This window comes from Dactylosporangium thailandense (assembly GCF_059739745.1).
The window spans coordinates 10,970,138-11,024,225 of record NZ_AP029195.1 but is presented as its reverse complement, the minus strand read 5'-3'; the positions used below and the strand labels follow the sequence as shown (position 1 = coordinate 11,024,225).

Genomic DNA, 54,088 nt, shown 5'->3' with positions numbered 1-54,088 from the left:
TCGGTACTCTGGTGGTCGCAGCCCCGTTCCGCGGGGCCGCATGCGGGCGTAGCTCAATGGCAGAGCTTCAGTCTTCCAAACTGACGGTGGGAGTTCGATTCTCCTCGCCCGCTCTCTACCTCCCTTCCTGGGGGAGCTTCGCTCCACCCAGACCCCCTCAAGACCGCACCAAGTGCCCGAGGGGTCCAAGAGTCCTCGCCTTCACCCAGCGGCTCTCGTACTTCCTGCTGCCCGCCGCCCACCGCGAGCCCGACGATCACCACCCCAAAAACCACCGCGCCCTCATCCGCCCGAAGTGCTCAACTTCACCGAACGTCACGCCGCCGCGACGAATGGCGACTTTTCGCGAGCCTGTCGTCACACTTGGCTCACAATCTCGCTCGTACCCGCAGGTGGCGCCCTCACGCGATCAGCGCGCGGGAGGCTTCCCAACGAGTCCGCCCGCCAGGTGATGTTGACGCCACCACTTGCCGCCGCGCTCGCGTTGTTCGGGGCCGCGGACCGGGCGGGTCTTCCAGGTCGTGATTGCCCGACCGCGGCGAGAAACCGCGTGGTCGAAGAAGATCACGGTCCTCATAGTGGCCGATGGGTGCGACAGATACTTCCGCGGAGCGGCTTTCGAAACCGGCGTTCCCACCGACGGTGGTTGAGCCGGAAACAGGGCCTGACCAGGCAACGCGTCGATATTCGATCGTGATCGGGCGGCGTCAGTACGCTGCGGGACGGCGGCTCGCAGACCCCCAGTCCCGGAAGGGTTCGCGCCGCCGTGGATTCGAAGTACGCCGAGATCGTGTTCGCCCTGCAGGACCGCATCGAGCGCGGAGTGCTCGCCGTCGGGGCGCTCATGCCCAGCGAGGCCGAGCTCACCGCCGAGTTCCGAACGTCCCGTTCCACCGTTGTCCGCGCGCTGCGGCACCTGCGCCATCAGGGCTGGGTGCGTGGCGTGCAGGGTAAGGGCCGCATCGTGCTTGGGCGGCCCATGACGACCTTCGCGGCCCTGCCGCGGCGGGTCCAGTATCTGCTCCAGGCCGACCGCCACGGCGAGTGTCTCGGCAGCCGCCTGCTGCCGGCCGTCCCGCGCGTCGCGGCCCTGCTCGGGCTGCCCGCCGGGGCGACCGTGTTCGCCGCCCGCTACCGGCTCACGCTGATCAAGGCGCGGCCGCTGGCGCTCACCACCGCCTTCACGCCCGTGCGTCTCGCCCACGCGAGGGGGTTGCTCGAGCAACTCGAATCGACGCACGGGCGGCGGACGCATCGCGTGGTCGAGCGCTTCGGGGCGCGGCTGACGACGGTAGCGGAGACGGCTGCACTGGCGCTGCCGTACCCACTCAGCGTGGCGCTGTCGATCCTCACCGTGCACGACGTGGCGGGCACGCCGTTTCTGCTCGTGGACGGGATTCTGCCGCGCGAGTCGCCCGAGATGGCGGAGACCTATGAGGTCTGACGCCAGCGGATGGGGAAGGCGCCCAGCCTTGCCTCGTGGGCCGACTCGTGGCCGGCCGGCTTGGTGCAGCGGACCTCCACGTCGCCCGTTGCCGTCGTCGTGGTCTTCGTGGCCGAACAGGTTGCTGTCATACCACCGACACTAATCGAACGCCAGTTCGAAGGAGGGGCGGATCAAGGAAATGACCTGGGGAAACGCCCGGATCATGCCCTCGGATCCGGAATTCGTCCCGCCCTGGCGTTCAGGTAGCGCCGCTGGGGCAGGGTGCCGGCGAGGGAGGCCGCGCGCAGGTACGACTCCCGGGCCGCGGCGAGGTCGCCCGACATCTCCAGCAGGTGGGCGCGCACCGCGTGCAGGCGGTGGTCGGCGTCCAGCGACGTCAGGGCGTCCAGCAGCGGGAGGCCGGCCAGCGGGCCGCGGGACATGGCCACCGCCACCGCGTGGTTCAGGGCCACCATCGGGCCGGGGGCGCGGCGCTGCAGGAGCTCGTACAGGGCCACGATCTGCGGCCAGTCCGTCTCCGCGGCGGTCGGGGCCTCGTCGTGCAGCGCGGCGATCGCGGCCTGGAGCTGATAGGGGCCGGGCACGCCGCGGGGAAGGGCCGCGGTGATCAAGGCGACGCCCTCGGCGATCTGCTCGGCGTTCCACCGGGTGCGGTCCTGCTCGGCCATCGGCACCAGGGAGCCGTCGGGCGCGGTGCGGGCCTCGCGGCGGGCGTCCGTCAGGAGCATCAGGGCCAGCAGACCGGCCGCCTCCAGGTCGTCGGGCAGCAGGCGATGGACGAGCCGGGTCAGGCGGATGGCCTCGGCGGCCAGGTCCGGGCGTTGGAGGGCCTCGCCCCGCGTGGCGGCGTAGCCCTCGTTGAAGATCAGGTACAGCACGTGGAGTACGACTGCCGTCCTTGAAGCCCGATCGGCCGGGGGCGGCAGGGCGAAGGGCAGCCCGCTGGCCTTGATGCGCTGCTTGGCGCGGGTGATGCGCCTCGTCATCGTCGCCTCGGGGACGAGGAACGCGCGCGCCACCTCGGCGGTGCTCAGGCCGCCGACCGCCCGCAGGGTGAGCGCCAGCTGCGCGTCGGGCCCGAGCGCGGGGTGGCAGCACATGAACAGCAGGACCAGAGCGTCATCGGTCTGCGCGACTTCCGGCTGTACCTCGTGCGCCAGCCGGAACACCGTCTCCTCCCGGCGCCGGCGGGTCTGCTCGGCGCGCAGCAGGTCGGTGAGGCGGCGCGCGGCGACCGTGATGAGCCAGGCGCGCGGGTCGGCCGGCGGGTCGTGCGGCCACTGGCGGGCGGCGGCCAGCAGCGCCTCCTGCACCGCGTCCTCGGCGGTGTCGAAGTGCCCGTACCGCCGCACCACCGCGCCGAGGACCTGCGGCGCGAGGTCGCGCAGCAGCGCCTGGTCCGAGCCGGACCAGGCGCCGCCCCCGCGCCGCGTCCCGCTCAAGGGATCAGAAGCCGAGCTCGCCGGAGGACTCGACGATCGGGCGCACATCGGCGTACGCGCTCGCGGCCACCTCCGGCGGGGCCGGGCACTCGCCGAGCCGCTTGGCGATCTGGGTGGCGCGGTCGAAGCTGTCGCACTCCACGATCCAGTAGCCGGCGAGGACCTCCTGCGTCTCCGCGTACGGGCCGTCGGTGACGAGCGCCGGCGCGCCGCCCACCCGGCGCGTGTGCACCGGCGCGTCCAGGGCGCGGGTCTCGACGAGCTCGCCGGCGGCCTCGAGCTCCTGGTTGAACTCGGCCATGAACTGGCCCATGGCGGCGAAGTCCTCCGGCTTCCACGGCGTCTCGCCAGGCCGGCCGGCCATCGCGTCGTAGTCGCGCTGGGAGGCGTAGCTGAGAATCATGTACTTCACGGTTGCCCCTTCGGTTCGGGTGTCTGCGCGGGCTACGTCGGAGCCGCCGCGCCCATCCGGACCGTCAGCTCAGAAATTCTTTGACCGCGGTCGTGAACTCGGGCAGCGCGGTGCTGTGGATGCGGTGCCCCACCGGGATCGTGACCAGCTCGGCGGCCGGGATCGCCGCGGCCACCGACGCGAGGCGCGCGGGCGGGATGTGGCTCTTGGGGCCTCCCGACAGTACCAATGACGGGGCTTGAATCTTTTCCAACCCGGCCCACCAGGACGGATTCGGCTCCCGGAGATCGTGGATGGCCGACATCAGCGCGTTGCGGTCGAAGCTTCGCCGGGACAAGCCGCCGGCCAGGGCGGACACGGCCAGCCGGGCGCGCGAGAAGCCCCCGGCGCGCACGCCGTCGCGGGGCGGGGCCGGCGGGTCCTCGAGCACCAGGCGGGCGACCCGGTCCGGATGGCGCTGCGCGACCAGCGAGGCCGCGAAGGCGCCCAGGCTGTGGCCGACGAGCACGGGCGCGTCGAGGTCGAGCTCGTCGAGCAGGCCGGCCACGTCGTCGGCGTGACATTCCAGGGTGTACTCCGCACAGCGCGGACTCTCCCCGTGCCCCCGCAGGTCCGGGGCGACGACCCGCCAGCCCGCGAGCTCGCGGGTGAACGCGTCCCAGGTGCCGCGCCCGCTCCCGCCGCCGTGCACCAGCACGATCGCGGGGCCGGAGCCTCCGGTGTCGTTGCGCGCGAGCCTCATGCGCCCAGCTGGTCGGCCATGTCGTGCTTGTAGCCGACCAGCTCGGCCATCGCGATCGGGCGGCGGCTGACGCGGTCGAGGTCGCGGCCCTCCTTCGTGAACAGCGGCGGCGCGGTGTGGATGCCGGCGTCGAGCGGGCAGGCCGCCACCTCGTCGCGCCAGCCGGGCCAGCGCGAGCTCAGGTAGAACTGGTCGGCGGCGCCGCCGAGCATCGCGAAGAGCCAGTCGGTGTAGCCGAGCGTGAGGTCTTCCCAGCCCAGCGTGTCGGGCGCGAAGTAGTGGATGGTGGGCCGCTTGCCGGACTCGCCCTGCCGCCACACGAACTCGCCGCCGAGAATGTCCTGGGCCACGACCAGCCCCGCGGCCTCGAAGGTCGCGTTGACCTCGTGGATGTCGGCCAGGCGGCGGCGCGGGTGGCCGGAGCCGAGCACGCGCAGCCAGCCGCCGTCGACGATCAGGCCGCCGGTGCCGTAGACGAGCGCGCCCAGCCAGGAGGTGGTGGCGACCTGGAGCCGGTGCAGGCACGTGGCCGCGCGGTCGGGGTCGGCGGGCAGCAGCTCGACCGCATACGGCGAGCCGGACACCGCCGCCTCGATCTCGGCCCAGGCGGACCGGTCGTCGGAGATCAGCTCCGCCAGCGAGCGCACGCCGCAACTGTACGGCCGGATACCGGGCCGACACGAACGGCGGAAATGGCCGCTGAATGATTGTCATTCACGTTTCTCGGACTGTTGGTCGGCGGATACTGAGAGTCACTATGTCGAACATGACTCGTCGCTGGTTGATCACTGGTTGCTCCACCGGCCTGGGGCGCGCGCTGGCCGAGGCGGTCGCCGCCTCCGGACAGCAGGTGCTGGCCACCGCCCGCCGCCCCGAGGTGCTCGAGGAGCTGCGGGACCGGTACCCCAGAACGCTCGCCACCTGCGCCCTCGACGTCCGCGACCCCGACGACTGCCACAACGCCGTGCACGCGGCCCTGGCCCGCTACGGCGGCGTGGACGTGCTGGTCAACAACGCCGGCATCGGGCACTTCGGGGCCGTCGAGGAGGTCACCGACGCCGAGCTGGAGGCGCAGCTGGCGGTCAACCTCGTCGCGCCGTGGCGGCTCACCCGGATGGTGCTGCCGCTCATGCGCGCCCAGGGCTTCGGCGACATCGTGATGGTGTCCTCGATGGCGGGGCGGATGGCGATGCCGGGCCTCGGGGCGTACGCGGTCGGGAAGTTCGCCCTCGAGGGGCTCGTCGAGACGCTCGCGCTCGAGCTCGCCGGGAGCGGGGTGCACGTGACCGCGATCGAGCCCGGGATGTTCGCGACCGAGTGGGGCTCGTCACTCACCGAGTCCGCGGAGCACGTCTCGGCGTACTCGGGCGTCACCGAGCCGATGCGGGCCGGCCTGCGGGCGCTGAAGTCGCTGCCGATGTCCAGCCCGCCGGAGGTGTTCGCGGCCGAGGTGCTGCGGCACATCGCGGCGGACGAGCGACCCGTTCGCCTCCCGGTCGGCGAGGACGCCTGGCGGGGTCTGCTGGACGCGGCCCAGCGCGACTACACGGCCCTGCTGAACGCTCGTCCCGTGGCCGCGGCTCAGGCTGTTCCGGTGTAGGTGCGACGAAAAGTCGGGCGCTCCGCGCCGCGACTTTTCGGACATATGACCTGTCAGGCGATAAATCGGATATGTCGTGGCGCGAAGCGCCCGACATATCCGGAATCAACCGGGGCTATACGGCCAGGATCAAGTTCTGACGCAGGGCGGCCAGCTCGTCCTGCGTCAGCCCGTAGGAGAGCGCCCACCCCTCCATGTCGCCCCAGCGCTCCCGCACCACGTCGAGCATCTTGGCCATCAGCGCCGCCTCGGGCTCCCAGGCCGGCACCTCCACCGGCCGCGGCGGCAGCCCGAGCCGGTCCACGACGACGGCCACGCGCTCGTGGATCGTCGGCATCGCGGCCGCCGTGGCCGCGTAGTCCGCCGCGATCGCGTCCTCCGGCACGCCGAGCAGCCCGAGCACGACCGCAGCCAGCACCCCGGTGCGGTCGCAGCCGGCCTCGCAGTGGAAGACGGCCGGGAGCGTGCCGGCGCAGGAGAGCAGCCGGACGGTGCCCGCGAGCACCGGGCCCTTCTCCGTGAGCATCGCCACGTAGTGCCCGACGAGATCCTCGGCCCCGCTGACGTCCGCGATGGGAGCCGGGTAGTACTCGACCGCGGTGTCCGAGAGCAGGCCGCGGCCGAGCTGCGACACCTCGTACTCCCCGCGCAGGTCGATCACGGTGGCCAGGCCGAGGTCGCGGACCAGGCGGTCGGCGTCGGCCCGGGTGGCGTAGGCGAGGGAGTCGCTGCGGAACAGCACGCCCGTGCGCACGGTGCCGCCGTCCGCCGGCATGCCGCCGAGGTCGCGGAAGTTGACGAGCCCCTCCAGCGGGCCGGTCGGCGACCCGGCGGAGGGCTTGCGGCGGCGCCAGAACCTCACCCGATGAGGTCCTTCACCCAGTGGTAGACCTTGACCGCCCCGCTGACCTCGCGCAGGTAGGCGATGCCCGCCACGGCCAGGAAGAGCCCGGTGATCGCGTGGGCGCCGCGGGCGGAGCGCCGCGAGCGGCCGAGGCGCTGCTCGATGATGAGCCGGCCGAGCAGCCGCGCCAGCGCGAACACGCCCACGGCCACGGCGAGCACGACCAGGAAGGCGATGAAGGGCCCGTTGAGGCTGCCCTCGCTGTCCAGCGCCCACAGGCCCCAGCAGATGAACGCGATGACCGCGCCGGTGCCGGTGTACTCCCACCCGAGCTTGAGCTGCCGGGCGCGCTCGCCGCGCGGCGGAGAGTACCGCGGCTGCTGCTCCTGCGGCTCGAAGTCCATCATGCCCGTCGGCTCCGGGGCGGGCCGCGGGACGACCTTGGCCCGTCCGCGCATCTGCGGCACTCCGTCGGCGTTCACGGCGACACCTCCACTTGAGACCGGCGCACCCGAGACGGGGGGTGCGGAGACCGGCGGCGGGACTTCCTGGTGGTACGCGGTCGGCGGGGCGGCGCCGGTGCGCATGGCGACGAGCTCGCGCTCGAGGCGCTCGATGCGCTGGGCGGCGTCGGTCTCGGTGCCGCTGACGGACGGACGGGCCCGCCCGACCACCCGGCCCGTCTCGCCCGCCTCGGGCTCGTGCCAGTCGCAGCCCACGTCGGGCAGGCCGGAGCGGCGCACGAGGTCGGCCAGGTAGGCGAGCCACGACTGCAGCTCGCGAGTCTGCGGCCGGTCGGACGGCCGGTCGGCGAGCGGCGCGTGCAGGTGGTCGCGCAGGGCCGGGATGCGCTCCAGCAGCGGGTGGCGGCGCAGCACGCTCCACGGCGGCGGCGACGCGTCCGGCGGGCCGCCCTGGTCGCTGCGGCCGTCGACGCGCGGGTAGGCGCCGGTGACCATGAAGTACGCGACCGCGCCGAAGCCGTGCACGTCGTACGCCGGTCCGACGTACTTCACCCCGCCGAACGCCTCCGGGCCGCCCGACTCCGGGGTGTAGGCGATCTGGGTGATCTCCTCTTCGCGGTAGTACCGCGCCCCGGTGAAGTCGATCAGGCGCACCTCGCCGGTGGCCAGCACCATCAGGTTGGACGGCTTCACGTCCATGTGCAGCACCGGGGTCGCGCCCGGCTCCTGCGGGTCGTGCAGGTTCGACAGCACGACGGCGAGCGTCTTCAGGGCGGAGACGGCGTTGAGGCGCCGGCCGGCCGGGTTCGCCCCGGCGCGCTGCACCACGTATTCGCGCAGGTTGACGCCGTGCAGATAGTCATAGACCTGGTACGGCACCGCGTCGCCCGGCGCCGGGCGCTCCCCGGGGCGGTGCGGCGGCGGCCCGTAGAACCCGTCGGCCCGCCGGCAGATGCCGGGGACCCCGCGGTTGTTGAGGTCCATGAGCGCGGCGTCGCCCTTGTCCCACGAGCGCAGCTCGTCGGCGATCGGGCGCTGCGGGTCGACGCGGAAGACCTTCACGGTCATCGGCGCCGAGGTCACCCCGCCGGCGACGCGCACCGCGCGGTACACGTCCGCCTGCCCGCCCGAGCCCAGGTGGGCAACCAGGCGGTACCGCTGGAACGTCTCGGGCAAAGGGCTCGCCGGACCGCATACCAGGTCCAGCAACGCACCCTGCGTCATCGTGTCGCTCCCCCCAGCATTGTTTTGCCGCCCCCATACGGTTTCGAGAGTAACGAGCGCGCAAATCGGTCGCGCTGACCGGAGGTCACGAGGTAGACACAACCGATGAGCGACTATGTCCTGCGCACCGCCGGCGCCGACGACCTCCCCGCGCTCGCGCGCCTGCGCCGCGAGGCGTTCGCGGCCGCCGCCGACTTCGATCCCGAGAGCACGTACCGGCTGGTCTTCGAGCCGGCGCGGACTCACCTGGTCGAGCACGACGGGCAGGTCGTGGCGACCGCGGGCGTGTTCACGCGGGACCTCGCGGTGCCGGGCGCGGTGATCCCGGCCGCGCACGTCACCGGCGTCGCGGTGTCCGCGGTACACACCCGCAAGGGCCTGCTCAGCCGCATGATGACCGCCCAGCTGACGACCGCGCCCGAGGCCGTGGCGACGCTGTGGGCGTCGGAGGGCCGCATCTACCCGCGGTTCGGCTACGGCCTCGCCGCCCAGAACGTCACCATGCGCGCCGACCGCCGGGAGCTCTCGATCACGGCCCCGCCGGCGCCCGGCACCCTGCGCTCGGGCAACCCGGCGGAGCTCATCAAGGAGCTTTCCGAGGTGTACTCGCGGGTGTTCCCCGGCAAGCCGGGCTGGTCGAGCCGCGACGAGAACTGGTGGCGGCACCTGACCTCGGACCCGGAATCCGAGCGCGGCGGCGCCACCCGGGCCCGCGCGGTGCTGTACGAGAACGGCGACGGGGCGATCGAGGGCTTCGCCCGGTACCGGATCCGCGGCACCTGGGACGACAACGGCCCGAAGCAGGAGGTCAACGTCATCGAGGTGGTGGCCGGGACGCCCGCGGCCTACGCCGAGCTCTACCGCTTCCTGCTGCGCATCGACCTCGCCCGCACCCTGGTCCAGGGCATGACCAGCGCCGACGACCCGCTCTTCCACCTCGTCGACGAGCCCAGGCACCTGGGCGCCAAGGCCGGCGACGGCCTCTGGGTGCGCATCGTGGACCTGCCGCGGGCGCTGGCGGCGCGCCGGTACGCCGCCCCGCTGGACGTCGTCTTCGAGGTGACCGACGAGCTCCTCCCCGCCAACGCGGGCCGCTGGCGCCTGCGCGCCGGCGCCGGCGGCGCCCTGGTCACCTGCACCAGGGCCGACGGCGACCCGGACTTCACGCTCGGGATCAAGGAGCTGGGCGCGGTCTACATGGGCGGCACCCGCCTGGGCGCCCTGCACCTGTCGGGCCGGGTGACGGAGCACCGCCCGACCGCGGTGGCCGCGGCCAGCACCGCCTTCAGCTGGCCGATCGCCCCGTACTCGATCGAAATCTTCTGATCCCTCGGCTGGTGGCGCCGCAGGCGGTAGATTCGGTTCATGGGAGGGATCCAGCGCCGGCGGCGCCGCATGCGGCAACATCAACCGGTGACCCAGACGCCCCCCGAGTCGCCGGCGGCTGAAGAGCCGGCGCCCGCGGCCGAGGAGCCGCCCAAGCCCGCCGTGCCCCGCCCGCCCTCGCCGCACCACCTGGCGGAGCTGTCGGGCACCTTCGCGATGACCGCCGCGGTGCACGACCCGGAGCCGGCCGAGGCGGCGCCGGCCCACGAGGACGAGCACCATCCCAATCCGCACGACGACCACCATCAGCAGCAGCATCACCACCATCACCACGACGAGGTGGTGTCGGAGCGGGGCCTGCGCGGCCTGGTCGGCGGCGGCGCGTCGCAGGTCTCGGTGTCGGCGGCCCTGCGCGCCCGCGACGCGGCCCGCCCGACTGAGGCGGATATCGCGGCGGCGGAGCGGGACCTGCAGATCATCCGGCGGGGCTGGGTGCCGCGCGAGGAGCTGACGCGCCCGGGCCGCCGCTCCCCCACCTCGTAGCCCACAGCACGAAGATCATGGATGCCGTAGGCATCGACTGTTAGCGTCAGGCGGTGGACTGGATCAAGGCGCTGGCACCCGTGGTCCTCCGGCACGCATACTCCGTGCGAGTCGTCGGGGAAGGACATCCGGACCCGTACGAAACCGATCCCCGGTTCGGTGGACTCACGCCGCCCGTGCGGCTGGAGCGGGCGCAGCGAGACCTGTTCATCGCCGTTCGCCGCCAGCTCGGGATCAAGAACCCCGAGGACGTCCCGCTCGACCCCGAGTGAGTGGTGAGCACCCTGCTCGGGGACACCGGCTCCCCGGTGCCCCCGAGCAGACCTCAGGCCGTGGGCAGCGGGGGCAGCACGCGCGAGTTGTCGTACTCGAGGACCTGGGCGATCCGCCGGGCGTGGCGCTCGTTGCCCGAGAACTTCGTGGACAGGAACGTCGTCACGAGGGTGGTCGCCTCGTCGAGGGTGTGCTGGCGCGCGCCGATCGCGACGATGTTCGCGTCATTGTGCTCGCGGGCCAGCTGGGCCGTCTCCACGTTCCAGGCCAGGGCCGCCCGCACGCCGGGGACCTTGTTCGCGGCGATCTGCTCGCCGTTGCCCGAGCCGCCGATCACCACGCCGAGGCTGTCGGGATCGGCGACCACCCGGGCCCCCGTGTGGAAGCAGAAGACCGGGTAGTCGTCGTCGGGGTCGTACTTCGCCGGGCCGACGTCCACGACCTCGTAGCCCTGCAGCCCCAAAGCGCTGACCAGGTGCACTTTCAGCTCATAGCCGGCGTGGTCCGAACCAAGGTAGACGCGCATACCCGGCAGTCTGTCAGAGCCGGATGAGTCCCAGGCAGGAACCCGCCAGCAAGCCGCCACCCAGCACGACCAGGCCGAACACCCAACCCGCCGTCGCGCCCGACTTGAGGCGCAGGATTCTCCGGCGGTCCCAGACGAGCGCGGCGGCGGCGAACGCGCCGATTCCGCACGCGGCGATCATCGCCGCGATGAAGATCTGCATCTGCATCTACACACCCCAGGCCCGAAGTTCAGCGGCCTAGTGTGTATCACGATCGGGTGACTAGAACGAATCGAGCTGAGCCACCACGAGGCCCGCGCGGGCCTTCGGCGTGAACCAGGTGCTCTTGCGCGGCATCTTCTGGCGGGCCAGGTTGACCGCCACGAAGTCATCGACCGTCACCGGGGCGATCAGCACCGCGAGCTCGGCCCGGCCGGCGTCGACCTCGCCGCGCAGCCACTCGGCGGGGTAGTCGCCGCCGACGTACGTGATGCGCTTGTCCCCGGGCTCAAGGCCCAGCGTCTCGGCGAACAGGCGGCGCTCGACGAGGGCGTGGTCGAGGTTCTCGACGACGCCGGCCCCTTCGGTGCGGGGCAGGCTCACCGACCAGGCGCCCTCGCGCGTGTAGAGGTGCACGCGGCCGCCCGTGGCCGGAACGCCCGCGGGGCCGGTGATCGGCACCAGGTCCAGGCCTTCCAGGGGCTCCGGGAGATCCGAGACCAGGCGGTTGTACGGCTGGATCGCGACCGACTCCGGCGTGGTCACGACCGCGAGGAAGCGCTCGTATCCGGCGGTCTGGGCCGCGAGGCTGCGGTGGTTGCCGTCGGCCACGACGAGCTCGCCGCCGCCCGCGAGGGCCAGGAGGCGGTCGCGGGTGGTGCCGGCGCCGACGGCCCAGATCTCGTGGGCGCGGCCGGACGGGTCGACGTCGGTCACGGCGGGGCGGCCGGCGTCGGCCACGGCCTGGGCCAGGGCGGCGTGCAGGGCGTCCCCGTGGGCCGTCTGCAGCAGCAGGACGGGCGAGAGCAGGTGCTTGGTGGCCTCGGCCAGGGCGACGCGCTCGCGGACCTTCTCGATGAAGACGTCCTCGTTGCGGATGACCGCCCCGGGCTCGTCGGCGCTGGTCGAGATCTGGTCGGTGGCGACCATGCACCACAGGCCGTAGGCGCGCGCGCCGTCCGGCGCCGTGATCCGGTAGAGCACCACGACGTCGGCGGCGGGTGCGTAGTGGCCGTCCTCCTTCGCCGTGCGCAGGCGCGCGACGGCGTCGGGGAGGCAGTCGAGGAACGGGCGGCCGACGCTCTCGGGCGCCCGGTGCGGCATCTCGACCGCCAGGGCGCTGGCGGGGTTGGCGGCGATGATCGCGGTGATCTCCGCGTCGTCGGCGAACTCGTCGTAGTTCTGCGCGCCGGTCCCTCCGGTGGAGAGCCAGGCGTGGGCGATCGGGTACGCAACCGTCATGCGTACGACGCTATAGGTCAGGCGACAGTGGCCACGGCGTGGGGGTTCAGCAGTCCCGCAGTCCGGTGCGCGTCGTCAGTAACGGCGTGGAAGACCACCGTGTCGAAGCGCACCACGACCGGCGGCGCCAGGAGCGCGCTCAGATCGTCGGGCAGCTCGGGCAGCTCGTCCTTCCAGGTCCGTTCCTGGACGGTGCAGCGGGACTCAGACATGATCTTCGGCTTTCTCCAGAATGTGTCGTCGCAGGGTGCAACGGCACCCATCCGTTCGGGTGACGCACCAGGGGTGCGATTCCAGAGAACAACACGCATACGCCCGAGCGAGCGTTCAGTCGCGGACCTGGCACGAACAATGGACCGTTAGGAGAAGGCCGGGGTCGTCCGGGTGAGGAGCTTGACGATCCGAAGGGCCATCCCGCGCGGCTGGCGTCGCCGCAGCTCGACCATGTCGGCCATGGCGTGGATGATCTTTAGCCCGCGGCCGCTCTCGGCGTCGGGCCCGACGTCCTTGGGGGCGGCGCTGTCCAGGCCCATGCCCTCGTCGACCACGTCGATGATGCAGCGGTCCTCGTGGATGGTGACCGTCACCTCGTAGTCGGTACCGGTCTCGGCGTGCTGGACCGCGTTGGCGCACGCCTCGCCGACGGCCAGGCCGATGTCCTCACGGCAGTCGGTCGTCACGGCGAAGACGGCCAGCGCGGCGTCGAGCACGCGCCGCGTCAACGGGACGGTCGTGGTGTCGCGCGGCAGGGAGAGCGAAAGCCGTACTTCCATCCCCACAACGGGCTCCCTTCGCGCGATCACCTTGTGCAGTAAGGGTGCCCCGCACACGAAGGGAGGAAACTTGCGGTCCGCGCTCAGGCCGCGGTGCGCACCGGCTCCGGAGCCTGGGCGGCACGCACCCGGCGGGTCACCACGCGCTCGGCGACGAAGGACAGGAACGGCACGGTGCCGGCCAGCAGCACCAGCACCGTGAACCCGATCTTCCAGCGCGCCCGGCGGGCCAGGTCGGCCGCGAGGACCAGGTAGACCATGTACAGGAAGCCGTGCGCCGGCCCCACGATGGCCACGATCGTCTCGTTGTCGGTGGCGTACTTGAGCACGGTGCCGACCGTGAGCACGATCAGCAGCACGCCGACGATCCAGGCCACGACCCGGTAGCGGGCGAGGGCGGGGTTCAGATTCATCTGCTTCATCCTGGGAAGTCGCTCGGGCGGCGGTCGGGGTTGGCGGCGAGCCAGGCCAGCATCCGGTTGTACTGCGCCAGCTCCGGATCGTCCTCGGTCACGGGCGCCGGCCGGGGCACCATCGGCCGCAGCGGCGGCGGGCCCGGCTTCCTCGGCGCGGCGGTGCCGCGGGTGTCGCGGATCGCCCGCGCCCAGAGGAACACGACGAAGATCGCGAAGAGCGGCCACTGCACCGTGTACGCCCAGCTGAGCATGTTGCCAGCGGTCGCCCGCTGGTACTGCCACAGACAAGCGACCACGCAGACGGCCACCCCGACGAGTGCCAGGACATGCCCGAGCACCCACCGGGGTGTGAAGAATCGCCGCACGAGTAGCCAGGCTACTCAGTCGAAGACCGGACCCACGTCGCGGGTGCGCTTGATCTCGTAGAAGCCCGGCGTGCCCGCGACCAGGAGCGTGCCGTCCCACAGGCGACCGGCCGCCTCGCCCTTGGGGCGCGGGGTGACGACGGGGCCGAAGAAGGCGATGATCCTGCCGTCCGGGCCCGGCACGTGGATCACCGGCGTGCCGACGTCCATGCCGACCGGGTTCATCCCGGCGAAGTGGCTCTCGCGGAGCTGGGCGTCGAACTCGGTCGACTCGGCGTACTCGGCCAGCTCGGCCGGGAGCCCGGCCTCGACCAGCGCGGAGCGGTACAGCTCGGCGGAGAGCTCCTGCTGCTCGTGGTGGATCCGGTTGCCCAGGGCGGTGTAAAGCGGACGAAGCACATCATTGCCGAACTTCTGCTCGGCGGCGATCGCCACGCGGACGGGCCCCCAACCCTTTGCCAGACCCTCCTTGTATTTCTCCGGCAGCTCGTCGCGGCCCTCGTTGAGGATCGAGAGGCTCATCACGTGAAATCGGACGTCGACGGGGCGGACCTGCTCGACCTCGAGCAGCCAGCGGGACGTGATCCAGGCCCACGGGCAGCGCGGGTCGAACCACATATCGGCGATGACGCGGTCTTCGGCCATGACGGTGACCACCTCACTAGTGAAAGAGTCGGGAACCCGAACCGATCCTTACGCAACCATCCCGCGAGGTACCACTTCGGGCATGAGTGACCTGAGCCACTCCCCCAGTCTCCTCCGCGAGCATGGAACACTCGGGGTGACGCCGTCGACGGGGACGGCCACAGCGAAACGACAGGAGACGACACGTGGCCGGTGTACGCAACCTACGCCAGGTCGAAGCGGTCGAGCGGGCCCGCCTGCTCGGCGTCACGGCGTACGACATCAGCCTCGACCTGACCGACGGCGCCGGGCATCCGGGAGAGGGCACGTTCCGGTCGACCACCGAGGTGCGCTTCACCTGCCGGGAGCCGGGGGCCGGGACCTTCATCGAGGTCGCCGCCGCGACCCTGCACGGCGCCACGCTCAACGGCGAGCCCGTCGACACGAGCGGCTGGAGCACCGAGGGCGGCCTGGCGCTGTCCGGGCTGGCGGCCGACAACGTGCTCGTCGTGGACGCCGAGTTCCCGTACTCCACGACCGGCCAGGGCCTGCACCGCAGCGTCGACCCCGTGGACAAGGAGGTGTACCTCTACAGCCAGTTCGAGACGGCCGACGCCCAGCGCGCCTTCGCCTGCTTCGACCAGCCGGACCTCAAGGCAGAGTTCACCTTCCGGGTCACGGCGCCCGCGCACTGGAAGGTCATCTCCAACATGCCGCTCGAGCGGCAGGAGGGCCTCGTGCGGCACTTCCAGGCCACGCCGCGGATGAGCACCTACATCACCGCCGTGTGCGCCGGGCCGTACCACGAGGTCCGCGACACCCACGACGGCATCGACCTGGGTGTGTTCTGCCGGCAGTCGATGAAGCAGTATCTCGACGCCGACGACATCAACCTGGTGACGAAGCAGGGCTTCGACTTCTTCCACGAGGAGTTCGGCATCCGGTATCCGCTGCCGAAGTACGACCAGGTGTACTCCCCGGAGTTCAACGCCGGCGCGATGGAGAACTTCGGCTGCGTGGTCCACGCCGAGCAGCACTACATCTTCCGCTCGCCGGTCACCGACTTCGAGTACGAGCAGCGCGCGAACACGATCCTGCACGAGCTCGCCCACATGTGGTTCGGCGACCTCGTGACCATGCGCTGGTGGGACGACCTGTGGCTGAACGAGTCGTTCGCGGAGTGGGCCAGCCACTGGTGCAACACCCACGCGACCCGCTTCACCGACGCGTGGACGACGTTCCTGTCCGTGCGCAAGAACTGGGGCTACCGGCAGGACCAGCTGTCCTCGACCCACCCCGTCTACACCGAGATGCCGGACGTCGAGGCGGTCGAGGTCAACTTCGACGGCATCACGTACGCCAAGGGCGCCAGCGTCATCAAGCAGCTGGTCGCGTACGTGGGCATCGACGCCTTCCGCAGCGGCCTGCGCGCCTACTTCCAGCAGCACCAGTGGGGCAACGCCACCTTCGACGACCTGCTCACCGCGCTCGAGTCGGCCAGCGGCAAGGAGCTGCGCAAGTTCGCCGCCCAGTGGCTGGAGACGGCCCAGGTGAACACGCTGCGCCCGGAGATCACCGTGGCCGCGGACGGCACCTACGAGCGCGTCGTGGTGCGCCAGGAGGCCCCGGCCGCCTACCCGACGCTGCGCACGCACCGCATCGGCATCGGCCTCTACGACCTGGCCGACGGCGGCCGGCTGGTGCGCCGCGACCTGGTCGAGGCGGACGTGGACGGCGAGCAGACCGAGATCGCCGCGCTCGCGGGGGTGCGTGCGGCCGACGTGCTGCTGCTCAACGACGACGACCTCACCTACGCCAAGCTGCGCCTCGACCCGGCCTCGATGGCCGTCGTCGTGGATCACATCGACGGGCTGGACAACTCGCTGGCCCGGGCGCTGGTGTGGTCGGCCTCGTGGGACATGGTCCGCGACGCCGAGCTCGCGGCGCGCGACTACGTGAAGCTCGTCGCGACCGGCCTGCCCGCCGAGCGCGACATCAACCTCGTCACCGCGACGATCCGCCAGGCCCAGTCGGCGCTGGTGTTCTACGCCGACCCGGCGTGGGGGCCGCAGGGCTGGGCCCAGCTCGCCGATACCGCCCGCGCGGCGCTGGCCACGGCCGAGCCGGGCAGCGGCTTCCAGCTGGCCTGGGCCCGCTCGTTCGCGGCCGCCGCGCGCAGCGAGGCCGACCTCGCGGTGCTGGCGGGCTGGCTGCGCGGCGACGACGTGCCGCCGGGGCTGACCATCCAGGCCGACCTGCGCTGGGGCATCCTGCACTCGCTGATCGCGGCGGGCGCGGCCGACCCGGAGCAGATCGAGGCCGAGCTCGACCGCGACCGGACGGCCAGCGGCGAGCGGCAGGCGGCGCTGGCCCGGGCGCTGGTGCCGACGGAGGCGTCGAAGGCCGAGACCTGGCGCCGGCTCACCGAGGACCACGCGCTGCCGAACTGGCTGCAGCGCTCGCTGCTGCAGGGCTTCCAGCACTCGGCACAGACGAAGCTGACGGCGCCGTTCGTGCCCGCCTACTTCGACGCGCTGCTGCCCGTCTGGGAGCACCGCGACAGCGAGCCGGCGGCCGAGTTCGTGGAGATGGCGTACCCGGCCTACCAGGTGAGCGAGGACACCGTGGCGCGCACCGAGGCCTGGCTGGCCACGCCCGGCACGCCGGCGCCGCTGCGCCGCCTGGTCGGCGAGGGGCGCGACGGGATCGTGCGGGCCCTCAAGGCGCGCGCGAAGGACGCCGCGGCCTCCTGAGACACGAAAGAGGCGCCGCGCTCAAGCCGAGCGCGGCGCCTCTTTTCGCGTCAGTTCAGTGCTTGCCCGCGTGGTCGGCCAGCTGGGCGAGGCCCGAGACCAGGCCCCCGGCCAGGTCGCCGCCGCCGAAGGCCGCCGCCATCGACAGCGCCGCGAGCTTCGCCGCGCGGTCGGGCAGCCGGCGACGGGCCTCGCCGCCGGTCACGATCTCCAGCACGCGCTGGTTCGGCGACAGGGCGATGAGCACCGTGTTGGCCGGGTCGGCGAGCTGGCCGTGCAGCTTCTCGGCGTAGGTCCGGCCCGGCTCCTCGAGGTCGCCGACGTAGATGCTGAACGTCAGCCCCGTCGACGAGTCGGCCAGGCGCAGCGCCTCGTCCAGGCGCAGCAGCTGGCGCGTGGTGAACGGGCCGTTGAGGACTTCGGGCCGGCCGGTCAGGCCGGCCGGGCTACCACCGGTCACTTGCGCCTCCGATGACTTGCGGCTGCGTCCGGTCGCCCGACCAGTCGGTCACGCCGGAGCTCTCGCCACTCGCGGTCAGTTCGGCCCGCCGCGCACCGGTGAGCTCGCGGGCGTGCGCCGCCTCGGTCTGCTGCTCAGGCGCGGACAGGAACCAGACGGGCGTGAAATCGAACGGCCGTCCGGGCCGGTAGCGCCTGCTACGGCGGGAACCCCCCGCGTAGACGGCGCCCGCGATGAGCAGGATGACCGCAACCGGAATCCCGGCGAAGATCAGCGTCGTCTCGATGATGGACAAGCTCAACGCCCCCAGGCGTCGAAGGGACTAAAAGACCGGCTTCACGTTAGCGGGCGGCAATGACCAGCCGGTTGCCGGGGGCCTACCGTCACGTTCATGGACCTCTCGCGCCAGTATGCCGAATCGCGCGACACCCAGGAACCGATCGGACATTTCCGCGCGCAATTCTACATTCCGGACACCGGGCTGGTCTATTCGACGGCAACTCCCTGGGCCGGCTGCCGCTGGCCACGCCGTGAGCGCCTCCGCGACGCGATCGCCCGCGAATGAGGCCACGATCTATCGCCGAGATGGTGGCGATCACCACTGCCGCGCACCAGGTGGGCGCCCTCACACTGTGGGATCTGTGCCACTCCGCGGGCTCGGTGCGGGTGCGGTTGCGCGCGGTCTGGCTCGGCGAGGCTTCGCTGATGCCGACCCAGACCGGCGTCCTACCAATGAGCAGCGGTCAGTGACCGACGCGGACCCGAGCCCATGGAACTATGCGGCCTGCTGCAGGCCGTCCACGGGCAGGTCCAGCCAGTCGGCCCAGCGCGGGTCGGGCGTGCGGTGACCGAGGACACGCCAGGCCACGCCCTTCGGCGCAATGGGGGTGGCATGCAAACGCCAGCCGAGTTCGGCTGGCGTTTTGTCACCTTTGGTGTGGTTGCAACGGGCGCAGGCGGCGACGACGTTCTCCCAGGCGTGCCGCCCACCCCGGCTGCGTGGCATCACGTGGTCGATGGTCTCGGCCGGGCCGCGGCAGTAGGCGCAACGCCATCCGTCGCGAGCGAATATGCCGCGGCGGGAGAGGCCTATGTGCGTGCGGTACGGCACCCGGACGTAACGGGTGAGCCGGACCACGGACGGCACCGGCAACTCGTTCATCGCACTGTGGAGGATCCCGTCACCGTCGGCGACGCACACGGCCTTCGACGTCAGGACCAGGATGGTGGCACGTCTGACAGACACGACACACAGCGGCTCATAGGTGGCATTCAGCACCAGCGCACCCGATACTCGTGCGGGTCGTATGTCAGGCATCGCCGTCCCCCTAGTGCGTGAAGGAAGTCTCCCTGGAATGGGCCCCGATGCGGCCCCGGATGAGGTCACGTGAGGTCTGCTTGCGGGCCCACCGGCGGTGGTCCGTGGGCTAATCGTCCCTGATAGATCCTCGGATTGCACGTACTATTTGCGGCCGTCGGGTGAACCTTCGCCCGTCACCCCCGTTGTTTGGGTGGACTTGCCCCGTTCGCCCCGGTTTGCTGCTAGGAGCCCCGTGATCAGCCCCATCGCGATGCCGTTCGAGGAGACGCCGAAGCCCGGAAGCACGCCGAGCTGCGCCGACAAATCCGGCTTCTGCGACTTCGTCTACGACCAGTTCAAGAACAAATGGCTGGCCGAGAGCAGCTACTGGGTGCTGGTCAAACCGGTGACGATCCTCGTGATCATCATCGTCGCACTGATCATCCGAGCGCTGATCCACCGGGCGGTCGACCGGCTGATCAAGCACACGGTCAGCGACAACGAGGCCGGCGGCGCGATGCTGCGGCCGCTGCGCAAGCGGCTGCCCACGCTGTCCGCCCCCTCGGAGCGGCGCAACCAGCGCGCCCGGGCGCTCGGCTCGGTGCTGCGCAGCATCGCCTCCGCCGTCGTGTTCACGATCGCGACGATGCTCGTGCTCGGCGAGATCGGCATCAACCTCGGGCCGCTGCTGGCCAGCGCCGGCATCGCGGGCCTGGCGATCGGCTTCGGCGCGCAGAACCTGGTCAAGGACTTCATCGCCGGGCTGTTCATGCTGCTCGAGGACCAGTACGGCGTCGGCGACGTGGTCGATGTGGGCGAGGTCACCGGCACCGTCGAGGCGGTCGGGCTGCGCATCACCACGATCCGCAATGCGGGCGGCGTGGTCTGGTACGTGCGCAACGGCGAGATCGTGCGGGTCGGCAACAAGAGCCAGGGCTGGGCCGTGGTCAACGTCGACGTGCCGGTCGGGTTCGTCTCGGTCGACCAGGCCACCGCGGTGCTGCAGGAGACGGCCGACGCGTTCGCCGGCGACCCCGACTACGCCGACGACTTCATGGACCCGCCGAAGGTGCTCGGCGTGGAGCAGCTCACCGCGGACGGCGCGGTGCTGCGGACCACGGTGAAGACGTCGAACGAGGCGCAGTGGCGCATCGGGCGCGAGCTGCGCCGCCGGCTGACCGAGTCGCTCGAGCGGGCCGGGATCGCGGCCCAGCTCTCCGCCGCGCGCATGTACATCCGCCCGGCCAACGGCGAGGGCGGCGAGCCGGGACCGGGTGGACCCACCTGATCGGTGGTGTTTGTCCAATCTCACGGCCATCTGTGATCAACCCGGAGGGTAGGGTCGCGCGTCGGGTGGTCAGTCGGTTATCGTCCGTTCGTTCAGGTGCATCGCTGCACAGTGTCCCGGTCCGCCGCCGTTGACCCCTCTCGGGCGGATTGACCGGTTCGGCCGCGCCCGCGAACGTTCCGCCGTCGCGACCAAAGGGGAAGGGGGCTCTGCCGGTGCCGCACCCCGACGAGTCCGCGAAGCGCCCCGCCACGATCCGCGAGACCCTGGCCAACCGCGAGTTCGCGGCCCTGTTCGCGGCGCAGGCCCAGTCGAGCCTGGGTGACAACGTGGCTCGCGCGGCCGTGGTCGCGCTGGTCTACAAGCAGACGAACTCCCCGATCATGTCCGCCGCCGCGTTCGCGGTGAGCTACCTGCCCTGGCTCGGCTTCGGGGCAGTGCTGTCGGCCTGGGCCGAGCGGCATCCGTATCGGCGCACCATGATCGGCTGCGACCTGCTGCGCGCCGGGATCATGCTGGTGCTGGCCGCCTTTCCCGGGATACCGACCGCGCTGGTCATCGCGCTGCTGTTCGGCAACGCGCTGCTGAGCCCGCCGTTCGACGCCTCCCGCTCGGCGCTCATGCCGCAGCTGCTGCAGGGCGAGCAGTACGTCACCGCGATCGTGCTCAACCGCACCACCGGGCAGGTCTCGCTCATCGCCGGCTACGCGCTCGGCGCCGTGCTCGTGGCCGTGGACGGCTCCCTCGCCCTGCTGGTCAACGGCCTGACGTTCGCGGTCTCGGCGCTGCTCATCAGCCTCGTCGTCGCCGAGCGGCAGCCCTCGCTCAAGCGCGAGGAGCACACCGGCCTGCTGCGCGAGGCGGCCGACGGCTACCGGGTGGTGTTCCGCTCGCCGGTGATGCGCTCGATCGCGCTGGTCGTCTTCGCCGGGGTCTGCTTCGGCGTGGTCCCCGAGGGGCTGGCCGCGGCCTGGGCCGCCCACCTCGCCGGGCACTCCGACGCGTTCGGCTTCGGCGTCATCATGACCGCGGCCGCGGCCGGCTTCGTGCTCGGCAGCGCCCTGGTCACCTGGCTGCTGCCGCCCCAGCGCCGGGTCGCGCTCATCCGCCCCCTCGCGATCGTCACGCCCCTCGCGCTCGTCCCGGCCCTGCTGGACCCGGAACTGCCGCTCATCGTCGTGATGACGCTGGTCGCGGGCGCCTCGCTGGCGATCACGCTCCCGGCCGGCAACGGACTCTTCGTGCAGGTGTTGCCGCCGGCGTACCGGGCCCGCGCGTTCGGTGTGATGCAGAGCGGCGTGCACCTGCTGCAGGGCGGGGCCATCATGCTCACCGGCTGGCTGGCCACCAGCTACGCGCTCCCCGACGTCGTCGGCTACTTCGGGATCGCCGGGCTCGGCGCCACCGTGCTGATCATCGCCGGCTGGCCGGCGAAGGCGACCATCGCCGACGCGATCGCGGCCAACAAGGTCCGCACCGCGGCCGCGCAGTACGCCGCCGAGCACGAGACCATCGACGACCTCGGCGAGGTCACCATCGATCTGGCCCGGGTGCCGCTGCCGCCGCGCCGGCGCCCCTCCCCCGGCCCGCGCCGCGAGCCGATGATGGTCGACCCGCCGGAGGTCACCGTCGACCTGACCGAGCGCACCACGGAGCTCGGTGGCCTCCCGCCCGCACCGCCCTCGCAGCCGGCGCGGCATAGTTGATGGCGTGACGTCCCCCAACTTCTACGAGCTCGTCGGCGGCGAGCCGACCTTCCGCAAGCTCGTCGACGAGTTCTACGCCGGCGTGGCCGAGGATCCGATCCTGCGCCCGCTGTATCCCGAGGAGGACCTCGGCCCGGCCAACGAGCGCTTCCGGCTGTTCCTGATGCAGTACTGGGGCGGCCCGACGACCTACTCGGAGAACCGCGGCCACCCGCGCCTGCGGATGCGCCACGCCCCCTTCCGCATCGCCTCCGCCGAGCGCGACGCCTGGCTGCGGCAGATGCGCCGGGCCGTCGACGCGATCGAGCTGGCGCCCGAGCACGAGGCGGTGCTCTGGGACTACTTGGAGCGCGCGGCCCACTTCATGGTCAACGCCGACGATCCGGAAGAATCGGACCCTCCGGCCGTTAAGGTGCTTTAGCGGCGTTAGCGTTTCCTTTCGCCACGTTTCCCGTTGTCTTGGCTATGTGCCGCCGTCTCCGGTGGCACAGCCGGACCCATGAAACGACCGAGGAGACGCCTGCATGCGCCGACGCCTGATCGCCGCTGCCGCCACAGCACTGGCCGCATTCGCGGTCGCCATCCCCGCCTCCGCCGCGCTGAACCAGCCGGCCCAGGTGTCCACCAACCCCGCCGACTTCACCCCGAACGTGCTCGACGGTGAGGTGCGGGCGTTCGCGCTGGTCGGGGACACGGTGGTGGTCGGCGGCGACTTCAGCACCGTCACCGATGCCCAGCGCAAGGTGCGGTACAACCGCAAGAACCTGTTCGCGTACCGCGCCGCGACGGGCGAGATCCTGCCGTTCGCGCCGCAGCCCGACGCGCCGGTGTTCGCGCTGGCCACGGGGCCGAACAACACCGTCTACGCCGGCGGGGCGTTCCAGAAGATCGCCGGGGGCGCGCAGCGGGGCCTGGCACAGCTCAGCCTGGCCGACGGCAGCCGCGTGCCCGCCTTCACCGCGGCCATCAACTGGGGCGACGACCGGGCGCTCATCGCGCAGGGGCAGTGGCTCTACGCGGCCGGCTCGTTCAGCGCCGTCAACGGCACCCAGCGCGTCGGCCTGGCCCGCCTCGACGCGACCACCGGCGCCGTCGACCCGGCCTTCGACATGAAGCTGGCCGCGCCGCACCTGACCCGCGTGAAGCTCGAGGACCTGGCCCTGACCCCGGACGGGCACCGGCTGGCCGCGATCGGCGCGGTCGAGCAGGCGGCCGGGCAGTGGCGGGCCCAGGTCGTGATGATCGACATTCCGGCGACGGGGGCGGTGCGGCTCGCGGACTGGTACACGGACGCGTACGCGCACGAGTGCCGGGCGGGCTTCGAGACGTACCTGCGCGGGATCGACTTCGACCCGACGGGCACCTACGCGACGATCGTGGCGACGGGCCGCAAGTGGGGCCAGGACCTCATGTGCGACACGGCGGCGCGCTTCGACCTGCGCGGCAGCGGGCTGCACAAGCCGCTGTGGGTGAACCACACTGGCGGGGACTCGCTGTACTCGGTGGCGGACACCGGGGCCGCGATCTACGTCGGCGGGCACCAGCGCTGGATGGACAACCCGCAGGGCCGCGAGACGGCCGGGCCGGGCGCGGTGTCGCGGCCGGGCATCGCGGCCATCAGCCCGCAGACGGGCAAGGCGACGGCGTGGAACCCGCAGCGCAATCCGCGGGGCGTGGGCGCCCGGGCGCTGCTGGCGACGCCCCAGGGCCTGCTGGTGGGCTCGGACACGGAGAAGATCGGCGGCGAGTACCACGCCCGGCTGGCGCTGCTCCCGCTCTCCTGAGCCCCGCACCAAGCACCTTCTGCACGAAAGCGGCCCCCGTCCTCGGACGGGGGCCGCTTTCATATGGGGTGACTGATGGGATTTGAACCCACGACACCCGGGACCACAACCCGGTGCTCTGCCAACTGAGCTACAGCCACCATGAACTCGCCCGCTAATAGTAGGGCATGCGGGACGGGATTCGTCGACAGGGTTATGACGCGTTCGTGTCGCCTTCCCGGCTCAACTCGGCGGCGATCCCCTTGGCGGTCTCGACGTCGGGGCCGGGCAGCGGCACGAAGAGGGTGCGGCGGTAGTACTCCAGCTCGCGGATGCTCTCGCGGATGTCGGCGAGGGCGCGGTGGGCGAGGCCCTTGGCGGGCTGGCCGAAGTACACGCGTGGATACCAGCGCCGGCACAGCTCCTTGATCGAGGAGACGTCGATCATCCGGTAGTGCAGGTGGTGGTCGAGGCGCGGCATGTCCCTGGCCAGGAAGCCGCGGTCCGTCGCGATCGAGTTGCCGCACAGCGGAGCCGTGCGCGGGTCGCGGACGTGCTCGGTGATGTAGGACATGATGAGGTCCTCGGCCTCGGCCACCGTCACGGTGGAGGCGCGCACCGCCTCGGTGAGGCCCGACTTGCCGTGCATGTCGCGCACGACCTCGAGCATCCCGTCCAGCGCCGCGTCGTCGGCGTGGATCACCACGTCGACGCCGTCGCCGAGCACGTTGAGATCGGGGTCGGTCACCAGCGCCGCGACTTCGATCAGCGCGTCCTTCCCCAGATCGAGACCCGTCATCTCACAGTCGATCCAGACCAAAAGATCACCCACACCGGACAGCCTAGTGTTCATTCGGCCGACTTCTCGCTCCTCGGTGCGGGCAACCACCCATACTGCGCCATGTCGTTACCAAAGCCGGGTCTCGATGTGGCGTGCGTCACGGCATGGCGGCCGATTCGGCGGGCTTCTCGGCCTTGGCGGAGGACTCGTCGCCGACCTCCAGCGGGGCCCACGTGAACTGCAGCTCGATGTTGGGCATCGCCGGCAGCGGCGGGAGGTCGATCTCGAGACCGGCGTCCTTCGGGGCGGGGCGGTCGAGCTCACACTCCTCCAGGGCCGGCTCCTCGGGCTTCGCCGGGGCCGGCACCTCCGCGTCGGCGGCCTTGAGGACGTCGGCGAGGGTGGCCATGACGCGCTCGTTCGCCTTCCCCGGGGCCTCGGCCTCGGGCTCCTCGGGCTGCTCCCGCTCCCGCTCCGGCTCCTGCGCCTTCGGCTCCTCGGGCTCCTCGGGCGTGGTCTGCGCCGGGATCGGGAGCGGCTCCGGAGCCGAGGCCGGGGCGGCGGCCTGCAGCGCCGGGCGGGCCGGGGGCCAGGCGAGCGTGATCAGGGCGAGGAAGAACAGGGCGCCGCCGAGCATCAGCAGGCCGCCGGTGGTGGGGCCGAGCCAGGCGGGGGCGAGGCGGGCCGTGATCGCGGCGTCGATGCCGGCCTGGCCGTCGGCGCGCATCACGACGAGCGCGAGGTGCTTGCCCCGCAGGGCCGAGGACGACCAGGTGAGCCGGGCCTCGCCGCCGCGCTGCTCGCTGCGGGCGATCCAGAACTTCTCCTGGGCCGGGCGCTTCACGTCCTGGTTGTTCGCGTCCGGGTTGTTCGCGGCCGCGTTCGCCGCGTCCGGGTTCGCCGCCTGGTCGGCCGACTGGTCCGCCGACTGGTCCGCCGCCTGGTCCGCCGCCTGGTTCGCGGCTTGGTTCGCGGCTTGGTTCGCGGCGTCAGCGAGGTCGGCGGGGTCGTTCCGGACGACCGACTGGTTCGCGGTGCGGTTCGCGGGCTCGGCGGTCAGCTCGACCGGCAGCGGGCCGCGGGCGAGGCGGACGTGGGTCAGGCTCGTGTGGGCCTGGCCGTCGAGGTAGCGCTTGACGTCCGTGGTGGGCGCGAGCCCGATGAAGAGCGGGCCGCCGGAGCCGACCGCCGACAGGCTGAGCGTGGTCTGCCCACCCCGCGCGAACGGCGCGTCGGCTCGCAGGAGCGCGTCGACGTCGGGCACGACGAGGGCGGCGCCGTCGGCACGGACCCGCTCCAGTCGCGCCGAGAACGTGTCGTCGCCGGCCCGATGCTCCATGGCGAGCAGCAGTCCGCCACCGGCGAGAGCCAGCGGCACCGCGATGAGCAGCAGCAGCGCGCCGACACCCGCCCGAACCAGACGCACGACCATGGCAGCGGCCCCTCTTCCCCCCGGCGTTACGGGCCCGACATTACCGGGCAATTCGGGCGCAGACCGCACGTATCGCCCGAAAACCCCAGAATGTCGCGGTTTTCGCGCTACTTGACCGGGACCTGGACCGTCACCGTGCTCTGGTTCAAGTCGTCCACCCGAGCCGTGAACTTGAACTCCCAGGTGCCCGCGGACACCAGCGAAACCTGGCCGATCGCGTGGTCGTCGCTCACCGCGAGCGTCGGCACCGTCAGTGGCTCGATGCCCTTGGACGGCAGCGCCGCCGTCGCCTTCCACTCGACGACCGCCTGGGGGCCGGAGCCGTCGGGCTTGACCGCGTACAGATGGACGGAGTTCATGCCGACGGTCGCCGGTGAGATGTCGACCTGGATCTTGAGCAGGTTCGTGGAGACCACCGTGTCGAAGGGGCCCGGCGGGGTGTCGCTCTGCCCGGCGCGGGCCGGGCTCGTCTGGACCAGCACGGAGGTCAGGGCGAGCACGACCACGGCGATCGCGACCTCGGTGATGACGGCGGTGCGCAGCCGGCGCCGGTCGCGCTCCTCGATCACCGGCACCTCCTGCACCGGCTCGTCGTGCATCGGCTCGTCGTGCATCAGCTCGTCGTCCACCGCATTGTCGTCGTCCACCAGCTCGTCGTCCGCCGGGTCGTCCTGCGCGGCCGGCGTTGCCGGGGCGAAGCGGCGGCTGGTCAGGCGCCGCGAGTACGCCGCGACCGCCACCACGACGGCGAGCAGCGCGACCTTGGCGATGACGATCTGGCCGTACGTCGTGCCGGTGAGCGCGTCCAGCGTCCCGATCTCCACGAGGGCCTGCGCGGTGCCCGCGAGCACGAGCACCGTGATGGCGAAGAGCGCCCACCCGGACCACACCGGCACGATCGCGCTCAGCTCGCGGGCGTTCGCGCGGCGCAGCAGGAAGCCGAAGAGCATGACGAGCCCGCCCAGCCAGATCGACATGGCCGCGAGGTGGGCGGCGTCGGCGACCACGGTCAGCGTCGGCACCGGCGAGGCGCTCGGGTGGCCCGAGATCGGCCAGGTCGCGAGCCCGACGACGCCGAGGATCACGAGCATGGTCTGGTCGAACTTCCCGGCCCGCCCGGCGATCACGGGGCGCAGCAGGATCGCGGTCGCGAGCACGACGCCGAGCCGGACCAGGTGCGCGGCGCCGAACGGGGTGCCCATCACCTCGCTCGCGGCCGCGCCGGTGATGTCGAAGAGCGTGGTGCCCGCGGTGTACGGGATCTGGACGTACAACTCCAGGATCGTGCTCACCGCGAGCAGTCCGGCGCCGGTCAGCGCGACGCGCCCCGGGTCGCGCGTGGACAGCCGGCGCGGCCACAGCGCGAACAGGATGAGCGCGGGCCCGACCAGCAGCACGAGGCCGGCGAAGCCGAGGAAGCGCGCGACCGACATGGCGTTCTTGACCACGCCGTCGGTCTGCACGCCGGAGCCGGCGTCGTCGGCGTTCGGGGTGGCCGACGGCTGGCCGTAGGAGAAGCTGTAGCCGCCGCTGACCGGGTGGCTGTCGGCCGAGATGACCCGGTAGCTGACCAGGTAGGTGCCCTTCGCACCGCCGGACTTGAGCGGGATGACGAGTTCCTGGTCGCGCACGACCGGTTTGCCGGTGTCGGCCCGGCCGCCGTCCGGCGCGATGACCTTGATCTTGTCCGCGACGAGCCGGACCTGCTCGCTGAAGGTCAGCGTCACTTCGCCTGGCATGTCGTTGAGCACCGTGCCGGCGACCGGCGCGGTCTTCTCCAGCTCCGCGTGCGCGCTGGCGGGCGCGGCGGGCAGCACGAGGATGGCCAGGGCGCCGAGGAGCATCGCCAGTGGGACGGACCATCTGCGTCGGGTCATGGGTTCATGATTTCGCGCCGGTCATTGTGAGTTGGTCGCGGGGCGGCCGCAAAAAGTTCCCGGCGACTCCTCCACGAGTCCGCCATGACTTTGCGTAGCGACGTGTGTCGACCTCGTCGCGGCGGATTTTGTCGTACGCGAGGGCTACAGTCAGGGGCATGACGACGACGCGCCTCGAGCCGGGTGACACCGCCCCCGAGTTCACGCTGCAGACGGACCAGGACGAGCCCCTGTCGCTCGCCGACCTTCGCGGGCGCAAGGTCGTCCTCTATGCCTACCCCGCCGCCATGACGCCGGGCTGCACCAAGCAGGCCTGCGACTTCCGCGACAACCTTGCGTCACTGCAGGCGGCCGGCTACGAGGTCGTCGGCATCTCCCCCGACGCCCCCGCGAAGCTGGCCAAGTTCCGCGACCGCGACGCGATCACCTTCCCGCTGGTCTCCGACCCCGACCGCGCGGTCCTGCGCGCCTACGGCGCCTACGGCGAGAAGCAGAACTACGGCCGCACCGTCCTCGGCGTGATCCGCTCCACCTTCGTGATCGACGAGAAGGGCCTCATCGAGCGCGCCATGTACAACGTGCGTGCCACCGGCCACGTCGCCAAGCTGCGCAAGGACCTCGGTCTGGACTGACTGCGCTCTTGCGCCACGGACCTGGCAGCGACGGCGCGCAGCGCCAAGCGGTGTCTGGCGGGAGCAACGGTCCGCCGGTGACACGGACCCGAGTCATGGTCCGTGTTCTTTGCTGTCCGTGTTTTTGCTGCCCGTGTTCTTGCTGTCAGCCCGGCCGGCGCGGGAATTGGTGAAGCCCGGCGGAGTATCCATCCACCGGGCTTCGGCTTGCCGCCCAATTGCGCACACCGGCGACGTTTGAAGAACGAAGATCAGATTATGACGTCGCGCTCTTCGATTGAGCTATCGGCCCATGGAGAGGACCGAGCGGGAGTTGAACCCGCAACCTCGACGACTGGCGTCCCGTTCGGTTGATCCGGCGTTCGGCGGCGGATGCTCAGACTGGAGCGAGAAGTTGAGTTTGTGTTTCGGCTCCCGCGGCCGCCTCTACCGTTGGGCTACGCCGTCTCGTGTCGTGACGGCGGGAGGAATCGAACCTCCACATTGACACCGCGCGCACCTGTCAAACTGAGCCTCAGGTTCAGCCTGCGCTCCTTGCGCACCACCGATCTTAGTCGCTCGGCACCGATCGGCGAAACGCGATTTCCGGCCCCGCCGTCGCGCGGTCAGGCGCCGAACAGGTAGCGGAAGACCTTCTCCCCGGTCTCCTGCTCCACGACCTCCACGCCGTTGGCCTCCTCGCGGGCGAACTTCACCGCGGCCTGCAGCTTCTCGACGCGCTCGACGAGCTCGTTCACGCGCTTGGCCGGCAGCGCACCGGAGAACTTGACGGTCTTCCAGTAGCCGATGACCACGTCCTCGTAGTAGACCTCGACCTGCGCCGGGTGCTTCTCCGTCGCCTCGGCCTTGACGTGGTTGCGCGGGATCTTCTTCGTGCGGGTGGTCTGCGTCGGCTCGGTCGCGTACGTGTCGGCCGAGGCGTCGTAGACCCACGTCTCCGCGGCGTCGAGGATCGGCAGCTTGCGCACGAAGGTCAGGAGGTCGGCGAGCTGCTTCTCCAGGAAGAGCAGGTACGACACCGGAACCTCGCGCAGGAGGACCTGGCCGTCGACCGAGACGTCCGCGCGCGCCACGCAGTTCGTCCAGTCCTTGGTGGCGGTGACGTCGAACAGGCGGGTGAGGATCGTGCCCGTCTGGCGGAGCACCTCCTCGGCCTTGACCTGCACCCGGGTCGACTCGGGCGGCAGCTGCTCGCCCTCCTCGTCCTTCGGGCGATAGGTGCGGGAGATGCCGGCCAGCAGCGCCGGCTTCTGCAGGACGTGGTGGGCCTCGGTGAGGTCCTGGAACGAGCGGGACTTCACGCCCTTCTCGACCGCGATGATCTGATTCAGCTTCGTCATGATGCGCACGAGTGTACGAGCCCGCAAACAGGTTGCAGTAGCGATAAACGGCGGCGCGTGAGCACGAAGCGTTTGAGGCGGTGGGGCCGGTGAGAGTCGAACTCACACTGGCACGGACCTAAACCGTGTGCCTCTGCCATTGGGCTACGGCCCCCGCGTAACGCAGAGACACAATACTCACGCCAGGCGTGTGATCTCCACCGTGACGCCAAGGTGCTTGCTCGGCGCGCCGTGGTACACCCCGCGCAGCGGCGGCACGTCGTCGTAGTCGCGGCCGCGGGCGACCACCACGTGCCGCGGCCCGACGGGCACGCCGTTGGTCGGGTCGAACCCGGACCACTCCCCCGCCCACCACTCGACCCAGGCGTGGCTCTGCCCGGCGACCGTCTCGCCGACCTCGGCCTCGACCTTGGGGTGCAGGTAGCCGGAGACGTAGCGCGCGGGAATCCCCCGCGCCCGCAGCAGGCCCACGGTCAGGTGCGCGATGTCCTGGCAGACCCCCTTGCGCAGGTCCCACGCCTCCTGGGCGCTGGTCTGCACACCGGTCGAGCCGGGGACGTACGACACCTGATCCCGCACCCAGTGACAGACGGCCTCGGCGGCGTCGCCCGGGGAGCCCCCGCACGCGTCCCAGACCTCGGCGACGAGGGCCGGGGCGACCCCGGTGAGCCGCGAGTGCGCGAGGAACTCGGCGTGCGCGTCGAGCACCAGGTCGGTGCCGAGGTCGGACCAGCCGAGCGAGAGCGCCGGCGTCGGGGGCGGCGACACCTCGACCAGGCTGCTGGAGACCACGCGCAGCTGCTGGTGCGGGCGGTGCAGGTCGAACGCGGTGACCTGGGTGGCCCAGTAGTCGTGGTAGCGGTACGTGGCCGCTCCGGGCGTGACCTCGACCTGGCTGAAGAGCGTCGTCTGCCACGGCAGGGTCAGCGGGGTGAGCCGCGCCTCGTTGTAGGAGGCCGAGACCGTGCCGGCGTACTTGTAGCCGGTGACGTGCCGGATCTTCAGGCGCCAGTTCATGAGCCACCCCAAGCGACTGTGCCCCACGTGACGGGCGTGGACTGCGGGAAGTACCGGGCCGTGATCGCCGCGCTCGCCGTCGCGCAGGTCTGCTGCAGCGCGCGCAGGTGCTGCGGGAGCTCGGCCAGCAGCATGGTCGTGTCGGCGTACTCCAGCCGCGTGCGGATCTGCCCGATCGGCCGGCGGGCGGCATCGGTCACGCCCGCGCGTTCGGTGGTGGGGGCCAGATCGACGAGGCACTGCTCCGCGGTACCCAGCGCGTGCAGGGCGGACCGGGGAAACAGCCGGTCCAGGAGCAGGAACTCGGTGACCCGCTGCGGGTCGAACGTGCCGCCGTGGGTGCGCAGGAACGCCTCGTCGGCGCCGCAGGAGCGCAGCACCGTGCGCCAGCCGGTCACCTCGTCGGGCGTGTTGGTCTGGATCGACAGCAGCCGCGCGGTCATGTCGACCCGCTCCAGGCTGCGCCCGAGGACCAGGAACCGCCAGCCGTCGTCGCGGCTCATCGTCGACTCGGCGAGCCCGGCGAGCACGGCCGCCCGCTCGCGCACGTAGCTGAGGAAGATCGTCGGCCCGAGCCGCTCGGCCGCGACCCGGCGCGACGCGAGCGTGTGCCAGGTGACGTTGAGGCACTCCCACATCTCGCTGGAGATCGTCTCGCGCACGCCGCGCGCGTTGTCGCGCGCGGCCACGATCGCCCCGGAGATCGCGCTCGGGTCCTCGGCGTCGAACGCGAGCAGCTCGAGCGCGTCGCCGGTGGTGAGCCGGCGGTCCTGCGGCGCGGGCGCGCCGAGGATCGACATGAGCGTGCGGCAGGCCGCGTCCTCGTCGGCCCACGGGTCCTCGAGCAGCCGGCCGAGGAAGGCGTCGAGGATGCGTGCGGTGTCGTCGGCGCGCTCGATGTACCGGCCGATCCAGAACAGCGACTCCGCGATGCGACTGAGCATCTGCCCTCCTCCCTACTGCTGCTGTCCGGCCATCTGGGCGGCCGCGGGCCCGCTGTCGCGCGGGCTCCCGCCGGTGTCGCGGGGCTCGGCGGCGACCCGCGGCTGCGGTGCCGGCGCCGGATCGCCCGGGTGGGCCAGCACCCAGGTGTCCTTGGAGCCGCCGCCCTGGCTGGAGTTGACCACGAGCGCCCCCTCGGGCAGCGCGACGCGGGTCAGCCCGCCGGGCAGCAGCCAGATCTCGTTGCCGTCGTTGACCGCGAACGGCCGCAGGTCGATGTGGCGCGGCGCGACCCGGTCCCCGAGCAGCGTCGGCGACGTGGACAGCGCGACGGGCCGCTGCGCGATCCAGCCGCGCGGGTCCTTCTCGACCGCCCGCCGCAGCGTGGCCAGGGTCTCCTCGGAGGCCTGCGGCCCGATCACGATCCCCTTGCCCCCGGCCCCGTCGACCGGCTTGAGCACGAGCTGGTCGAGCCGGCCGAGCACGTCGTGGAGCACCTCGGGGTCGCGGTCGTCGAGCCGGTACGTCTCCACGTTGTCGATCAGCGGCTCCTCGGCGAGGTAGTAGCGGATCAGGTCGGGCACGTACGTGTACAGCAGCTTGTCGTCGGCGACCCCGTTGCCCACCGCGTTGGCGAGCGTGACCTGCCCCGCCCGCGCCGCGTTCACGATCCCCGGGCACCCGATCACCGAGTCCGGCCGGAAGTGCAGCGGATCGATGAAGTCGTCGTCGACGCGCCGGTAGACGACGTGCACCGGCCGCTCGCCCTGCGTGGTGCGCATCCGCACTCGATTGCCGCTGCACACGAGGTCGCGCCCCTCGACGAGCTCGACGCCCATGAGCCGAGCGAGCAGCGCATGCTCGAAGTAGGCGGCGTTGTAGACCCCCGGCGTCAGCACCACGACGGTCGGATCGTCGACCCCTTCGGGCGCCGCGGCCCGCAACGCCGCGAGGAGCCGGGCCGGATAGTCGTCGACGGGCCGCACCCGAGCATCGGCGAACAGCGCCGGCATCGTGTGCGTGAGCGCCCGCCGGTTCTCGATCACGTACGACACCCCGGACGGAATCCGGAGATTGTCCTCCAATACCCGGAAATGCCCCTGCTCGTCCCGCACCAGGTCGACGCCGCTGATGTGCACCCGCACGCCGTTGGGCGGCTCGATGCCGTACGCCTGCCGATGAAAGTGCGCACTGGTCGTGATCAGCTTGCGCGGCACGACCCCGTCGGCGAACACGCGCCCGGCCCCGTAGATGTCGGCGAGAAAGGCCTCGAGCGCCTTGACCCGCTGCTGCACCGCGGCGGTGAGAAGATCCCACTCGGTCGCGTCGAGGATGCGCGGAATGAGGTCGAGCGGGAACGGCCGCTCCTCCCCGGCGTAGGCGAACGTGACCCCGCGATCGGTGAACACCCGAGCCAGCTGATCGGCCCGAAACCGCAGGTCAGCCGGCGCGAGCGGCTGCAGCGCAGCAAACAACGACCGATAGGGCGACCGCGGCTGCCCGGGGCGTTCGAACATCTCGTCCCACGCCTCGAACATGGCCCCGGACATCGAGTACTCATCGAAGATGTCCGCCATGAACGGAGCCTAGGCACGAACCATTTCGCTCACATTACCGGTGTGTTTTGGCCACTGATCTTGCATCGATAGCAGTCCTTCAATGCCCCAACGGGCGCCTTGAAGCCCTGTCTGCGTCTCCGTCTCCGGCTCCGGCTTCGGCCCGCACCCCCGCCGCGCACCGCAAGCCCTCAGCCGCGAACCGCCGCGCCCCAGCCGCCGACGCTGGCCGCCCCTCGACGAAGGTCACTGAACCCGGTGGCCCCGAGCGCCGCTACGACAGACCCCGCGGCGACCCGACCCCGTTCATCGCCTCAGCCAGCGCCATCAACGACCGCACCACCGCATTACGCCCCTCCCCTCCGTGCAGCACCTTCCGCGGCTCCCGAATCCGCTCCACCCCGATCGCATGCGCCCCCGCCCGCTGCGTCGCAGACATCGCCGAGAACGTCGCGCACACCACCGCCGCGTCCTGCGCCTGAACCCCGATCGCCTCGAACACCGGGGCCATCGTCCGGATCGCCGGGTTCCGCATCGCGAACCCCCGCCCCAGCGCCGGCCCGACGAGCCCGCGCAGCCCCAGCCGGTGCAGGTACCGCCCAACCGCCGACTCGCTGTGCGGCGCGTACACGGCAACCGACCGCCCCGTCGCCCGGCACGCCTCGAGCAACTCGGCCGATCCCGTGGTCACCGGCACCCAGTCCGCCGCGTCGACCTCTGCGTCGTGGATCAGCTGCTCGGCCCTGCGCCCCACCTCCTCCGACACCTCGTACGCCTCGGCCAGCACCTCGAACGGGTTGTCACTCGTGCCGCCCAGGATCGACATCCGATGCCCGGTCTCCTGCAGCATCTCGCCGACCTGCCGCGCCACCGTCTCCGGCTCGGGCAGCAGGTTCCCGAGCACGCTGAACGTCACGACGACGTGATGCGTGCGATCGAGGATCTCGGCAAGATGGGGCCGCACCCGCACGGGCGTCACGCCTTGATCATGTCCCGCCAGCAGCACCCCGCGACGTGTTATGCCACTTTCGCCTCGCCGCCCGGCGTGCTCTCGTCGTCAATGTCCGAATCCCATGCAGGCGCCGCCTGATGCACTGAACCGCATCGGGGTGCCTCATCGCCAGTGCGGCCCCGGCGCTGTCAGACGACCGTGATCTCGTCGCCGATCGCGATCCTCCCGCGCATGTCCGGGATGAGGTTGACGGCGAACAGCAGCCCACTCGGGAACCGCCGGTGCTTGGCCAGCACCCGCAGCGGCTGCCGCCCCTTCTCACCCGTCTCGGGGTCGATGGTGGTCAGCACGCACCGTTCGCACGCCTTCGGCACGCGGAAGGAGACCTCGCCGATGACGACCCGGCGGCCGATCCAGTCGTCCTCCGCCCAGGCCGGGGCGCCGGAGACGACGACGTTGGGCCGGAACCGCGTCATCGCGACGGGCTCGTCCCCGTCCTCGGCCAGCCAGTCGTTGACCGCCCGCAGCGAGGCCTCGTTGGCCAGCAGGAGCGGGTAGCCGTCCGCGAAGCTGACCCGGTCCTCCGGCATCCCGTACTCCGGGTCGACCATCCGCCGGGTCGGATCGTCGAGGTGGAACAGGCGGGCCGGCCGGCCGATCACCTGCGACACCCAGCGGTTCGCGACGTCCCCCGCGGACGTCGCGGCGATCCACATGTGGAAGTGCTTGATGTCTGACGTCTCGGCCGACGGATACGGCACCCCGAGCGGCTCCGCCCCCTCCGCCTCGAGCACCAGCCCCAGGTCGTCGTACCGCGGCCGGACCCGACCCAGCGGCGGCCAGTCCCGCTGGGTGATCAGCTTGGACGCCTCGTCGACGACGATCCAGCGGCGGTCGCCGGCCAGGCCCCATGGCTCGACTTCCGCGCTTTTCGCCTCGACGCGGTAGCAGCTCTTGATCGGATAGGTCGCTAGGTAGCTCAGCCGCACGCTCAGAGACTCGCATGGCCGTCCCCCTTCCCGCCAACATTCTGAATGATCCCATGCACTTGACGCAAGCCTGAAAGTCGACTTACATTGACCCCATGACTTCCACCCCGCGCCAGCGGATACTCGACCTCTTCGATGGACAGCGCCTCACGCCCGTCCAGCGGCGCATCGCGCGCATCCTGGTCGAGCACGCCGGGCAGGCCGGCTATCTCTCCAGCGGCGACCTGGCGACCCTCGCGGGCGTGAGTCAGCCGTCGGTGACCCGGTTCGCAACGGCGCTGGGGTTCGAGGGCTATCCCGCACTCCGCGACCAGCTTCGCGTGACGATCGACGGCTACCGGCACGGTTCATCCACAGTGGACGACGCCGACGAGTCCGTGCCGGCCAGCCAGTTCGAGCAGGCGCTCGGCGACGAGATCGCCAACCTGCAGCAGCTCTCTGCCATGCTCAAGGACCCCGGGCCGCTGACCGAGGCGGGGCAGCTACTGATGGCGAGCCGGCCACTGCCGGTCCTCGGCTTGCGGGCAGCCGCGGCGCTCGCGGGAGCCTTCGCCTACTTCGCGGCCAAGGTCCATCCGGATGTACGGTTTGTCCAGGAGCAAGGCAGCCTGCTCGCGGATCGTCTGGAACAGGCGCGCGCGGCCGGTGCAGTTGCGATGCTGGCGTTTGTGCTGCCCCGATATCCGCGCGAGGCGGTCGACGCGCTCCGGGAAGCGCGGGCCGCAGGGCTTCGTGTCGTCACCGTGACCGACTCACCGGTCAGTCCGGCGGCCGCCGAGTCGGACGTGGTGCTCACCGCGCCGGTGGGCTCCCGCCTGGTCTTCGACATGCACACCGCGCCGATGGCGATGGTGACGATCCTGCTCCAGGCGATGTGCGACTCCGCACCGGCCGAAACCCAGGAGCGGCTCGAGGCGTTCGAGCGCTCCGCCGCCACTCGTCAGGTATTCCTGCCCTAACCGAGGAGAATCATGGAAGCAATCCGTGCCCCTCGGGGCACCCAGTTGACGGCGCGAGGATGGCAACAGGAAGCCGCCCTGCGCATGCTCATGAACAACCTCGATCCTGACGTCGCGGAACGCCCCCAGGATCTGGTGGTCTACGGCGGCACGGGCAAGGCCGCGCGGGACTGGCCGTCCTACCGAGCGCTGGTCCGCACGCTGACGACGCTGGCGCCCGACGAGACGATGCTGGTGCAGTCCGGCCGGCCCATCGGGGTGCTGCAGACGCACGAGTGGGCGCCGCGGGTCCTGATCGCCAACTCCAACCTCGTCGGCGACTGGGCCAACTGGCCGGAGTTCCGGCGGCTGGAGGCGCTCGGCCTCACGATGTACGGGCAGATGACCGCCGGGTCGTGGATCTACATCGGCACGCAAGGCATCCTGCAGGGCACCTACGAGACGTTCGCGGCGGTGGCGGAGAAGCGGTTCGGCGGGACGCTGGCCGGCACGCTCACGGTCACCGCGGGGTGCGGCGGGATGGGCGGTGCCCAGCCGCTCGCGGTCACCATGAACGGCGGCGTCTGCCTGATCATCGACGTCGACCGCAGCCGGCTCGAACGCCGGGTCGCCACCCGCTACCTCGACGTCATCGCCGACTCGCTGGAGGCCGGGGTCCGAGCCGCCGCCGAGGCCCAGATCGCGCGCAAGCCGCTCTCCGTCGGGATCGTGGGCAACGCCGCGCTGCTGCTTCCCGAACTGCTGCGGATGGGCGTCCCGGTCGACATCGTGACCGACCAGACCTCGGCGCACGACCCGCTGTCCTACATCCCGAGCGGCATCGATCCCGAGGACGCGGCCGACTACGCGGCCAAGAAGCCCGAGGAGTTCACCGAGCGCGCCCGCCACTCGATGGCGCGGCACGTGGAGGCGATGGTCGGATTCCTCGACCGCGGCGCCGAGGTGTTCGACTACGGCAACTCGATCCGGGGCGAGGCGCAACTGGGCGGGTTCGATCGGGCGTTCGCGTTTCCGGGGTTCGTCCCGGCGTACATCCGGCCGCTCTTCTGCCAGGGCAAGGGCCCCTTCCGCTGGGCCGCACTGTCGGGCAACCCCGCCGACATCGCCGCCACCGACCGGGCGATCCTCGACCTCTTCCCGGAGAACGCCTCGCTGCACCGCTGGATCAAGATGGCGCAGGAGCGGGTCGCGTTCCAGGGCCTGCCGGCTCGCATCTGCTGGCTCGGCCAAGGCGAACGCGACCGGGCCGGGCTCCGGTTCAACGAGATGGTCGCCGACGGCACGTTGGAGGCCCCGATCGTCATCGGGCGCGACCACCTCGACACCGGCTCCGTCGCCTCTCCGTACCGGGAGACCGAGGCGATGCGCGACGGTTCCGACGCGATCGCGGACTGGCCGCTGCTCAACGCGCTGGTGAACACGGCCTCGGGCGCCTCCTGGGTGTCGATCCACCACGGCGGCGGCGTCGGGATCGGCCGCTCCATCCACGCCGGGCAGGTCTCGGTCGCCGACGGCACCGAGCTCGCGGCACAGAAGCTGGCACGGGTGCTCAGCAACGACCCCGCGATGGGCGTGCTGCGGCACGTGGACGCCGGGTACGACGACGCGGCCGAGGTCGCCGAGTCGAACGGGCTACGGGTGCCGATGCGGGAGACGGCGGCCGACGGCGGAGAGGCCGGTGAGCGGGCATGATGAGCGCCGACCGGTTCGCCGCGCTGTGGGGATCGCTGAGCCCGATCGGCCGGGTCGGCGAGGACGGTGGGTACGTCCGGCATTCGTGGACCGACACCGATCTGGTCTGCCGCGAGTGGTTCGTCGAGGAGGCGCTGGACCGCGACCTCGAGGTCGAAATCGACCGCAACGGCAACCTGTGGGCCTGGTGGGGCGAGCCGGACCAGGAGGGCGCGGTCGTCACCGGCAGCCATCTCGACTCCGTCCCGCACGGGGGCGCCTACGACGGGCCGTTGGGCGTCGTGTCGGGGCTGCTCGCCATCGACCGGCTCCGCGAGCGAGGCGTGAAGCCGGCGCGGCCGGTGGCGGTCGTGGTATTCACCGAGGAGGAGGGCGCCCGGTTCGGGGTGCCGTGCCTCGGCTCGCGGCTGATGACCGGCGCATTCGATCCCGCGAAGGCACTGCGGCTGCGGGACCAGGAGGGCACCTGGCTCGCGGACGCGATCGGGCGGGCCGGGCTCGACCCGGATCGGCTCGGGCCCGATCCGGAACGTCTGGCGCGCATCGGGGCGTTCGTCGAGCTCCACGTCGAGCAGGGGCGAGCCCTCGACCACCTCGACGCCCCGGTCGGGGTTGCGAGCGCGATCTGGCCGCACGGGCGGTATCGCTTCGAGTTCACCGGCGAGGGCAACCACGCCGGCACGACCCGCATGTCGGACCGGCACGACCCGATGCTCACGCTCGCCTACACGGTGCTGGCGACCGACGAGGCCGCCCGGACCCACGGCGCGCACGCGACCGTCGGGCGGGTCGAGGTCGCGCCGAACGCCACCAACGCCATCGCGGCCCGCGCCTCCGCGTGGCTCGACGCCCGGGCCGCCGACGGCGAGACGCTGCAGAAGCTCGTCGAGGCCATTCACCAGCGAGCGGAGAGGCGGGCCCGGCTCGACGGCACGCACGTCACGATGGCCGCGGAGTCGGTCACCGGCGAGGTCGGGTTCACGGGGGACGTCAGCAAGCTCGCCGCCCTCGAGCTTCAGGCGCCCGTGCTGCCGACCGGTGCCGGGCACGACGCGGGCGTGTTGTCCGCCCACGTCGACACGGCGATGTTGTTCGTGAGGAACCCGACGGGCATCTCGCACGCGCCGCAGGAATCGGCCCGCGATGCCGACTGCGCCGCCGGGGTGGAGAAGCTCACCGATCTTTTGGCCCGGCTATGTCAGTGATGCGGTACCACTGCGAACACGCCTGGCTGCCGTCCGGCGTCGCCGACGACGTGGTGGTCGAGATCGCGGGCGGCCGGTTCGTCGTGGTTCGGCCGCGGACGCCGGTCGACGCGCCCGAGGCCGCCGGGGCGATGCGGCTGCCGGGGCTGACGCTGCCGGGCCTGGCCAACGCGCACTCCCACGCGTTCCACCGGGCGCTGCGGGGCCGGACGCAGCGGGGGCGGGGCACATTCTGGACCTGGCGCGAGCAGATGTACGCGGTGGCGAGCGCGCTCGACCCGGACTCGTATCACGCGCTGGCGGTGGCGGTGTACGCCGAGATGGCACGGGCCGGGATCACCTGCGTCGGCGAGTTCCACTATCTGCACCACGGGCCGGGCGGGGTCAGGTATGCGGACCCCAACGCGATGGGCGAGGCGCTCATCGCCGCGGCGGCCGATGCGGGGATCAGGATCACGCTGCTCGACACGCTGTATCTGACGGCGGGGGTCGATGGGCGGGCGCTTGAGGGGGTACAGCTCCGGTTTGGTGATGGGTCGATCGACGCCTGGTCGAACCGGCTGGATCGGCTCCGGCCCCGGCCCCACGCGCGGATCGGGGCGGCGGCGCACAGCGTGCGGGCCGTGCCGGCGGAGGTGCTGACGGCGTTCGTGGCGCGCACCGACGGCCTGCCGACGCACGTGCACCTCTCGGAGCAGCGCGCGGAGAACGAGGCCTGCCTCGCGGTTCACGGCCGGACGCCGACGGAGCTGCTCGCCGATCGCGGGCTGCTCGGCGGGCGGGTGACGGCCGTGCACGCCACGCACCTGACGGACACGGACCGGACCGAGCTCGGCGACAGCGGCACCGGGGTGTGCTTCTGCCCGACGACCGAGCGGGATCTCGCCGACGGCATCGGGCACGCGCGGGCGCTGGTCGACGCGGGCAGCCCGCTCAGCCTGGGCAGCGACAGCCACGCGGTGATCGATCTGTTCGAGGAGGCGCGCGGGGTCGAGATGCACGAGCGGCTCCACACCGAGCATCGCGGGCACTTCACGGGCGCCGAGCTGATGAGCGCGGCCACGGCCGCCGGGCACGCGGCGCTCGGCTGGTCGCACGCCGGCACCATTGCGGTCGGCGGCCGGGCGGACCTGGTCACCGTGGCGCTCGACTCGCCGCGGACGGCGGGCTGCGATCCGGCGGCGATCGGGTTCGTGGCCACGGCGGCGGACGTGCGGCACGTGGTCGTCGACGGGCGGGTCGTCGTGCGCGACGGAGTGCACGTCGCGGTTCCGGACGTGGGGGCGGCGCTGCAGGGGGCGCTCGGAAAGATCTCGGCCGGTGCGAGTGAGACCGCTGACAGCAGCCGCGTCGGGGCGGCGGCGCGATGAGGTCGCTGCTGGTCACCAACATCGGGGAGCTCGTCACGGGCGACTCGAACTGGGGTGAGGGACCGCTGGGGATCCGCCGCGATGCCGCGCTCGTCATCGACGGCCGGCGGGTCGAGTGGATCGGGCGGGCCGGGGACGCGCCGGCGGCCGACATGCGGCTCGACGCGAACGGGGCGGCGGTGCTGCCCGGGTTCGTCGACAGCCACTCACACCTGGTGTTCGGGGGCGATCGGGCGGCGGAGTTCGCGGCGCGGATGGCGGGGCAGCCGTATACGGGCGGCGGGATTCGCACGACGGTCGGGGCGACCCGGGCCGCCGATGACGAGCAGTTGCGGGCGAACGTGGCGCGGTTGCGGCATGAGGCGCTGCGGCAGGGCACGACGACGATGGAGATCAAGTCCGGGTATGGGCTGAGCGTGGCCGATGAGGCCCGGTCACTGCGGATCGCGCGGGAGTTCAGCACCGAGACGACGTTCCTCGGGGCGCATGTGGTGCCGGCGGAGTACGCGGGCCGGGCGGACGACTACGTGAGCCTCGTCTGCGGGCCGATGCTCACCGCGGCGCACGGGGCCGGGGCTCGGTGGATCGACGTGTTCTGCGAGCGGGGTGCGTTCGACGCGGATCACTCGCGGGCCATCCTGACCGTCGGCGCCGACGCGGGGATGGGCGTGCGGGTGCACGCGAACCAGCTGTCGGAGGGGCCCGGGGTGCGGCTGGCGGTGGAGCTGAACGCGGCGTCGGCGGATCACTGCACGCACCTGACCGCGGCGGACATCGCGGCGCTCGCCGGGTCGAGCACGGTCGCGACGCTGCTGCCGGGGGCGGAGTTCTCGACGCGGTCGCCGTATCCGCCGGCCCGGGCACTGCTCGACGCGGGGGCGACGGTCGCGCTGGCGACGGATTGCAATCCCGGGTCGTCGTACACCACGTCGATGCCGTTCTGCATCGCGCTCGCGGTGCGGGAGATGGCGATGACGCCGGCCGAGGCCGTGCTCGCGGCGACGCGGGGCGGGGCGGCGGCGCTGCGCCGGGAAGACATCGGGCGGCTGACGTACGGGGCGCGCGGCGACCTCGTCGTGCTGGACGCCCCCTCGTACGTGCACCTGGCCTACCGGCCCGGGGTGCCGCTGACCACCAACGTCGTGCTCAATGGGGAGCTGGTTTGATCACCATCACCGCCTCTGGCATCACCCCCGACGACCTGATCGCGGTCGCCCGGGGCAACGCGCGGGTGACCCTCGCGCCGGACGCGCTCGACGCCATGCGCGCGAGCCGGTCCATCGTGGACGCGATCGAGCGGGACGGGCGCCCGGTGTACGGGGTGTCGACCGGGTTCGGGGCGCTCGCCAACACGTTCATCGCACCCGAGCGCCGGGCAGAGCTGCAGCACGCGCTGATCCGCTCGCACGCGGCGGGCGTCGGGGCGCCGGTGCAGCGGGAGGTCGTACGAGCGATGATCCTGCTGCGGATCCGCTCCCTGGCGATGGGGCGCTCCGGGGTGCGGCCCGAGGTCGCGCAGGCGCTCGTGGAACTGCTCAACGCGGACATCACGCCGTGGGTGCCCGAGCACGGGTCGCTCGGTGCATCCGGGGACCTCGCGCCGCTGGCCCACTGCGCGCTGGTGCTGATCGGCGAGGGGTGGGTGCTGGCGAAGGACGGCACCCGGATCAGCGCGCTCGACGCCGGAGTGTCGCCGATCGCGCTGTCCTCGAAGGAGGGGCTGGCGCTCATCAACGGCACCGACGGCATGCTCGGCATGCTGATCATGGCCATCGAGGACTCGCGGCACCTGTTCACGATGGCGGACATCACCGCGGCGCTGTCGATCGAGGCGATGCTCGGCTCCGACCGGCCGTTCATGCCGGAGCTGCACACGATCCGGCCGCACCCGGGGCAGGCGGCCTCGGCAGCGAACATCCACCGGCTTCTGCAGGGCTCGCCGATCATGGACTCGCATCGGGACGACCTGGTGCACGCGGTGCAGGACGCGTATTCGATGCGGTGCGCGCCGCAGGTGGCCGGGGCGGCGCGGGACACGCTCGAGTTCGCGGCGACGGTCGCGGGGCGGGAGCTGCGCTCGATCGTGGACAACCCGGTGGTGCTCACCGACGGGCGCGTCGAGTCGACGGGGAACTTCCACGGGGCGCCGCTCGGGTTCGCCGCGGACTTCCTCGCGATCGCGGCGGCCGAGGTCGGGGCGATCGCGGAGCGGCGGGTGGACCGGCTGCTCGACGTCACCCGGTCGCGGGAGTTGCCGCCGTTCCTGACCCCGGATGCGGGGGTGAATTCGGGGCTGATGATCGCGCAGTACACGGCGGCGGGGATCGTCGCGGAGAACCGGCGGCTCGCTTCGCCCGCGAGCGTGGACTCGCTGCCGACCTCGGGCATGCAGGAGGACCACGTGTCGATGGGGTGGGCGGCGACGCGGAAGCTGCGGACCGTTCTGGACAACCTGTGCAGCATCCTGGCGGTCGAGTTGATCTCGGCGGTGCGCGGCATCCAGCTGCGGGCGCCGCTGCGGCCCTCGCCGGCCGGGGCGCGCGCGGTGGCGCTGGTGGAGCGGTTCGCGGGCGGGCCGGGGCCGGATGTGTTCCTCGCGCCGGTGATGGAGGCGGCGCGCGGGCTGGTTTGGTCGCGGGAGCTGCGCAAGGAGATCGAGGGGGTGGCGGGGCCGCTCGCCTGACGAGAGCACGGACAAGGGCCAGAGCGGCGGCCGGAGCAGGGACCGAGAAAAACCCGGCCTGGGCCGGCCGCCGTCTGGCAGTACCGTGAGATCCGCGGTGTTACAGAGCTGCGGCCAGGGCCCGGAACGCCTTGCCGCGGTGGCTGATGGCGTCCTTCTCCTCCGGGGTCAGCTCGGCGGTCGTCTTCGTGTAGCCGTCGGCCACGAAGATCGGGTCGTAGCCGAAGCCGCCGTCGCCGCGAGGGGCCCTGATCAGGTGGCCTCGCATCTCGCCGCGGAAGACCTGTTCGCGGCCGTCCGGGTAGACGAGGGCCGCGGCGCACACGAAGGCGGCGCCGAGGTGCTCGTCGGGGACGTCGCCGACCTGCGCGAGGACCAGACGGAGGTTCGCGCCGTCGCGGTCGGGGGCGCCGCTCGGCAGGCCCGACCAGCGGGCCGAGAAGACGCCCGGCATGCCGTTGAGCGCGTCCACGGCCAGGCCCGAGTCGTCGGCGATGCTGGGCAGGCCGGTGTACTGGACGGCCTCGCGGGCCTTCAGGAGGGCGTTGTCCTCGAAGGTGAGGCCGGTCTCGGGGGCCTCGGGGTAGCTGTCGACGTCGTCCAGGCCGAGCAGGTCGATGCTCAGGGCCGCGGCCTCCATGACCCGGCGCAGCTCGATCAGCTTCTTCTTGTTGCGGGTCGCCAAGAGGAGGTTCATCCGGCGAGGGCCTTCTGCTGGAGGGCGGTCAGGTCGGCGCAGCCGCGGGCGCCCAGGTCCACGAGGGTGTCCAGCTCTGCCCGGGTGAAGATGCCCTGCTCGCCGGTGCCCTGGACCTCGACGAACTCGCCGGCGCCGGTGCACACCACGTTCATGTCCACGTCCGCCACCACGTCCTCCTCGTAGCAGAGGTCCAGGCGGGGCTGGCCGGCGATGATGCCGACGCTGACGGCGGCGACCGAGCGGTGCAGGACGTCCGCGGGCTTGCCGGCGAGCTTGCGCTGGCCCGCCAGCCAGGAGACGGCGTCGTGGAGGGCCACGTAGGCGCCGGTGATCGCCGCCGTGCGGGTGCCGCCGTCGGCCTGCAGGACGTCGCAGTCCAGGACGATCGAGTTCTCGCCCAGGGCCTTGAGGTCGATGCAGGCGCGCAGGCTGCGGCCGATCAGGCGGGAGATCTCGTGGGTGCGGCCGCCGATCTTGCCCTTCACGCTCTCCCGGTCGCTGCGGGTGGTGGTGGCGCGCGGGAGCATCGCGTATTCGGCGGTCAGCCAGCCCAGGCCGGAGCCCTTGCGCCAGCGTGGCACGCCCTCGGTGACGCTGGCGGTGCACAGCACGCGGGTGCCGCCGAACTCGATGAGTACGGACCCCTCCGGGTGCATGCTCCACTGGCGGGTGATCGATACAGGTCGAAGTTGGTCTGGGACGCGTCCATCGGGTCGGGCCATAGGAACCACCCTAGACAAGCCGATCAGGCGACCTTGCCGGGGACCGGGTCCAGGTCCAGGTCCGCGGCCGGGGAACCGTGGCGCCACTCGGCCCAGGCCAGGCGGGCCAGGCCCGGCAGGAGGTCGGTCGAGCGGCGGATCACCCATCGCGTGCCGGCCGTCGACATCCACAGGGCCTGGGCCAGGACGCTCGGCGGGCGGTTGGTCGGCTCCGGCGACGGGCGGGACGGGGCCAGGCCGTCGGCCAGCAGGGTCTTGACGACACCGCGCTGTTCGAGGAGGTCGAAGTACGAGCAGGCCAGGAAGCGGTGCCCGCGCTCGCTCGGGTGAAGCCGGTCGACGCTCCACATGTCCCGCTCGTACGAGTCCGGGTTGCCGGCCGCGTCGAAGTGGATGGTGTCGTACCGCGCGGCGACCCGGTCGGCCGCCTCATTGATCTCGGCCATGCGGCGGGCCAGCGGGCGGGCCAGCGGGCCGGGGAGGCCGAACATGCGGCCCGGGTCGGGCAGCCGGATGGTGAGCACCTCGGCGCCGGACTCGCGCAGCGGGGCGACGGTGCGCTCGAGGTGCCCGGCGAACCGGGCCCCGTCGAACGGGTCGCGCAGGGTGTCGTTGGTGCCGATGAGCACGGCCGCGAGGGCCGGGCGGACGGCGAGCGCGCGCGGGAGCTGGTCGCGCTCCAGGTCGGCGGCCCGGGCGCCGCTGAGTGAGAAGTTGTGCAGCCGCACGCCGAGCGCCGACGCGAAGATCGGTGCCCAGCCGCGCCACCGGCCCTTGACCCGGTCACCGAAGCCGGCCGTGGTCGAATCTCCAAGAGCTGCGAAAACGGTCACGAAGCCACCCCCGACAGAACCAGCGAGTGGTGCACCGCCAGGAAGCCGGCGGCCGCGGCCGGCCAGGAGAACTGCTCCGCCCGGGCGCGTGCCTCGGCGCGGCGGGCGGCGGCGGGTCGTTCGAGCACCTGCAGTACACCGGAAGCAAAGTCGTGCGCGACGGCGACGCCGGCGTCGCCGATCACCTCGGGCAGCGCGGACGCCGCGTCGACCACCGCGGGCGTGCCGCACGCGAGCGCCTCCAGGGCCGCGAGCCCGAACGTCTCGATGGGGCCGGGCGCGATGACGACGTCGGCGGTCGCGAGGAGGGACGCGACCGTGGTGCGCTCGGTCACGAACTCCATGAAGTGCACCTCATGCCCGCGGGCCTGCTCCTGCAGGCGGGCGCGCAGGGGGCCGTCACCGGCGACCACCAGTACCGCGTCGACCCCCCGCTTCCGCAGCGCCACCAAGGCGTCGACGGAGCGCTCGGGGCGCTTCTCGGAGGAGAGCCGGCCGCAGTGCACGAGCAGGACCTGGTGCGGCTCGGCGTAGCGGGCGCGCAGCGAGTCGTCGTAGCGGGACGGGTTGAACAGGTCGAGGTCGACGCCGAGGGGCACCTGGGCGAGGTTCTCGGCCCCGATGCGGCGGAACTCGCCGGCCGCCCAGCCCGTCGTGCACACGATGCGGTCGTACGAGCGGAAGCTGCGCGCGTTGAGCAGGTCCGCCCAGGGATTGCCGAGCGGGCCGGCGAACGTCAGCAGCCCGGCGAGGCTCTCGTGCGACACCATCACGGCGGGAATGCCGCGCTCGCGGGCCCAGCGGCCGGTCCAGCGCAGCGTGAAGCGGTCGGAGACCTCGAGCCGGTCGGGCGCCAGGTCCTCGAGCAGCTTCGCGAGCTTGCGGCGGTTGATCAGGACGCGGTACCCGCCGGTACCGGGCACCACGGGGCCGGGGATCGTGATCACGCGGCCCTGTGAGGTCATCACGTCGGAGCGCTCGGCGCCGGGCACGATGAGGATGGGCTCGTGGCCGGCCGCCAGGTACCCCTCGCCGAGGGCCTGCAGCGCCGTGCGCAGCCCACCGGAGCGCGGCATGACGAAGTTCGCCAGCCGCACGATCCTCGAGCTCATGCCGGGATCGGCACCGAGCGTGCGGCGACACCACCGGCGTGCACGTCGGCGTAGTGCCTGATGAGCTCGTCGCCGACCGCGGCCCACGTGCGCGACGCCACCGCCACGCGCGCGGCCACGCCCATGGCGAGGCGCCGCTCGTGGTCCTGGACGAGCTCGGTCACCGCCGAGACGAGCGAGGGCGCGTCGCCGGGCGGCACGAGCAGGCCGGTGCGGCCGTCGTCGACGAGGTCCAGCGGGCCGCCCTGGGCCGGCGCGACCACGGGCACGCCGCTGGCGAGGGCCTCCTGGATGGTCTGGCCGAAGGTCTCGAACGGCCCGGTGTGCACGAACAGGTCGAGGCTGGCGAAGATCCGGGCCAGCTGGTCGCCGCGGCGCTCGCCGAGGAACACCGCGTCCGGCATGGCCCGCTCGAGGGTCGCGCGGGCCGGGCCGTCGCCGACCACGACCACGCGGACGCCGGGGATGCGGCTGACCGGCGCGAGGAGGTCGACGCGCTTCTCGACGGCGAGCCGGCCGACGTAGCCGACGATCACCTGCCCCTCGGCGGCGACCGCGCGGCGCAGGGCCGCGGAGCGGTGCCCGGGGTCGAAACGGGCCGCGTCGACGCCGCGGCGCCAGAGCCAGACGCGCTCGATGCCGTGGCCGTGCAGGGCCGTGGCGGCGGCGGTCGACGGCGCGAGGGTCCGGTCGGCGGCGTTGTGGATGTGCCGCAGCCAGCGCCAGGCGGCCGACTCGCCGAGGTTCGAGCGGTAGTACAGGCGGGCGTAGGCGGGCACGTCCGTCTGGTACACGGCCACCGTGGGCAGGCCCAGCGAGGCGGCGACCGTCATGCCTCGGGCGCCGAGCACGAACGGGCTGGCCAGGTGCACGAGGTCGGTGCGATGCGCCCTCAGCGCTGCGGCCAGGCGGCGGCTGGGCAGCCCCAGGCGGAAGCTCCCATAGCCCGGCGTGGCCACGGAGGGCACGCGGATGATCTGGTACGGGAAGGAGCCGGTGACCGAGCGCGCCGCGGACGACGGCTGAGGAGCGATCACGAGCGGCTCGTGGCCACGCGCTACGAGGTGCTCGGCGACCCGGACGACGGAGTGGGCGACGCCGTTCACATCGGGCGGGAACGATTCGGTGACGATCGCGATCCGCATGCCATGACCATGAGGGCGGCGTCCATGCATGCGGCCACGATTTGTTGGCCAGACGGCGAACGGGTCCCTAAATGTCGTACCGCGCGCCAGGCCGCACGATATCGATCGGGCCAGAGAAGGCGCTCGATGCCGCCTCGTGCGTGAGCGCCTCGCTCCCCCAGGCCGGGACCAGGTGGGTGAGCAGCAGTCGGCCGACGCCCGCCTTGGTGGCGTGCTCGGCCGCCTCCCGGCCGGTCAGGTGCAGATCGGGCGGGTTGTCCACGCCGTCGAGGTAGCTCGCCTCGCACAGGAACACGTCGGCGCCCTGGGCCAGGCGGATCAGGGCCTCGCAGGGGGCGGTGTCGGCCGAGTACGCGAGCACCTTGCCGTCGTGCTCGAGGCGCACGCCGTAGGTCTCGATGGGGTGGTTGACCCGGTCCACGGTCACCCCGAACGGCCCGATCGGGAAGCTGCCCGGCTGCAGGGCGTAGAAGGTGTACACGTCGCCGATGGACATCGGCTCGTTCTCGCCGCCGTAGGCCGCCGTGATCCGCTCGGGGGCGTTCACGGGCGCGTAGACGGGCAGGGGCGGGAACGGTCCGGCCGGGGCGTAGCGGCGGGCCACGATGTAGGAGCAGGCGTCGAGCATGTGGTCACAGTGCAGGTGCGACAGCAGGATCGCGTCGACGGCGTAGAGGCTGCCGTAGCGCTGCAGCGCCGACATCGAACCCGGGCCGAAGTCGATCAGCAGGCGGAAGCCGTCCGCCTCGACCAGGTAGGCGGAGCAGGGCGCCTCAGGCCCCGGGAAGCTGCCGGCGCAGCCGAGAACCGTGAGCCTCATGATGCTGCCCTCAACCCGCCGTCTCCCGTCTTCGAACGAACTGTGGATCGCATGTGGATAGGAACGGTAAGGGTGAGGATAGATCCAATCCACGAACCCGCGGCTGTAGGGCACGGCTTGGCCCGCTCACGCTGCGCAGCCTACGCCGGACTGGCTGCCCAGGCCGAAAGATCGGGGGGCGGATGTCGCCAACGTGACAGGGGTCGCGTCACGCTCAACTACCTCGGTCGTTGCACGCAGTGAGGCGGCAACAGAGGAGGCACCGTGTCGGTTGACGTGTCCCGTGTGAAGCGACTGCGCCGGCACCTGCCGGACGCGTTCCGCCTGCCCACGGAGGCCGACCCGCGCCCGGACAACCGCCAGATCGCCGCGGTGTGCGCCTGGGCGGCCGCGCTCGGGCTCGGGGGCATGGCGGTGGCGCTGCGGGCCTTCGTGGGGCTCATCGGGCAGTACCGCGTCTGGTACGGCCCCGTCGTCATCACCATCGGCCTGCTGGGCCTGGCGTGCACGATCGCGGCGTTCGCGAGCGTGCACCGGCGCAGGCTCCCCTACGCGCTGCTCGGCGCCGCGTCGGTGAGCCTGCTGCTCGGCTGGATCGTGACGGGCCTGTAGCTCAGGCCCAGAGCTGCCCTTCGAGGGCGTTTTCGGCCTCCGCGAGCGTGCCCCCGTAGGCGCCGGTCGACAGGTACTTGAACCCGCCGTCGGCCACGAGGAACACGACATCGGCCCGCTTGCCGGCCTTGAGCGCCTGGTGTGCGACGGCGAGCGCGGCGTGCAGCACGGCACCGGTGGAGAAGCCCACGAACATGCCCTCGACCTCGACCAGCTGCCGGGTGCGCAGCACGGAGTCCTGGGTCCCGACGGAGAAGCGGCGGGTCAGCACCTTCGCGTCGTACAACTCCGGCACGTAGCCCTCGTCGAGGTTGCGCAGGCCGTAGACGAGCTCCCCGTAGCGGGGCTCGGCCGCGATGATCTCGATGTCCTCGACCTTCTCGCGCAGGTAGCGCCCGACCCCCATGAGCGTGCCGGTGGTGCCCAGCCCCGCCACGAAGTGGGTGATGGTCGGCAGGTCGCGCAGGATCTCCGGGCCGGTCGACTCGTAGTGGGCGCGCGCGTTGGCCTCGTTGCCGTACTGGTACAGCATCACCCAGTCCGGGTGCTCGGCCGCGATCTCCTTCGCCACGGCGACGGCGCGGTTGGAGCCGCCCGCCGCCGGCGAGGTGATGATCTCCGCACCGTACATCCGCAGCAGGGAGGTGCGCTCGGCGGAGACGTTCTCGGGCATCACGCACACGAGCCGGTAGCCGCGCAGCTTCGCCACCATCGCCAGCGCGATGCCGGTGTTGCCGCTGGTCGGCTCGATGATCGTGTCACCCGGGCGGAGGCGGCCGGACTCCTCGGCCGCCTTCACCATCCACAGCGCCACGCGGTCCTTGACGCTTCCCGTCGGGTTGCGATCCTCGAGCTTGGCCCAGAGCCGCACGTCGGCGCTCGGCGAGAGCCGAGGCAGTCCGACGAGCGGCGTGTTGCCACACGCGTCGAGCAGGGACTCGTAGCGCGTCACGCGATCAGCCCCGCAGGGCGTGGGCGGCGGCGAACGCGAACGCGCCACCCGCGACCGCGGGCAGGATCGTCACGGAGTCGCCGTCGTTGAGCTTCGCGTCGAGCGCGCCGAGGAACCGGACGTCCTCGTCGTTGATGTAGACGTTGACGAACCGGTGCAGGCCGCCCTCGCCCGTGATCAGCCGGTCCTTGAGCCCGGCGTGCCGGGAGTCGAGGTCGGTGAGCAGGTCGGCGACGGTGTCCCCGGAGCCCTCGACGGTCTTGGCGCCGCCGGTGTAGCTACGCAGGATGGTGGGAATGCGAACTTCGATGGCCATTGGTGTTCTCCTCTGAAGACGACGGGACGAAACGGGTCAGAACGGGCGGCAGGTCAGTTGCCGGTCCGACACTCGTAGTCGACGGTCGCCGGGCTCTGCCCGAAGAGGTACTTCTGGACGGCGTTCGGATCCACGACTGCATTAACTACCTGAACCGGCTCCTCGGTGACGGCCCCGTCCACGATGCGGAACGAGCGGACCTCGGTCAGCTCCGGGTCGCGGGTGGAGACGAGCAGGTAGTGCGCGCCGGGCTCGCCGGCGAAGGAGACGTCCGTGCGGGACGGATAGGCCTCGGTGGCCGTGTGCGAGTGGTAGACCACGACCGGCTCCTCGTCGGCGTCGTCCATCTCCCGCCACAGCTTCAGCTGTTCCTTGGAGTCGAACTCGTAGAACGTCATGGACCGGGCCGCGTTCTCCATCGGCACGTGTCGCTCCGGCCGGTCCGAGCCGGCCGGACCCGCGACGATCCCGCACGCCTCGTCAGGGTGGTCCCGGCGGGCGTGCGCGACGATCGCGTCGAGGATCGCGGCGTCGATGGTCAGCACGGGAGACAGCCTACCGAAACCCGGGCGGCACTCGCCCGTGACGGGCATCTCAGCCCATGAGCGCACCGACGAGCGATTCCTGCAGATAGGTCAGGTATTGGTACACCGAGAGCTGCGCGACCCGGGCCGACGTGGGGTCCTTGAGGATCGCCTCGTCGAGCTCGGACTCGATGTCCACGTCGTCGTCGGCGATGCCCAGGCGCAGGCCCAGGGTGAGCCGGACGTCGGTGAGCGCCCGCAGCCAGGCCTCGGCCTGCTCCTCGTCGAGGGCCACCTCGCCGCCCTCGACCGGCAGCGCGTCCAGCAGGAGCGCGGCCTGCTCCAGCTTGGCCGAGCGCAGGTCGTCCTCGGTGTATCGGCGCAGCTCCGCGGAGAGGGCGGGGTCATCGCGGTACACATCGGGGAACAGGCGCCCGATGACCGGATCGGTGCGGTCGAAGCCCTCGGAGAGCAGGGTGATGACCTCGAGCATGACCTCGTTGAGCACCGCGGCCTCGCCCGGGCCGAACCGGGCGACGCACACCGTGCCGGCGCGCACGAACATGGTCACGACTGCTCCACCGTCGCCCAGAGCCCGTGGGCCTGCAGCCGGGAGGCGTCGTACTCCATCTTCTCGCGCGCCCCGCTGACGACGATCGCCTTGCCCTTGTGATGCACGTCGAGCATGAGGCGTTCGGCCTTCTCCTTGCTGTACCCGAACAGCTTCTGCAGGACCCAGGTCACGTAACTCATGAGGTTGACGGGATCGTTCCAGACGACAGTCACCCACGGACGGTCGGTCTGGGGCACCTCATCAACCTCGACGTGGGTCTCTTCGATCGGTAGGACCTGCGGCGCCGCCATACCAACATGGTGCCATCAAGCGAGCAGCACGCCATGGTCGACCGCGTCCCCCGCAATGATCGACAGCGCCTGGCGCAGCTCGGCGTAGCGCTCGCTGAGCTCGTGGCCGAGTTCGACCTCGATCTCGCGCAGCGCGTGCTGGAGCCAGCGGCGGCAGTCCTTCTTGTCCGGCAGCTTCGGCGGGCCGCCCGGCGCGTGCCGGGGTTGCCACATCGCAAACGACCCGGCGTTCAGTCCGATGCCCAGCGGCGAGAGCACCTGCGCCGGGTCCGGATCCGCGCCGCCGGCCAGGCCGGTCGCGCAGAGGCCGTCCAGCGCGCCCGCGCCGGTGAGCGAGGCGACGCCGGAGGTGGTGGTGACCAGCAGCGCCCGGTCGCGCTCACGGCCGTCGTCGCGGGCGCCGTCCACGGCCCGGCGGGCGGCGGTGGCGATCCGGGTCAGGACGAGCTCGTCCGGCGGGGTGTCCAGCAGCGCGCCGAAGACCGCGTCGATCACCTCGCGGGTGTCGGTGCGCAGCTGGCGCGAGCTGCGCACCGAGAGCGCGTGCAGCTGCCGGTCGAGCACCCGGGGCAGCTCGGGGCAGCCCTTGCCGGATCCGAGCTCCTGGACACAGCGCACGTGGATGGTGGCCAGGTCGATCGAGACCCGCTCGACGGCGGCCAGGCGGCGGGCGCGGATCTCCCGCTCCAGGTGCTCCTGCCACGCGTCGCCGGTGGCCGAGACCGTGGTGGCGGTGACCTTCTTGGGCACGCCGGCGTCGGCCCGCTCGTCGCTCCAGGCCTCGAGCTGGTGGCGCAGCTCGGCGACGCCGAAGATCGACGCCGGCTCGAGCGAGACCGGGAACCACGGGGCGGTGGCGAGCCGGGGGCCGCGCGCGGCGAGCAGTGCCCGGTTGGCGGCGAGCATCTCGGGCCACTCGTCGTGCTGGTCGATGTGGGTGAGGACGAACGCGATGCGCTCCAGCCGGTCGGCGGCGGCGGCGAGCAGGTCGAGCTCGGCACGCCCGAGCGGGGCCGCGGCGTCGACCACGAAGACCAGGCCGAGCCCGTCGGCGGCGGCGTCGAGGGAGATCTCGCAGGTGGCCGGGTCCAGGTCCCCGCGGCCGGGCGTGTCGATCAACGCGAGCCGCTTGAGCAGGGGTGACGGGTGGGTGATCTCGATCCGCCGGGCCGGGCGTGCCGGCCCCTTGATCGTGCTGTGGTCCGGGAACGGGCGCGCCTCGCGGTGCCCGGGCACGAAGGCCCACGCCTCCGGGCGCTCGCCGTGGCGGAAGACCACCCAGGCGTCGCCGGCCTCGATCGGCTCCGCGGTGCGCCGGATCAGCGCGTCGACCAGCGCCGTCTTGCCGGACCGGGCGGTGCCGGCGACGACCGCGCAGGACCGCCGGGACGACCGTGACGGGGTGCTCGGTTGCCGATGGTTCCGGCTGCCTCGGATGTTTCCGGCCGGCATGGCGGACACCGATCTCCCGCTCGTCGGGACGCCGAAGGCCGGCGCTGACACGACGGTAAGATCGATCAGCGGCGCCTGCATGACCCCGAAGCCCATGTGCGACCTCCTTGTGCACGCCCGGGAAGGCCCACCCTGACACGCGAAACGAACGGCGCTTGGCGGGCGGGGCATCGGAACGCTACGTGAACGGACACTTACAGCAGCAGGGTTCGTGCTACTCACTGGAGCCGAACGGGGTACTCAAGTTCGTGCTTCCGCAGGTACGCGCAGTAATCAACGTATCGATATGCTGCGACGGTGCCTCCCTGGAGCTTTGTCGGCAGAAACGCGGAACTCATTCGTGTCGCTGAGGCGGCCACCGGTTCGACCGGTCGTGGCCTGATTCTCGGCGGCCCGCCCGGCATCGGCAAGAGCCGATTGCTGCGCGAGGGCGTGAACGCACTTGACCAGGACAGAATCGCCGTCTGGACGGCCACCGCCAACGCGGCGACGGCCGGTCTCCCGCTCGGCGGGCTGGCCCAGGTGCTCCCGCCCGACCAGCCCGCGGGCGGCTCGCCCGCGGGTCTGCTGCGCTGGGCGGTCGACGCGCTGCACCGCCAGGCCGCAGGCCGCCCGATCGTCGTCGCGATCGACGACGCCCACCTGCTCGACCCCCTCTCCGCCGCGCTCGTGTACTACGTCGCCCGCTCCGAGAACGCCACCGTGATCGGCACGGTGCGCACGGGCGAGTCGGTGCACGACCCGATCAGCGCGCTGTGGAAGGACGATCTCGTCGAGCGGATCGAGCTCGGCCCGCTCACCCTGCAGGAGACCTCCGACCTGCTGCAGCAGGTGCTCGGCGGCCCGGTCGACTCCGCCTCGGTGGACCGGCTGCAGC

Annotated in this window: 60 protein-coding genes and 3 tRNA genes (1 of these 63 only partly in view); 22 read left to right on the top strand and 41 right to left on the bottom strand. The window is 71.8% G+C overall.

What is annotated here, in order from left to right; all coding sequences use genetic code 11:
• Positions 1-42: 42 nt before the first annotated feature.
• Both AC6JBM_RS49445 and AC6JBM_RS49440 read left to right on the top strand, forming a co-directional pair.
• A tRNA-Gly gene (locus AC6JBM_RS49445) sits at positions 43-113 on the top strand.
• A 677-nt stretch (positions 114-790) separates the two neighbouring features.
• Positions 791-1,444 carry a GntR family transcriptional regulator gene (locus AC6JBM_RS49440; RefSeq protein WP_497980482.1) on the top strand — a complete coding sequence of 218 codons (654 nt, stop codon included), beginning with the start codon at positions 791-793 and terminating at the stop codon, positions 1,442-1,444.
• Here the strand turns inward: AC6JBM_RS49440 and AC6JBM_RS49435 are convergent.
• The 5 genes from AC6JBM_RS49435 to AC6JBM_RS49415 all read right to left on the bottom strand — a co-directional run bounded on the left by AC6JBM_RS49435 (position 1,432) and on the right by AC6JBM_RS49415 (position 4,690).
• Complete coding sequence (locus tag AC6JBM_RS49435) at positions 1,432-1,575, bottom strand: hypothetical protein (protein ID WP_497980481.1); 144 nt, start codon at positions 1,573-1,575, stop codon at positions 1,432-1,434. The two genes, AC6JBM_RS49440 and AC6JBM_RS49435, sit on opposite strands and share 13 nt — an antisense overlap.
• 72 nt (positions 1,576-1,647) lie before the next feature.
• A complete protein-coding gene (locus AC6JBM_RS49430; RefSeq protein WP_497980480.1) occupies positions 1,648-2,889 on the bottom strand; it encodes an RNA polymerase sigma factor in 1,242 nt (413 codons plus the stop codon).
• Between the two features lie 4 nt (positions 2,890-2,893).
• Positions 2,894-3,292 carry a YciI family protein gene (locus tag AC6JBM_RS49425; protein ID WP_497986713.1) on the bottom strand — a complete coding sequence of 133 codons (399 nt, stop codon included), beginning with the start codon at positions 3,290-3,292 and terminating at the stop codon, positions 2,894-2,896.
• Between the two features lie 73 nt (positions 3,293-3,365).
• Positions 3,366-4,043 (bottom strand): alpha/beta fold hydrolase, encoded by a 678-nt coding sequence (locus AC6JBM_RS49420; RefSeq protein WP_497980479.1) that lies wholly within the window; start codon positions 4,041-4,043, stop codon positions 3,366-3,368.
• Positions 4,040-4,690: a DUF2625 family protein gene (locus AC6JBM_RS49415; RefSeq protein ID WP_497980478.1), complete on the bottom strand. Its 651-nt coding sequence runs from the start codon at positions 4,688-4,690 to the stop codon at positions 4,040-4,042. Before AC6JBM_RS49415 ends, AC6JBM_RS49420 begins: the two co-directional genes overlap by 4 nt.
• A 119-nt stretch (positions 4,691-4,809) precedes the next feature.
• Here AC6JBM_RS49415 and AC6JBM_RS49410 point away from each other — a divergent pair, with 119 nt between their 5' ends.
• Complete coding sequence (locus tag AC6JBM_RS49410; RefSeq protein ID WP_497980477.1) at positions 4,810-5,643, top strand: SDR family oxidoreductase; 834 nt, start codon at positions 4,810-4,812, stop codon at positions 5,641-5,643.
• 115 nt (positions 5,644-5,758) lie between these two features.
• On the opposite strand, the gene AC6JBM_RS49405 is transcribed toward AC6JBM_RS49410, so the two are convergent.
• Together AC6JBM_RS49405 and AC6JBM_RS49400 are read right to left on the bottom strand one after the other, a co-directional pair.
• Positions 5,759-6,505 carry a tyrosine-protein phosphatase gene (locus AC6JBM_RS49405; RefSeq protein WP_497980476.1) on the bottom strand — a complete coding sequence of 249 codons (747 nt, stop codon included), beginning with the start codon at positions 6,503-6,505 and terminating at the stop codon, positions 5,759-5,761.
• Positions 6,502-8,175: a protein kinase domain-containing protein gene (locus tag AC6JBM_RS49400; protein ID WP_497980475.1), complete on the bottom strand. Its 1,674-nt coding sequence runs from the start codon at positions 8,173-8,175 to the stop codon at positions 6,502-6,504. The genes AC6JBM_RS49405 and AC6JBM_RS49400 overlap by 4 nt, the downstream gene beginning before the upstream one ends.
• Positions 8,176-8,280: 105 nt before the next feature.
• On the opposite strand from AC6JBM_RS49400, the gene AC6JBM_RS49395 reads away from it, so the two are divergent.
• From AC6JBM_RS49395 to AC6JBM_RS49385, 3 genes are all read left to right on the top strand, one after another.
• Positions 8,281-9,501: a GNAT family N-acetyltransferase gene (locus AC6JBM_RS49395; protein WP_497980474.1), complete on the top strand. Its 1,221-nt coding sequence runs from the start codon at positions 8,281-8,283 to the stop codon at positions 9,499-9,501.
• An 87-nt stretch (positions 9,502-9,588) separates the two neighbouring features.
• A complete protein-coding gene (locus AC6JBM_RS49390; protein ID WP_497980473.1) occupies positions 9,589-10,044 on the top strand; it encodes a hypothetical protein in 456 nt (151 codons plus the stop codon).
• Between the two features lie 53 nt (positions 10,045-10,097).
• Positions 10,098-10,316, top strand: a complete 219-nt coding sequence (locus AC6JBM_RS49385) for a hypothetical protein (RefSeq protein WP_497980472.1) — start codon at positions 10,098-10,100, stop codon at positions 10,314-10,316.
• 53 nt (positions 10,317-10,369) lie between these two features.
• Here AC6JBM_RS49385 and AC6JBM_RS49380 read toward each other — a convergent pair whose 3' ends face one another.
• From AC6JBM_RS49380 to AC6JBM_RS49345, 8 genes are all read right to left on the bottom strand, one after another.
• Positions 10,370-10,843, bottom strand: a complete 474-nt coding sequence (locus AC6JBM_RS49380; RefSeq protein WP_350616042.1) for a ribose-5-phosphate isomerase — start codon at positions 10,841-10,843, stop codon at positions 10,370-10,372.
• A gap of 13 nt (positions 10,844-10,856) precedes the next feature.
• Positions 10,857-11,051: a hypothetical protein gene (locus AC6JBM_RS49375; protein WP_350616040.1), complete on the bottom strand. Its 195-nt coding sequence runs from the start codon at positions 11,049-11,051 to the stop codon at positions 10,857-10,859.
• 54 nt (positions 11,052-11,105) lie between these two features.
• Positions 11,106-12,284 (bottom strand): DUF1015 family protein, encoded by a 1,179-nt coding sequence (locus AC6JBM_RS49370; RefSeq protein WP_497980471.1) that lies wholly within the window; start codon positions 12,282-12,284, stop codon positions 11,106-11,108.
• A 17-nt stretch (positions 12,285-12,301) separates the two neighbouring features.
• Positions 12,302-12,496: a hypothetical protein gene (locus AC6JBM_RS49365; protein WP_497980470.1), complete on the bottom strand. Its 195-nt coding sequence runs from the start codon at positions 12,494-12,496 to the stop codon at positions 12,302-12,304.
• A gap of 147 nt (positions 12,497-12,643) precedes the next feature.
• A complete protein-coding gene (locus tag AC6JBM_RS49360; RefSeq protein WP_497980469.1) occupies positions 12,644-13,057 on the bottom strand; it encodes an ATP-binding protein in 414 nt (137 codons plus the stop codon).
• An 83-nt stretch (positions 13,058-13,140) separates the two neighbouring features.
• Entirely contained in the window at positions 13,141-13,464 is a 324-nt protein-coding gene (locus tag AC6JBM_RS49355) for a DUF3817 domain-containing protein (RefSeq protein ID WP_497986712.1), read from the bottom strand.
• Positions 13,465-13,475: 11 nt separating this feature from the next.
• A complete protein-coding gene (locus tag AC6JBM_RS49350; RefSeq protein ID WP_497980468.1) occupies positions 13,476-13,838 on the bottom strand; it encodes a hypothetical protein in 363 nt (120 codons plus the stop codon).
• A 15-nt stretch (positions 13,839-13,853) separates the two neighbouring features.
• Positions 13,854-14,483, bottom strand: coding sequence for a mycothiol-dependent nitroreductase Rv2466c family protein (locus AC6JBM_RS49345; RefSeq protein WP_497980467.1), 630 nt, complete (start codon positions 14,481-14,483; stop codon positions 13,854-13,856).
• Between the two features lie 185 nt (positions 14,484-14,668).
• On the opposite strand from AC6JBM_RS49345, the gene pepN reads away from it, so the two are divergent.
• Positions 14,669-17,215, top strand: coding sequence for an aminopeptidase N (pepN, locus tag AC6JBM_RS49340; protein WP_497980466.1), 2,547 nt, complete (start codon positions 14,669-14,671; stop codon positions 17,213-17,215).
• A 55-nt stretch (positions 17,216-17,270) separates the two neighbouring features.
• On the opposite strand, the gene AC6JBM_RS49335 is transcribed toward pepN, so the two are convergent.
• Together AC6JBM_RS49335 and ctaJ are read right to left on the bottom strand one after the other, a co-directional pair.
• Entirely contained in the window at positions 17,271-17,675 is a 405-nt protein-coding gene (locus AC6JBM_RS49335) for a DUF5130 family protein (RefSeq protein WP_350616028.1), read from the bottom strand.
• Positions 17,662-17,970 carry an aa3-type cytochrome oxidase subunit CtaJ gene (ctaJ, locus tag AC6JBM_RS49330; protein ID WP_497980465.1) on the bottom strand — a complete coding sequence of 103 codons (309 nt, stop codon included), beginning with the start codon at positions 17,968-17,970 and terminating at the stop codon, positions 17,662-17,664. The genes AC6JBM_RS49335 and ctaJ overlap by 14 nt, the downstream gene beginning before the upstream one ends.
• 96 nt (positions 17,971-18,066) lie before the next feature.
• Between ctaJ and AC6JBM_RS49325 the strand changes: the two genes are divergently transcribed.
• Together AC6JBM_RS49325 and AC6JBM_RS49320 are read left to right on the top strand one after the other, a co-directional pair.
• Positions 18,067-18,240, top strand: a complete 174-nt coding sequence (locus AC6JBM_RS49325) for a hypothetical protein (protein WP_497980464.1) — start codon at positions 18,067-18,069, stop codon at positions 18,238-18,240.
• Positions 18,237-18,425, top strand: coding sequence for a hypothetical protein (locus tag AC6JBM_RS49320; protein ID WP_497980463.1), 189 nt, complete (start codon positions 18,237-18,239; stop codon positions 18,423-18,425). Before AC6JBM_RS49325 ends, AC6JBM_RS49320 begins: the two co-directional genes overlap by 4 nt.
• Positions 18,426-18,450: 25 nt before the next feature.
• Here the strand turns inward: AC6JBM_RS49320 and AC6JBM_RS49315 are convergent, their stop codons facing one another.
• Complete coding sequence (locus AC6JBM_RS49315) at positions 18,451-18,993, bottom strand: HNH endonuclease (protein WP_497980462.1); 543 nt, start codon at positions 18,991-18,993, stop codon at positions 18,451-18,453.
• Positions 18,994-19,246: 253 nt separating this feature from the next.
• On the opposite strand from AC6JBM_RS49315, the gene AC6JBM_RS49310 reads away from it, so the two are divergent.
• From AC6JBM_RS49310 to AC6JBM_RS49295, 4 genes are all read left to right on the top strand, one after another.
• Positions 19,247-20,263 carry a mechanosensitive ion channel family protein gene (locus AC6JBM_RS49310; RefSeq protein WP_497986711.1) on the top strand — a complete coding sequence of 339 codons (1,017 nt, stop codon included), beginning with the start codon at positions 19,247-19,249 and terminating at the stop codon, positions 20,261-20,263.
• Between the two features lie 215 nt (positions 20,264-20,478).
• Positions 20,479-21,969, top strand: coding sequence for an MFS transporter (locus AC6JBM_RS49305; protein WP_497980461.1), 1,491 nt, complete (start codon positions 20,479-20,481; stop codon positions 21,967-21,969).
• 4 nt (positions 21,970-21,973) lie between these two features.
• Positions 21,974-22,390 (top strand): globin, encoded by a 417-nt coding sequence (locus AC6JBM_RS49300; RefSeq protein WP_497980460.1) that lies wholly within the window; start codon positions 21,974-21,976, stop codon positions 22,388-22,390.
• Between the two features lie 103 nt (positions 22,391-22,493).
• A complete protein-coding gene (locus AC6JBM_RS49295; protein ID WP_497980459.1) occupies positions 22,494-23,753 on the top strand; it encodes a delta-60 repeat domain-containing protein in 1,260 nt (419 codons plus the stop codon).
• 64 nt (positions 23,754-23,817) lie between these two features.
• On the opposite strand, the gene AC6JBM_RS49290 is transcribed toward AC6JBM_RS49295, so the two are convergent.
• The 4 genes from AC6JBM_RS49290 to AC6JBM_RS49275 all read right to left on the bottom strand — a co-directional run bounded on the left by AC6JBM_RS49290 (position 23,818) and on the right by AC6JBM_RS49275 (position 27,822).
• Positions 23,818-23,893, bottom strand: a tRNA-His gene (locus AC6JBM_RS49290).
• Positions 23,894-23,946: 53 nt separating this feature from the next.
• Positions 23,947-24,585, bottom strand: a complete 639-nt coding sequence (orn, locus tag AC6JBM_RS49285) for an oligoribonuclease (protein WP_350616017.1) — start codon at positions 24,583-24,585, stop codon at positions 23,947-23,949.
• A gap of 85 nt (positions 24,586-24,670) precedes the next feature.
• Complete coding sequence (locus tag AC6JBM_RS49280; RefSeq protein ID WP_497980458.1) at positions 24,671-25,945, bottom strand: hypothetical protein; 1,275 nt, start codon at positions 25,943-25,945, stop codon at positions 24,671-24,673.
• Between the two features lie 107 nt (positions 25,946-26,052).
• Entirely contained in the window at positions 26,053-27,822 is a 1,770-nt protein-coding gene (locus tag AC6JBM_RS49275; RefSeq protein WP_497980457.1) for a copper resistance CopC/CopD family protein, read from the bottom strand.
• 158 nt (positions 27,823-27,980) lie between these two features.
• Here AC6JBM_RS49275 and bcp point away from each other — a divergent pair, with 158 nt between their 5' ends.
• A complete protein-coding gene (gene bcp / locus AC6JBM_RS49270) occupies positions 27,981-28,454 on the top strand; it encodes a thioredoxin-dependent thiol peroxidase (RefSeq protein WP_497980456.1) in 474 nt (157 codons plus the stop codon).
• Between the two features lie 605 nt (positions 28,455-29,059).
• Here bcp and AC6JBM_RS49265 read toward each other — a convergent pair.
• From AC6JBM_RS49265 to AC6JBM_RS49235, 7 genes are all read right to left on the bottom strand, one after another.
• Entirely contained in the window at positions 29,060-29,794 is a 735-nt protein-coding gene (locus AC6JBM_RS49265; RefSeq protein WP_497980455.1) for a DUF7873 family protein, read from the bottom strand.
• An 81-nt stretch (positions 29,795-29,875) separates the two neighbouring features.
• Positions 29,876-29,948 (bottom strand) — tRNA-Leu (locus tag AC6JBM_RS49260).
• 23 nt (positions 29,949-29,971) lie between these two features.
• Positions 29,972-30,811, bottom strand: a complete 840-nt coding sequence (locus AC6JBM_RS49255) for a transglutaminase family protein (RefSeq protein ID WP_497980454.1) — start codon at positions 30,809-30,811, stop codon at positions 29,972-29,974.
• Positions 30,808-31,755, bottom strand: coding sequence for an alpha-E domain-containing protein (locus AC6JBM_RS49250; RefSeq protein ID WP_497980453.1), 948 nt, complete (start codon positions 31,753-31,755; stop codon positions 30,808-30,810). The genes AC6JBM_RS49255 and AC6JBM_RS49250 overlap by 4 nt, the downstream gene beginning before the upstream one ends.
• A gap of 12 nt (positions 31,756-31,767) precedes the next feature.
• Positions 31,768-33,330 carry a circularly permuted type 2 ATP-grasp protein gene (locus AC6JBM_RS49245; protein WP_497980452.1) on the bottom strand — a complete coding sequence of 521 codons (1,563 nt, stop codon included), beginning with the start codon at positions 33,328-33,330 and terminating at the stop codon, positions 31,768-31,770.
• Positions 33,331-33,583: 253 nt separating this feature from the next.
• The gene (locus AC6JBM_RS49240; RefSeq protein WP_497980451.1) at positions 33,584-34,315 is read right to left on the bottom strand and encodes an HAD family hydrolase; all 732 of its coding nucleotides are present in this window, start codon (positions 34,313-34,315) and stop codon (positions 33,584-33,586) included.
• A 134-nt stretch (positions 34,316-34,449) separates the two neighbouring features.
• Positions 34,450-35,250, bottom strand: a complete 801-nt coding sequence (locus AC6JBM_RS49235) for an MOSC domain-containing protein (protein ID WP_497980450.1) — start codon at positions 35,248-35,250, stop codon at positions 34,450-34,452.
• A 95-nt stretch (positions 35,251-35,345) separates the two neighbouring features.
• On the opposite strand from AC6JBM_RS49235, the gene AC6JBM_RS49230 reads away from it, so the two are divergent.
• Genes AC6JBM_RS49230 through hutH form a run of 6 tightly spaced genes read left to right on the top strand, consistent with a single transcriptional unit; the run spans position 35,346 to position 43,159 of the window.
• A complete protein-coding gene (locus AC6JBM_RS49230) occupies positions 35,346-36,209 on the top strand; it encodes a MurR/RpiR family transcriptional regulator (protein ID WP_497980449.1) in 864 nt (287 codons plus the stop codon).
• A gap of 9 nt (positions 36,210-36,218) precedes the next feature.
• A complete protein-coding gene (hutU, locus tag AC6JBM_RS49225) occupies positions 36,219-37,901 on the top strand; it encodes a urocanate hydratase (RefSeq protein WP_497986710.1) in 1,683 nt (560 codons plus the stop codon).
• Positions 37,901-39,106 (top strand): allantoate amidohydrolase, encoded by a 1,206-nt coding sequence (locus AC6JBM_RS49220; RefSeq protein ID WP_497986709.1) that lies wholly within the window; start codon positions 37,901-37,903, stop codon positions 39,104-39,106. The genes hutU and AC6JBM_RS49220 overlap by 1 nt, the downstream gene beginning before the upstream one ends.
• Entirely contained in the window at positions 39,103-40,476 is a 1,374-nt protein-coding gene (locus AC6JBM_RS49215) for a formimidoylglutamate deiminase (protein WP_497986708.1), read from the top strand. Before AC6JBM_RS49220 ends, AC6JBM_RS49215 begins: the two co-directional genes overlap by 4 nt.
• Positions 40,473-41,642, top strand: a complete 1,170-nt coding sequence (gene hutI / locus AC6JBM_RS49210; protein WP_497980448.1) for an imidazolonepropionase — start codon at positions 40,473-40,475, stop codon at positions 41,640-41,642. The genes AC6JBM_RS49215 and hutI overlap by 4 nt, the downstream gene beginning before the upstream one ends.
• Complete coding sequence (gene hutH / locus AC6JBM_RS49205; protein ID WP_497980447.1) at positions 41,639-43,159, top strand: histidine ammonia-lyase; 1,521 nt, start codon at positions 41,639-41,641, stop codon at positions 43,157-43,159. The genes hutI and hutH overlap by 4 nt, the downstream gene beginning before the upstream one ends.
• A gap of 100 nt (positions 43,160-43,259) precedes the next feature.
• Here hutH and rdgB read toward each other — a convergent pair whose 3' ends face one another.
• From rdgB to AC6JBM_RS49175, 6 genes are all read right to left on the bottom strand, one after another.
• The gene (gene rdgB, locus AC6JBM_RS49200) at positions 43,260-43,856 is read right to left on the bottom strand and encodes an RdgB/HAM1 family non-canonical purine NTP pyrophosphatase (RefSeq protein ID WP_497980446.1); all 597 of its coding nucleotides are present in this window, start codon (positions 43,854-43,856) and stop codon (positions 43,260-43,262) included.
• Entirely contained in the window at positions 43,853-44,581 is a 729-nt protein-coding gene (rph, locus tag AC6JBM_RS49195) for a ribonuclease PH (RefSeq protein WP_497980445.1), read from the bottom strand. The genes rdgB and rph overlap by 4 nt, the downstream gene beginning before the upstream one ends.
• A gap of 23 nt (positions 44,582-44,604) precedes the next feature.
• On the bottom strand, positions 44,605-45,414 hold the full coding sequence (locus AC6JBM_RS49190) for an SGNH/GDSL hydrolase family protein (protein WP_497980444.1): 810 nt from the start codon (positions 45,412-45,414) through the stop codon (positions 44,605-44,607).
• Positions 45,411-46,526, bottom strand: coding sequence for a glycosyltransferase (locus AC6JBM_RS49185; protein WP_497980443.1), 1,116 nt, complete (start codon positions 46,524-46,526; stop codon positions 45,411-45,413). Before AC6JBM_RS49185 ends, AC6JBM_RS49190 begins: the two co-directional genes overlap by 4 nt.
• Positions 46,523-47,671: a glycosyltransferase family 4 protein gene (locus AC6JBM_RS49180; RefSeq protein WP_497980442.1), complete on the bottom strand. Its 1,149-nt coding sequence runs from the start codon at positions 47,669-47,671 to the stop codon at positions 46,523-46,525. The genes AC6JBM_RS49185 and AC6JBM_RS49180 overlap by 4 nt, the downstream gene beginning before the upstream one ends.
• A 67-nt stretch (positions 47,672-47,738) precedes the next feature.
• Positions 47,739-48,491, bottom strand: coding sequence for an MBL fold metallo-hydrolase (locus tag AC6JBM_RS49175; protein WP_497980441.1), 753 nt, complete (start codon positions 48,489-48,491; stop codon positions 47,739-47,741).
• A gap of 285 nt (positions 48,492-48,776) precedes the next feature.
• Here AC6JBM_RS49175 and AC6JBM_RS49170 point away from each other — a divergent pair, with 285 nt between their 5' ends.
• Positions 48,777-49,103 (top strand): hypothetical protein, encoded by a 327-nt coding sequence (locus AC6JBM_RS49170; protein WP_497980440.1) that lies wholly within the window; start codon positions 48,777-48,779, stop codon positions 49,101-49,103.
• A 1-nt stretch (position 49,104) separates the two neighbouring features.
• On the opposite strand, the gene AC6JBM_RS49165 is transcribed toward AC6JBM_RS49170, so the two are convergent.
• The 6 genes from AC6JBM_RS49165 to AC6JBM_RS49140 are packed head-to-tail and all read right to left on the bottom strand — an operon-like array spanning position 49,105 to position 53,211.
• Positions 49,105-50,055, bottom strand: coding sequence for a PLP-dependent cysteine synthase family protein (locus AC6JBM_RS49165; protein WP_350615982.1), 951 nt, complete (start codon positions 50,053-50,055; stop codon positions 49,105-49,107).
• A 4-nt stretch (positions 50,056-50,059) separates the two neighbouring features.
• Positions 50,060-50,371: a MoaD family protein gene (locus AC6JBM_RS49160; protein ID WP_433080282.1), complete on the bottom strand. Its 312-nt coding sequence runs from the start codon at positions 50,369-50,371 to the stop codon at positions 50,060-50,062.
• A gap of 53 nt (positions 50,372-50,424) precedes the next feature.
• Positions 50,425-50,916 carry a M67 family metallopeptidase gene (locus AC6JBM_RS49155; RefSeq protein ID WP_350615979.1) on the bottom strand — a complete coding sequence of 164 codons (492 nt, stop codon included), beginning with the start codon at positions 50,914-50,916 and terminating at the stop codon, positions 50,425-50,427.
• A 49-nt stretch (positions 50,917-50,965) separates the two neighbouring features.
• Positions 50,966-51,487, bottom strand: coding sequence for a DUF2017 domain-containing protein (locus AC6JBM_RS49150; protein WP_350616066.1), 522 nt, complete (start codon positions 51,485-51,487; stop codon positions 50,966-50,968).
• A complete protein-coding gene (gene clpS, locus AC6JBM_RS49145; protein ID WP_433610455.1) occupies positions 51,463-51,759 on the bottom strand; it encodes an ATP-dependent Clp protease adapter ClpS in 297 nt (98 codons plus the stop codon). The genes AC6JBM_RS49150 and clpS overlap by 25 nt, the downstream gene beginning before the upstream one ends.
• A 15-nt stretch (positions 51,760-51,774) precedes the next feature.
• Complete coding sequence (locus tag AC6JBM_RS49140) at positions 51,775-53,211, bottom strand: GTPase domain-containing protein (protein ID WP_497980439.1); 1,437 nt, start codon at positions 53,209-53,211, stop codon at positions 51,775-51,777.
• Positions 53,212-53,508: 297 nt separating this feature from the next.
• On the opposite strand from AC6JBM_RS49140, the gene AC6JBM_RS49135 reads away from it, so the two are divergent.
• Positions 53,509-54,088, top strand: partial view of a LuxR C-terminal-related transcriptional regulator gene (locus AC6JBM_RS49135; RefSeq protein WP_497980438.1) — the 5' end (the start) only. It continues 2,045 nt past the right edge of the window; 580 of the gene's 2,625 nt are visible here — the first part of the coding sequence; it begins with the start codon at positions 53,509-53,511; its stop codon lies off the right edge, out of view.

Excerpts from the sequence above, each read along its gene's own strand:
- AC6JBM_RS49435 (WP_497980481.1), bottom strand. The coding sequence starts at position 1,575 with ATGACAGCAACCTGTTCGGCCACGAAGACCACGACGACGGCAACGGGC.
- AC6JBM_RS49425 (WP_497986713.1), bottom strand. The coding sequence starts at position 3,292 with ATGATTCTCAGCTACGCCTCCCAGCGCGACTACGACGCGATGGCCGGC.
- AC6JBM_RS49420 (WP_497980479.1), bottom strand. The coding sequence starts at position 4,043 with ATGAGGCTCGCGCGCAACGACACCGGAGGCTCCGGCCCCGCGATCGTG.
- AC6JBM_RS49410 (WP_497980477.1), top strand. The coding sequence starts at position 4,810 with ATGACTCGTCGCTGGTTGATCACTGGTTGCTCCACCGGCCTGGGGCGC.
- AC6JBM_RS49400 (WP_497980475.1), bottom strand. The coding sequence starts at position 8,175 with ATGACGCAGGGTGCGTTGCTGGACCTGGTATGCGGTCCGGCGAGCCCT.
- AC6JBM_RS49395 (WP_497980474.1), top strand. The coding sequence starts at position 8,281 with ATGAGCGACTATGTCCTGCGCACCGCCGGCGCCGACGACCTCCCCGCG.
- AC6JBM_RS49380 (WP_350616042.1), bottom strand. The coding sequence starts at position 10,843 with ATGCGCGTCTACCTTGGTTCGGACCACGCCGGCTATGAGCTGAAAGTG.
- AC6JBM_RS49375 (WP_350616040.1), bottom strand. The coding sequence starts at position 11,051 with ATGCAGATGCAGATCTTCATCGCGGCGATGATCGCCGCGTGCGGAATC.
- AC6JBM_RS49370 (WP_497980471.1), bottom strand. The coding sequence starts at position 12,284 with ATGACGGTTGCGTACCCGATCGCCCACGCCTGGCTCTCCACCGGAGGG.
- AC6JBM_RS49365 (WP_497980470.1), bottom strand. The coding sequence starts at position 12,496 with ATGTCTGAGTCCCGCTGCACCGTCCAGGAACGGACCTGGAAGGACGAG.
- AC6JBM_RS49360 (WP_497980469.1), bottom strand. The coding sequence starts at position 13,057 with ATGGAAGTACGGCTTTCGCTCTCCCTGCCGCGCGACACCACGACCGTC.
- AC6JBM_RS49345 (WP_497980467.1), bottom strand. The coding sequence starts at position 14,483 with ATGGCCGAAGACCGCGTCATCGCCGATATGTGGTTCGACCCGCGCTGC.
- AC6JBM_RS49325 (WP_497980464.1), top strand. The coding sequence starts at position 18,067 with ATGGACCTCTCGCGCCAGTATGCCGAATCGCGCGACACCCAGGAACCG.
- AC6JBM_RS49320 (WP_497980463.1), top strand. The coding sequence starts at position 18,237 with ATGAGGCCACGATCTATCGCCGAGATGGTGGCGATCACCACTGCCGCG.
- AC6JBM_RS49315 (WP_497980462.1), bottom strand. The coding sequence starts at position 18,993 with ATGCCTGACATACGACCCGCACGAGTATCGGGTGCGCTGGTGCTGAAT.
- AC6JBM_RS49310 (WP_497986711.1), top strand. The coding sequence starts at position 19,247 with ATGCCGTTCGAGGAGACGCCGAAGCCCGGAAGCACGCCGAGCTGCGCC.
- AC6JBM_RS49295 (WP_497980459.1), top strand. The coding sequence starts at position 22,494 with ATGCGCCGACGCCTGATCGCCGCTGCCGCCACAGCACTGGCCGCATTC.
- orn (WP_350616017.1), bottom strand. The coding sequence starts at position 24,585 with ATGAACACTAGGCTGTCCGGTGTGGGTGATCTTTTGGTCTGGATCGAC.
- AC6JBM_RS49280 (WP_497980458.1), bottom strand. The coding sequence starts at position 25,945 with ATGGTCGTGCGTCTGGTTCGGGCGGGTGTCGGCGCGCTGCTGCTGCTC.
- AC6JBM_RS49275 (WP_497980457.1), bottom strand. The coding sequence starts at position 27,822 with ATGACCCGACGCAGATGGTCCGTCCCACTGGCGATGCTCCTCGGCGCC.
- bcp (WP_497980456.1), top strand. The coding sequence starts at position 27,981 with ATGACGACGACGCGCCTCGAGCCGGGTGACACCGCCCCCGAGTTCACG.
- AC6JBM_RS49265 (WP_497980455.1), bottom strand. The coding sequence starts at position 29,794 with ATGACGAAGCTGAATCAGATCATCGCGGTCGAGAAGGGCGTGAAGTCC.
- AC6JBM_RS49255 (WP_497980454.1), bottom strand. The coding sequence starts at position 30,811 with ATGAACTGGCGCCTGAAGATCCGGCACGTCACCGGCTACAAGTACGCC.
- AC6JBM_RS49250 (WP_497980453.1), bottom strand. The coding sequence starts at position 31,755 with ATGCTCAGTCGCATCGCGGAGTCGCTGTTCTGGATCGGCCGGTACATC.
- AC6JBM_RS49245 (WP_497980452.1), bottom strand. The coding sequence starts at position 33,330 with ATGGCGGACATCTTCGATGAGTACTCGATGTCCGGGGCCATGTTCGAG.
- AC6JBM_RS49230 (WP_497980449.1), top strand. The coding sequence starts at position 35,346 with ATGACTTCCACCCCGCGCCAGCGGATACTCGACCTCTTCGATGGACAG.
- AC6JBM_RS49220 (WP_497986709.1), top strand. The coding sequence starts at position 37,901 with ATGAGCGCCGACCGGTTCGCCGCGCTGTGGGGATCGCTGAGCCCGATC.
- hutI (WP_497980448.1), top strand. The coding sequence starts at position 40,473 with ATGAGGTCGCTGCTGGTCACCAACATCGGGGAGCTCGTCACGGGCGAC.
- rdgB (WP_497980446.1), bottom strand. The coding sequence starts at position 43,856 with ATGAACCTCCTCTTGGCGACCCGCAACAAGAAGAAGCTGATCGAGCTG.
- rph (WP_497980445.1), bottom strand. The coding sequence starts at position 44,581 with ATGGCCCGACCCGATGGACGCGTCCCAGACCAACTTCGACCTGTATCG.
- AC6JBM_RS49185 (WP_497980443.1), bottom strand. The coding sequence starts at position 46,526 with ATGAGCTCGAGGATCGTGCGGCTGGCGAACTTCGTCATGCCGCGCTCC.
- AC6JBM_RS49180 (WP_497980442.1), bottom strand. The coding sequence starts at position 47,671 with ATGCGGATCGCGATCGTCACCGAATCGTTCCCGCCCGATGTGAACGGC.
- AC6JBM_RS49175 (WP_497980441.1), bottom strand. The coding sequence starts at position 48,491 with ATGAGGCTCACGGTTCTCGGCTGCGCCGGCAGCTTCCCGGGGCCTGAG.
- AC6JBM_RS49160 (WP_433080282.1), bottom strand. The coding sequence starts at position 50,371 with ATGGCCATCGAAGTTCGCATTCCCACCATCCTGCGTAGCTACACCGGC.
- clpS (WP_433610455.1), bottom strand. The coding sequence starts at position 51,759 with ATGGCGGCGCCGCAGGTCCTACCGATCGAAGAGACCCACGTCGAGGTT.
- AC6JBM_RS49140 (WP_497980439.1), bottom strand. The coding sequence starts at position 53,211 with ATGCCGGCCGGAAACATCCGAGGCAGCCGGAACCATCGGCAACCGAGC.